Consider the following 54,904-nt stretch of genomic DNA (forward strand, 5'->3'; position numbering starts at 1 on the left):
GGGCCGGAGTTGCTGGGGGCGTGACGCCTCCGGCGGGGGTATTTGGATCAGGGTGAAAGCCAGGGGGCTTTCATTCCTGCCGGGCCGGACGCAGGTGGCGCGCGGCGGCGGGTTTCGGGGCTTGCGCCCGGGCGCGGGCTTTGCATTGTTGCCGCCATGACAGAGATCCTCCATCCCTTTCCTGAGCCGCCCGCCGCCGGGACCGCCATCGAGGTCGCGCCCGGCATCCTCTGGCTGCGCCTGCCGCTGCCGATGGCGCTGGATCACGTCAACGTCTTCGCGCTGGAGGACGGGGACGGCTGGACCCTGATCGACACTGGGCTGCACTCGCGCCGCATGGTGGCTTTGTGGGAGCGGCTGCTGGCCGGGCCGCTGCGGGGGCGGCCGGTGCGCCGGGTGGTGGTGACGCATCATCACCCCGATCATATCGGCATGGCGGGTTGGTTTCTTGCCCGGGGCGCGGAGCTTCTGATCACCCGCACCGCCTGGCTTTACGGGCGGATGCTGACGCTCGATGTCGAGGAGCGCCCTTCGCCCGCCGCGCTGGCATTCTGGCGCCGCGCGGGGATGGATGAGGCGGAACTCGCGCGCCGCGCGGGCGAGCGGCCGTTCAACTTCGCCGATTGCGTCCATCCGCTGCCGCCGGGCTTCACCCGGCTGGAGGAGGGCCAGAGCCTGCGTATCGGCGGGCGCGACTGGGAGGTGCGCATCGGCCACGGCCATGCCCCCGCCCATGCGACCTTGTGGAGCGAGGGGATCGTCCTTGGCGGCGATCAGCTTCTGCCCGGGATCTCGGCCAATATCGGGGTCTGGCCGACCGAGCCCGAGGCCGATCCGCTGGCGGAATGGCTGGAAAGCTGCACCCGCCTCTCGGCTTTCGCGCGCGAGGATCAGCTGGTGCTGCCGGGCCATAAACTGCCGTTCACCGGCCTGCCGTTCCGGCTGCGTCAGATGATCGAGAACCATATCTCGGCGCTCGACCGGCTGACGGAGTTTCTGGCCGCGCCCCGCCGCGCCACCGACTGTTTTCCGGTGCTGTTCCGGCGCGGGATTCCGCCCGATCAGACCGGGCTCGCGCTGGCGGAATCCGTCGCGCATCTGAACCACCTCTTGCGCCGGGGGGAACTGTCGCGTTCCCTCGGGCCGGATGGGGCATGGCTGTGGCAGAGGCGGTGAGGATGGCGAAAGCGGCGGAACCCGGGGCGAAACCCGCAAGGCGCAGGACGAAACAGGCGACCGCGGTGGCGGCGCCGGGGAAATCGCCCGCGGAACGGGCTTATGACCGGCTGATCCTCTATATCCGCAACTTCGAGACCCAGCTCGACCAGAGCCAGGAGATCGCCATGGGCTTTGCGGGCAGCGAGGCGGGCGTGCTGCGAATCGAGGGGATCGGCTTTTACGAGCCCGACATCATTTCCTTCTATGGCTGCGACGAGGACGGGATGAAGACCCAGCTGATCCAGCATGTCAGCCAGTTGTCGGTGATCCTGCGCGCCGTGCCGAAACATGTTCCCGAAGAGCCGCCTCTGCGCATCGGGTTTCGGCTGTCCGAGGGCTGGCGCGGCGGCGAATCCGGCGATGGCTCGGCCTGGCCCGGGCCGCGGGCTGCGTTGTAGCGGGGCTGCATCGGCGCGGCAAAAGCGCGCGTCTGACCGGGTGACAGCGCCGGATGAATCGGCTAACAGGCGGGAAAGCGAACGATCCCGGGAATGAGACAGCGATGGCCCAGCACGACCACAGCGAACATCAGCACGGCTCGATGAACATCCGCGCGCATGAAAAGACCTTCCACGGCTTCCTCCGGCTGGTGAACTGGAGCCTGGTGGTGATTTTCGTGGTGCTGGTCTTCCTCGCACTGACCGGGGCCTGATCCGCGCGGGCGGGCAAGGCGCCGGACAAGATCCCCGGAGACAAGATATGTTGCGTGTGATTGCGGCGGTTTCGGTCGCTCTGACTCTGGCCGGGTGCGGCGGCGAATCGCTCTGGGCCAGCGACGAGGAGGTGGCGCGCGCGGTCTATGTCGCGCCTCCGCCGCCCTCGGTGACGCTGTTTACGGTGATCAACGGACGCACCGGCGCGGGCGCGCATACGGGTCTTCTGATCAATGCCTCGCAAAGGGTGCTGTTCGATCCGGCGGGCACCTGGACCCATCCGGCCGCGCCCGAGCGCAACGACGTGCATTTCGGCATGACCGACCGGGTGGTGAATTTCTACCGCGACTACCACGCCCGCGACACCGCCGACGAGCATTTCTACATCATCGAACATACTCTGGTGCTTTCGCCCGGGACGGCCGAGCTGCTGATGCAGCGCGCGATGTCGAACGGCGCGGTGGCCAAGGCGAACTGCGCCAATTCGATCTCGGCGATCCTGCGCGACGTGCCCGGGTTCGAGAGCCTGCCGCAGACGTATTTCCCCAAGAAGCTGGGCGCGGCTTTCGGCGCTCTGCCCGGCGTGACCGAGCGCATCGTCACCGAAGAGAACGACAACCCCGGCGAGGGGCATGGCGTGGTGATGGTCGACAAGAAGGGCCGGCGGATCAACTGAGCCCGGGTTGCGGACGCCTGCCCCCGGGTGCAGGCTGTCCGCGGGCGGAAAAGGGGCGGGTCCGTGAGACTGTTTGCCGTTGTGCTGGCCGGGGGCGAGGGCCGCCGGATGGGGGGCGCCGACAAGGCGCTGCTGCCGCTCGGCGGGCGACCACTCATCGCCCATGTGCTGGAACGGACCCTGCCGCAGGTCGAAAGCGTGGTGATTTCGGCCAATGGCGACCCGGCGCGGTTTTCGGCCTTTTCCCTGCCGGTTCTGCCTGATGACACCCCGATGGGGCCGCTGTCGGGGATCCTTGCCGCGCTGGAATACGCGCGGGGCGAGGGGGCGGATGCGGTGATTTCGGTGCCGGTGGATGCGCCGTTCCTGCCCTCGGACCTGGCGGCGCGGCTGACGGGCGCCGGGGGGGCGGCCTTTGCCCGGGCGGGCGGGCGCGATCACAATGCGACGGCGCTGTGGCCGGTGGCTCTGGCCGGGCCGCTCGCGGATTTCCTCGCCTCGGGCGCGAAGCCGAAGATCGCGGATTTCGCCGCCGCCCATGGGGCTGTGGCGGTGGATTTCCCCGATCCGGCAGCTTTCGAAAACCTCAACCGGCCCGAGGATCTGGCGCGGGCAGAGGCCCGGCCCGGGGGCAGGGCATGAGGATCTACGGCGTCATCGGCTGGCAGAACAGCGGCAAGACCACGCTGATGGAGCGGCTGGTGGCCGATATCACCGCGCGGGGCTTCAGCGTCTCCACCGTGAAACACGTCCACCACGATGTCGATCTCGACCGCCCCGGCAAGGACACATACCGCCACCGCGAGGCGGGCGCGCGCGAGGTTGTGCTGGCCTCGGTGAAGCGCTTCGCCATCCTGCGCGAGCATCGCGGCCCCGAGCCGGATCTGCGCGAGGTGCTGGCGCGGCTGGCCCCGGTCGATCTGGTGCTGGTCGAGGGCTACAAACGCGATGCCCATCCCAAGATCGAGGTCTGGCGCGAGGGCGTCACTGATCGCGCGCTGATCCAGCCCGGCGATCCGCTGGTGCGCGCGGTGGCGACGGATGCGCCGCTTGCCGGGCTGACGGTGCCGGTGCTCGACCTGAACGAGGCCGCGCGGGTCGCGGATTTCATTCTGCGCGAGACGGGTCTTGCCGGCTGAGGGCGTCACCATCCGGCGCGGCTTTCCGCCCGGAGAGCGCGACAGGGCGGCGCGGGTCTATTGGGAGGCCTTCGGCGGCAAGCTGAGCCGGGTGATGGGGCCGGATGCGCGGGCGCTGGAATTCCTGCGCGCGGGCCTGCGTCCGGATCATTGTTTCTCGGCGCTGGACGGGCAGGGGCGGGTGATCGGGCTGGCCGGGTTCAAGACGCCGCAGGGCAGTTTCTCGGCCGGAACCCGGGCCGATCTGCGCCGGATCTACGGCCGGATCGGCGCGGTCTGGCGGCTGGCTTTGCTGCGTCTGCTGATTGATGAGATCGACAACCGCCGGTTCCTGATCGACGGCATCGCGGTGACGGAACACGCCCGCAGCCGGGGCATCGGCGCCGCGCTGCTGGCCGAGTTGTGCGCCGAGGCACGGCGGCGCGGCTATGAGGCGGTCCGGCTGGAGGTGATCGAGACCAACACCCGCGCCAGGGCGCTTTATGAGCGCGAGGGCTTCGTCGCCACCCGCACCGAGCGGATGGGGCTGCTGCGCTACGCCTTCGGCTTCAGGGCGGCGACGACGATGATCCGCCCGCTTTAGCCCTAGTCGAACACCCCGGCGACCCGGCCGAAGATCATGAAGGCCCGCGCGGTGCGGGTATCGGCGAATGCCGCGATCTCGGCGTCGGAGGCGTTCTTCTCGAAGGCCTGGAACAGCCGGTCGAAGGTGCGCAGGAAGTGATGCGCGGCGTCGCGGAAGATGGTGTCCTCGCGCATCCGGCTGGCGGTCAGCGCCAGCGAGGAACGGTCGCGGATGCCCCCCACCGCGGCCACGCCGCGCCCGCGCTCGCCGCCGGCGAAGCGGCGCCACAGGTCGGGGTGGCACATCTCGGGGCGAAGGTCGTCCATATAGATCCCCTCCTGGCTGAGCAGCGTCAGCACGTCCTGGGCGGCGCGGATCAGCCTGGCGACCTCGCGGTCTTCCAGCGCAAGGCGCAGGGCGCGGAAACCGGCCTTGTCCTCGGGGCTTTCGGGGAATTGCAGCGCGGCGATGAAATCGCCCATCGACAAGGGCGCGCGCAAAGCCTCGGCCGGGGTGCCGAGCGCAAGGCCCGGCTGTTCGGCCTCGGGTTCAGGGCGCGGCGCGGCCAGCGCGGCGCGGCGGTCGGCCGAGGGCACCGACAGCGCGGCATCGCGCCGGGTGGAAAACGTCGCCAGCACCGAACCCGCCTCGCGCGTGGCCTGGGCGATCTCGTCGAGTTTCTTCTCGACCGAGGGGCGGATCGCGGCGGCCTGCACCTGCTGCGCGGTCTGCATGTAGGAATTGCGCATCGCCTCGACCGAGGCATGCAGCCGTGCGGCCTCGGCCCGCAGATCGCGGACCGAGCGCAGGGTGATCACCGCCACCCAGATCAGCACCAGCGGCAGGAACAGGATCAGCAGCGTCATCACGAGGCCAAGGGTGCGCGTCTCGTCGCCCGGTGGCGAGGCGAAGATCCAGGCCAGCACCGCCACCACCCAGATCCCCGACATCACCCCCGCCGCGATTTCGGTCACGGGCGAACGGCGCTGCGGCGCGGGGGCGCCGGAATGCGGGGGGGCGGTCATGTCCTGATCTTTCACCGGCATCCGGCCCCCGCCTCAGACGTAGCGCACCGAAAGGATTTCGTAGCTTTTCTGCCCGCCGGGGGTGGTGACCTCGACGCTGTCGCCTTCCTCTTTGCCGATCAGCGCGCGCGCGATCGGCGAGCGGACGTTCAGCAGCCCGGCCTCGATATTGGCCTCGACCTCGCCGACGATCTGCCAGGTCTTTTCCTCGTCGGTGTCCTCGTCGACCACGGTCACGGTGGCGCCGAATTTCACCCCGCCCGAGAAGTGGCTCGGGTCGATCACCTCGGCCAGCGAGATGATGCCTTCAAGCTCTTTGATCCGGCCCTCGATGAAGCCCTGCTTTTCACGCGCGGCGTGATATTCGGCATTCTCCGACAGGTCGCCGTGAGCCCGGGCCTCGGCAATGTCGTGGATGATCGCGGGACGCGCCTCCGATTTAAGCTGCTTCAGTTCCGCATCCAGTGCATCGAACCCACGCCGCGTTACCGGGATTTTTTCCATAGCTATGCCGTCACTTTAAAAAACAGAAGCCACGATCCGGTCGCCCGGATCATGACTTCACGCCTCGGTCAGAGGCAACCTCACCCGATGGGCGAGGAAAAAGCAAGGGCCATGGCAGCGGCGATGCGCGGCCTGTCGCTTGCGGACCGGATCATGCCGCCCTGCTTGCGGCTGCCGGCGTGATGTTGCGTCACGGTTGACGTCGGGTTGCCCTTCGGGCAATCACGGGGCGCCCGGGGGAATGGGGCGCCGACAGGAAGTGCCAGCCAAGGACGTGCGGTGTGATAAACCGCCGCAGAAGCAAGAAGGAAGCGCCATGACCGGGATCACCCGCGAGTCGATGGAATATGATGTTGTGATCGTGGGGGCCGGGCCTTCGGGCCTTGCGGCCGCGATCCGGCTGAAGCAACTCGACCCCGATCTGTCGGTGGTGGTCCTGGAGAAGGGCTCCGAGGTCGGCGCGCATATCCTTTCGGGCGCGGTGCTCGACCCTTCGGGGCTGGATGCGCTGCTGCCCGACTGGCGGGAGATGGACGCGCCCATCAGGGTGCCGGTGAAGCACGATAATTTCTACCTGCTCGGGCCGGCGGGGCAGATCCGCATCCCGAATTTCCCGATGCCGCCCCTGATGAACAATCACGGCAATTACATCGTCTCGATGGCCAATGTCTGCCGCTGGATGGCGGGCGTGGCCGAGGGGCTCGGCGTCGAGATCTTCCCCGGCATGGCCTGTTCGCAGCTGGTTTACGACGGCGACCGTGTGGCCGGTGTGGTCGCGGGCGAGTTCGGGCTGGACCCGGAGACCGCCGAACCCGGCCCCTCCTACGAGCCGGGAATGGAGCTGCGCGGCAAATACGTCTTCCTCTCGGAAGGCGTGCGCGGCAGCCTCGCGAAAGAGGTGATGGCGAAATACGATCTTTCCGCCGGCCATTGCCCGCAGAAATTCGGCCTCGGCATGAAGGAAATCTGGGAGATCGACCCGGAAAAGCACAAGGAAGGCACGGTCACCCATACGATGGGCTGGCCGCTCGGCAAGAACGCGGGCGGCGGATCGTTCATCTATCACCTTGAGAACAATCAGGTTTATGTGGGATTCGTGGTTCACCTGAACTACAAGAACCCGCATCTCTACCCTTACGCCGAGTTCCAGCGCTTCAAGCACCATCCGATGGTGGCGGAGCTTTTGAAAGGCGGCAAGCGGGTGGCTTACGGCGCGCGGGCGATTTCCGAGGGCGGCTGGCAGTCGATTCCGAAACTGGTGGCGCCTGGGGTGGCGTTGCTGGGCTGCTCGGCGGGGCTGGTGAACGTGCCCCGGATCAAGGGCAACCACAACGCCATGCTTTCCGGCAAGGCCGCGGCCGAGGCGGCGCATGCCGCGATCAAGGCGGGCCGGATGGGCGACGAGCTGTCGGATTACGAGGCCGACGTGCGCGGCGGCGCCATCGGGGCCGATCTGAAGAAGGTCAGGAACGTCAAGCCGATGTGGTCGAAATGGGGCCTCACTGCCTCGCTGGTCTTCGGCGGGCTCGACATGTGGACCAACAACCTGTTCGGCTTCTCGCTGTTCGGCACGCTGAAACACGGCAAGTCTGATGCGGCCGCGACCGGCAAGGCGGCGGATTACCGGAAGATCGACTATCCCAAAGCCGATGGCGTTCTGTCCTTCGACCGGCTGACCAATGTGGCCTATTCCTTCACCAACCACGACGAGAACCAGCCCGCCCATCTGCGGTTGAAAGACCCGTCGATCCCGATCGCGGTGAACCTGCCGCTCTATGCCGAACCCGCGCAGCGCTATTGCCCGGCGGGGGTGTATGAGGTGCTGGGCGAGGGCGCGGAGGCCACTTTCCGCATCAACTTCCAGAACTGCGTCCACTGCAAGACCTGCGACATCAAGGACCCCAGCCAGAACATCGTCTGGACCACGCCGATGGGCGGCGGGGGGCCGAACTATCCGAATATGTGATGGTCAGCGAGGCGGAAGTCCTCGCCTGGCTTCAGCCTCATATCTCCCGGGGCGCTGAACCCGACCCCGGGGATATTCTCGGCTCGCTTCGCTGTGATGGCGACAACGCGAGCGAATTGTTCGAGGATTTCGCCGAACGCTTTGGCGTGGATCTCAGGAATTTCGAGCCCTGGCTTTACTATATCGCCGATGAGCCGCCAGTTCGCAGGCGCTGGCATGCGGTCGATCCCGAAACCGGTGCAGAGCTGCCGCTGTTTCCGATCACGGTGCAGGATTTCGTCACCGCCGCCGGGGCCGGGGTCTGGAACAAGACGCATCCGCCGCATCGGTTCGAGCGTTACCCGTTTTTGCGGGACCGGGCCGCGATCAGGCGCTGGATTCGTATGGCTCTCGTCTGTGTTCTGTTGGTCGTTCTTTTCGTATTTCCGGATGATCCCGGCGTATTCCTCGCCCGCTGACCCCTGTCTCACGAAGAGTTCACCCTCAAGGGCCCTCTGGCCGCGGATCCCCGCACCGATCCGAAGCGCGCCGCATTGCACGCGGCAAAACGGGGCGTTAGCTTTGCGCCTGCACAGGCGCGTCAGACTGGCCCGGTGAAGCGGGGCAGGATCGCAATGGCCTCGTCCTGTGGCAGGCCAAGGAGTATGTCCGCGATGATCCGTTCCCTGCTTCTGCTGACCACGGCGCTTGGATTCAGCCTGGGGCTGGCCGTGCCGCTTGCGGCGCAGGAGGCAAGCGTGAGCCCCGCGCCCGAACCTCTGGCGAGTGTCGATGCCGGGGCCTATCTCGCCGCGCGCAATGCCGAGGCGACGGGGGATTTCCGTGCGGCCGCCGCCTGGTTCGGCCAGGCGCTGCTGGCCGACCCGGACAATCCGCTGATCATGGATGGCGCGATCTTCGCGCGGCTCAGCCTGGGTGAGATTGTGGCGGCGGCAGAGATCGCCGACCGCCGCCGCGGTCTGCCGGACCTTCCCGCCAGCCAGCTTGCCGATTACGCCACCATCGCGCGGGATGCGCAGAACGGCGATTACGCCGCCGTCAGCAAGGCGCTTCAGAGCGGCCAGTCGATCGGGCCGATGGTCGACAGCCTGGCCCTCGGATGGGCCGCCATTGGCCAGGGCAACATGACCGATGCGCTGAAGGATTTCGACCGGATCGCCGCCACCCGGGGCCTTGAGGCCTACGGGCTTTATCACAAGGCGCTGGCGCTGGCGCTGGCCGGGGATTTCGAGGGCGCCGACCGCGTCCTCTCGGACGAGGGGCTGGGGCTGAACCAGCGCGGCGTGCTGGCCCATGCGCAGATCCTGTCGCAGCTGGGGCGCAACCCGGATGCGGTCGCGCTGCTGGACAGGAACTGGCTTCCCGGCAGCGAGCCGGTGGCCGATGCGCTGCGCGCGCGGCTCGAAGCGGGCGAGGCGGTGCCGTTCGATACGGTGCGCGACGCGCGCGAGGGGCTGGCCGAGGTGTTCTGGTCGCTGGCGACGCTGCTCAGCCGCGATGCCGATCCGGCCTATACGCTGCTGAACTGCCGCATCGCCGCGGCGCTGAAACCTGATCATTCGGATGCGGTGCTGCTCGGGGCGGCGATGCTTGAGGATCTGGGCGAATACGATCTGGCCGAAGAGGCCTATGCCACTTTCCCGCCCGACCACCCGACCTGGTATAACGCCCAGCTGGGCCGCGCCGATGCGCTTTATGCCGCGGGCCGCGCCGATGCGGCGGTCGAGGCTCTGCGCGCGCTGACCCGCAGCCATGGCGAACTGGTGGTGGTGCAGGCCGCGCTCGGCGACATGCTGCGGCGCGAGGAACGCTGGGCCGAGGCGCGCGCCGCCTATGACACCGCGGCGGCGCTGTTGCCGGAAACCCCGCCGCCGGGGGCCTGGGTGTTGTTCTTCAGCCGGGCGATCACCAAGGAGCGCCAGGGGCTCTACGACGAGGCTGATCTCGATTTCCGCCGCTCGCTGGAGATCAACCCGGGCCGTCCCGAAGTGCTGAACTACCTCGGCTACAGCCTGGTCGAACGGGGGAAGAACCTCGACGAGGCGCTGGAGATGATCCGCCAGGCGGTCGCCGCGCAGCCCGATGCGGGCTATATCATCGACAGCCTCGCCTGGGCCTATTTCACGCTCGGCCGCTATGAAGAGGCGCTTGAGCCGATGGAGAAGGCCTCGGTGCTGGAGCCGGTCGATCCGGTGGTGACCGACCATCTGGGCGATGTCTACTGGATGAACGGCCGCAAGCGCGAGGCCGAGTTCCAGTGGCACCGGGCCTTGTCCTATGGTCCCAGGGAAGACGACGCGGTCCGTATTCGCCGGAAGCTGGAGGTCGGGCTGGATGCGGTCATGGCCGATGAGGCCGGGAAAAAGCCCGCCACACAGGATGAGCCGGTGGATGAGAGCGCCGCCGGTAACTGAATTCGCCCCTGCGAAGATCAATCTCTGCCTGCATGTGACGGGGCAGCGGGCGGACGGCTATCATCTTCTGGACAGTGTCGTGGCCTTCGCCGGGGTGGGGGACCGGCTGGAGGCCTCTCTGACGCTCGGGGAGGCCTCGCTGGCGCTCGGTGGGCCCTTCGGGCCGGAGCTGCCTGCCGGAGGCGACAATCTGGTGCTGCGGGCGGCGCGGGCGGTGGCGCCGGATCTGGCGCTGGCCTTCACGCTGGAGAAGAACCTGCCGCCGGCCTCGGGGATCGGCGGCGGCTCGGCCGATGCGGCGGCGGCGGTGCGGGCGGTCTTGCGGCTGCGAGGGGGCGCGGCGGACCCCGGCGTGGTGCAGGCGCTCGGCGCCGATGTGCCGGTCTGCCTCGCCTCGCGCCCGGCGCGGATGCGCGGGATCGGCGAGCGGCTTGATTTGCTGGAGCGCTTCCCCCCGGGCTGGATCGTGCTGGCCAATCCTCGGGTGGAAGTGCCGACGCCCGCCGTGTTCCGCGCCTTGTCGCGGAAGGAGAACCCGCCGCTGCCCGATGCACTGCCCCACTGGCCCGATATGGCGGCGCTGGCGGGCTGGCTGGCCTTGCAGCGTAACGATCTGGAGCCTCCGGCGCTGGCGGTCGCCCCGGTGATCGGCGAAGTGCTGATGATGCTGCGCGCGCAGGCGGGGCAGTTGCTCTCCCGGATGTCGGGCTCGGGCGCCACCTGTTTCGCGCTTTTCGCGGAAGAAGCGGCGGCGCGGGCCGCGGCGGCGGCGCTCACGGTAGCGCGGCCCGGCTGGTGGGTCGCGCCGGCGCCGCTTTACCCGGGCAACTGAGGGCGGAAGCGGCGCGGGGGCCGCCGAAGATGCAGGTTCGAACCAATGCCGCCTGCATCCTCACCCCGTCTCCTTCGGAGACTCCCCCGGGTATTTGGGTCAGGGTGAAAGGGCTTTCACCCTGAGATAAATACCCCCGCCGGAGGCTTCGACGGCTGTGCCGGGCGGGCGTCAGTTCAGGCGCGAGACGACGTAATCGGCGAGATCGGCGAGCATTTCGCGTAAAGGGTGGTCGGGCAGCGCCGCGAGCGCCTCGCGCGCGGTGGCGGCCCAGGCGAAGGCGTCGTTTTGCGCGGCCTCCATCGCGCCGTGGCGGGCCATCAGCGCCAGCGCCTGCTCCAGGTCGCCCTCATGCTGGTCGCCCTTTTCGATGACCCGCGACCAGAAGGCGCGCTCGGGCGCGTCGGCTTTCGCCACCGCCCTGATCACCGGCAGCGTCAGCTTGCGCTCGCGGAAATCGTCGCCGGTGTTCTTGCCGATCGCAGAGGATGTGCCGCCGTAGTCCAGCAGATCGTCGGCGATCTGGAAGGCGATGCCGAGCGCGTCGCCGTAAGTGAACAGCGCCCTCACCTCTTCCGGCCCCGCCCCGGCGATCACCGCGCCGGATTCGGTCGCGGCCGAGAACAGGGCGGCGGTCTTGCCGCGCACCACCTTGAGATAGGTCGCCTCGGTGGTTGCCAGATCGCGCGCCGCGGTCAGTTGCAGCACCTCGCCCTCGGCGATGGTGGCCGAGGCATTGGCGAGGATGTCGAGAACGCGCAGACTGCCCGGCTCGACCATCAGCTGGAAGGCGCGGGCGAAGAGATAATCGCCGACCAGAACCGAGGATTTGTTGTCCCACAACAGGTTGGCGGTCGGGCGGCCGCGGCGCTGGCGGCTTTCGTCCACCACGTCGTCGTGGAGAAGCGTCGCGGTGTGGATGAATTCCACCGTGGCGGCGAGCTTCCGGTGATCCTCGTTCGCGGGAGCGCCGCAGATATGGGCGGCGGCCAGCACCAGCATCGGGCGCAGCCTTTTGCCGCCGGCCTCGATCAGATGCGCGGTCACCTCGGGGATGCGCGGCGCGTGTTCGCTGGCCATCTTCTCGCGGATGATGCGGTTTACCGCCGCCATATCCCCGGCCAGAAAGTCGGCCAGCCGGTCCTGCGGCCCGCGTTTTGCACCGTCCATTTTCATTCCCCGTCCTTTCAGGCGCTGCGCCTCTTGCCCGTTGGGGCCGGGGCGGCTACCCGGAAACGATGAAAGAACTTTTGCGCACGACCGACCCGACGGTGATCGCTTTTGCCACAGTCCTTCTTGAGGGCGAGGGAATAACAGCCTTCGCCATGGACGTCCACATGAGCATACTCGACGGCTCGCTTGGCATTCTGCCGCAGCGGCTGATGGTGGCGGATCGCGATCTGTTCATGGCGCGGGCGATCCTGAACGACAACGGGGTGGAGGTCCTGGCGTGAGCGGGACGTTTCCCGACGGGGATCTGACCGACGACAAATTTCTTTGCGGCCGGCTGCACCTGTTGCAGCCCGCGCGCGGCTACCGGGCGGCCACCGATGCGGTGCTTCTGGCGGCGGCCTGTCCGGCCGGGGCCGGGCAGAGCGTGCTGGATCTGGGCTGCGGCGCGGGGGCGGCCTCGCTGTGTCTGGCGGCCCGGGTGCCGGAGCTGCGGCTGGCGGGGCTTGAGATCCAGGCGGAATATGCCGATCTGGCGCGGCGCAATGGGGCAAGGAACGGGGTGGAGATGGAGGTCTTCACCGGCGATCTCGCCCATATGCCGCGTGAGTTGCGCCGCGATTTCGACCATGTGATCGCCAATCCGCCCTGGTATCCGCCGGGCGGCACCGCCTCGCCGGTCGAGGTGCGGGCGCAGGCGATGCAGGTCAGGCTGCCGGTCGGGGACTGGGTGGCGGCGGCGGCCCGGCGGCTGGCGCCCGGCGGCTGGCTGACGCTGATCGCCGGGGCGGATTCGGTGCCGGAACTGCTGGCGGCGCTGGCGCCGAAGCTGGGCTCGGCTTCGGTCCTGCCGCTGGCCGCGCGTGAGGGGCGCGAGGCTTTGCGGGTGATCCTGCGGGCGCGGAAAGGCGGGCGCGCGGCGTTTCGTCTGCTGGCGCCGCTGGTTCTGCATCAGGGTGCCGGGCATGACGGCGACCGCGAAAGCTACACGCCCGAGGCCAATGCGATCCTGCGCGGCGGCGCGGCGCTTCCGGCGCGTTTCGGCTGATCGCGGTAAAAATTGCAGAGAGATTTTGCCGCAGCCCCGCGCAAGGCTGGTGACACGACTCGCGTTCCGTGCTGCTATCGTCTTACGCGTGTAACAAGATGGAGGAAGATATGACGATTGCTTCGCATCTGGCGGAACTTCGCAAGAAGCACGAAACCCTCTCCGACATGGTGGAAAAGGCGCAGCGTAGTCCGGCGACAGATGATCTCCAGATCGCGGAAATGAAAAAGCAGAAGCTCAAACTGAAGGAGGAAATCAACCGGCTCAGCGCCGCGCATTAAGCGTTCAGCCAGATTTCCGGGCCGCGAGGGCGGCCCCTCCGGTGATAAGCACCGCAGCTAACAGAAGGGTCCAGCCGGCTTCGGCTTTGCCGGCCAGGATCAGCGCCAGAGTAGACAGCAAAGGCGCAGCATATGAGGCGACACCCAGAAGCTGGATGTCGCCTCTTTTCATGCCGATATCCCAGGTGAAGAAAGCCGCGCCCACCGGGCCGAGGCCGAGGGCCAGCATCGACAGCCAGCCTTCGGTGGTCGCCGGCCAGATGGTTTCCTCCAGCGCCAGATGCGCGATCAGCGACAGCGCCGCCGAGGCGAGGCAGAAGACGGTGACGCTTTCGGTCGGCACCTCGCCCAGGCGGCGCGACAGCACCGAATAGGCGGTCCAGGTCAGGGCGCAGCCGAAGGCGAGCATCATCGCGGTGGTGTTGAAGCCGCCGCTCTCATCGCGGGCGAGGATGATCAGCGCCGCACCGGAGAAGGCGACGGCGGCGCCGAGCAGTTGCTGAGGGCGGAGTTTCTCGCCCGGCAGCAGGGCCGAGGTCAACACGATCAGCAGCGGCCAGAGATAGGCGATCAGCCCGGTCTCGGCGGTAGGGGCGGTGCGGAAGGCGGTGAAATACAGGAAATGGTAGCCGAACAGGCCAATCGTGCCGAAAGCGTAGACCTTCCAGGAGATTTCCCGCAGCACATGGAAACCCTGACGTGCAGTCCAGACCAGGCCGATGGCGCCGCCGATCGCGAAACAGACCGCGTTGAGCAGAAAGGGCGGCACCGGGGCCGAGCCGATGGTCAAAAGCGCCAGCAGCGCCCACATCAGCACGGCGGTGAATCCGATGGCGGTGGCCTTGTTGCGCGACATTTCAACCCTCCTGACGCCGTTTCCTTCAAAGGAAACGGGCCGGAGTTTTTGAAAACTCCGGCGCGCGTTCTTTAGGCGAGTGTAGGGTAAAGAAAAAGACCCGCCGAGGGGCGGGCCTTTCTGCGATATCCGTCGTGTCAGACGAAGAACTGGCCGCCGTTCGCCGAAATGGTCGAGCCGGTGATGAAACCCGCATCGTCCGAGGCGAGGAAGGCGGCGCAGCGCGCGATTTCCTCGGGCTCGCCCAGACGGCCGACCGGGATCTGCGGGATGATGCGTTCGGCCAGCACCTTCTCGTCGATGGCGCGCACCATTTCGGTGCCGATATAGCCCGGGCAGATCGCGTTCACGGTGATTCCCGCACGGGCGCCTTCCTGGGCCAGAGCCTTGGTGAAGCCGAGATCGCCGGATTTCGCCGCCGAATAATTCACCTGGCCCGCCTGGCCTTTTTGTCCGTTGATCGACGAGATGTTGATGATCCGGCCGAATTTGCGGTCGCGCATCCCCGACCACAACGGATGGGTCATGTTGAACAGGCCCGTCAGGTTGGTGTCGATCACCTCTTTCCACTGCTGCGGGGTCATCTTGTGGAACATGGCGTCGCGGGTGATCCCGGCGTTGTTCACCAGCACGTCGATGGGGCCCAGATCGGCCTCGACCTTTTTGATGCCTTCGGCGCAGGCGTCGTAATCGGCGACCGACCATTTATACGTCGGAATGCCGGTTTCGGCGGTGAAGGCTTTGGCCGCCTCGTCATTGCCGGCATAATTGGCGGCGACCTTGTAGCCTGCCGCTTTCAGGGCGACCGAGATCGCCGCGCCGATGCCGCGCGAACCGCCGGTGACGAGTGCAACTCTGGACATGATTCCTCCTCAGAAAAGCTGTCAGGTCATTGCTAGCGTCATGCTATCGGCTGCGCAATATTGTTGCTGAATTTATTTTGCATCGGCAGCAAAATTTCCCTGCCGATACCGGCGCGCAGAGAAGAATGGCGCCGGGGCTGGCCCGGCGCCGGGTTTCTCAGCCGCGCTCAAGGCACATGGCGACGCCCATGCCGCCGCCGATACAGAGCGTGGCGAGGCCCTTTTTCGCGCCCGAGCGGTTCATCTCGAACACAAGCGTGTTCAGGATCCGCGCGCCCGAGGCGCCGATCGGATGGCCGATGGCGATGGCGCCGCCGTTGACGTTCACCTTCGCCGGATCCCAGCCCATGTCCTTGTTCACCGCGCAGGCCTGGGCGGCGAAAGCCTCGTTCGCCTCGACCAGGTCCAGATCGGCGGCTTTCCAGCCTGCCTTGTCCAGCGCCTTGCGGCTGGCATAGATCGGCCCCACGCCCATGATCGCCGGATCGAGCCCGGCGGTGGCGTAAGAGGCGATCCGGGCCAGCACCTTCAGCCCGCGCTTCGCGGCTTCCTCCTCGCTCATCAGCAGCACCGCGGCGGCGCCGTCGTTGATGCCCGAGGCATTGCCCGCGGTGACGCTGCCGTCTTTGGCAAAAGCGGGTTTCAGCTTCTGCATCGCCTCGATCGTGGCGCCGAGGCGGATGTATTCGTCCTGATCCACCACGGTATCGCCCTTGCGGCCTTTCACGGTGAAGGGGGTGATTTCATCCGCGAATTTGCCGGCCTTCTGCGCCGCTTCGGCCTTGTTCTGGCTGGCCAGCGCGAATTCGTCCTGCTGCTCGCGCGAGATCTGCCACTGGTTGGCGACGTTCTCGGCGGTCTGGCCCATATGGTAGCCGTTGAAGGCGTCCCACAGCCCGTCCTTGATCATCGAATCGATGAATTTCAGATCGCCCATTTTCTGGCCCGCGCGCAGATGGGCGACATGGGGCGAAAGCGACATCGACTCCTGGCCGCCGGCGACCACGATCTTCGCGTCGCCCAGTTGGACATGCTGCGCGCCAAGCGCCACGGTGCGCAGCCCCGAGCCGCAGACCTGGTTGATGCCCCAGGCGCTGCTTTCCTTCGCCAGACCGGCGAGAATCGCGGCCTGGCGGGCGGGGTTCTGGCCCTGGCCGCCGGTAAGCACCTGACCGAGAATGGTTTCCTCGACCTCGGCCTTGTCGATTCCGGCACGGGCGACGACGGCCTCGATCACGGCCGCGCCTAGTTCATGTGCGGGGGTGTTGGCGAAAGAGCCGTTGAAGCTGCCCACTGCGGTGCGGGCCGCCGAAACGATTACGACATTGGTCATCTGAATTTCTCCCGGTCAGTATCCGTCCGGCGCAGGCGAAAAACCCGGCCGGACCAGCCTGGGTGCAGAGGGACATAATCGCGCGGAATACGCAAGAATATTGCGCAGAGCCAGGCGGCAGAATCACGATCAACCGATTACACGCTGCGGTTGCGCCGGAATTGCGAGAAATCCGGCTCAAGTTCGGGGCGGCCGAACAGATAGCCTTGCAGGCAACCGACCCCCTGATCGCGCAGCCAGCCGGCCTCGGCCGCGGTCTCGACCGCCTCGGCAACGAGGAACATGCCGAATTCGCGCGCCAGCGCGACAGCGGCGCGCACGATGCGCTGGTTCGGATTGTCGTGTTCGCAGCCGCGGATGAAACGGCCGTCGAGCTTGGCGATGTCGAAGCCGAAGGCGCCCAGCAGGCCAAGCGAGGTCGGCCCGTCGCCGAAATCGTCCAGCGTGAAGGCGATACCGGAGCTGCGGAACTCCTCCATGAAGGGAATCAGCACATCGGGCATCTGCATGGCCGAGGCTTCGTTGATCTCCAGAATCAGCCCCCTGCCGATCAGCGGTTCCTCTTTCAGCGTGCGGCGCAGAAGCTGCGCCCAGGGCCGGTAGCCGACCGAGCGCGCCGACATGTTCACCGCGATGCGGATGCCCGGGTTGCGGCGCAAAGCCGCGAGGCCGAGCCGCAGCGCCGCGACATCGATCTCGCGCCCCAGTTCGCGGGTTTCGGCGATGGTCATGAACTCGCGCGCCGGGATCGTCAGCCCCTTCGGGTCCAGGAGCCGCATATAGCCTTCGTAAAAGCCGATGATCGAGGGATCGGCGGCATAGACCGCGGGCTGGAACGCCAGCCGCATCCGGCGCAGGTCGAGCGCCTCGCGCACCATGCGCAGCACCGCGCCCTCGGACCGCGAGGCCGCCACCGCGAAGGGCGAGGCCTCGTCGGGGCTGGCCACCCCGGGGTCGGTTTCCGGCTGTGCCGGTTCCGGAAATGCGCCGTGCCGGAAGTTCATCCCCGCCCCTCTCACCCTTTTCTCGCTTCGGGTGACAGGATGGGGTGAAAAGCGTAAACCGGGGCTGAAGTTTCTGCTTTTGTATCAAATGTCACGCATAAGGATCCGGCCTTGAGCACCGATCAGACCCGCTGCCCCTGGTGCGGCAGCGATCCGCTATACGTCGCCTATCACGACGAGGAATGGGGCCGCCCCGAACGCGACCCGCGCGCTTTGTGGGAGATGCTGATCCTCGAAGGATTCCAGGCCGGTCTGTCCTGGTATACGATCCTGAAAAAGCGCGAGAATTTCCGCGCGGCCTTTCAGGGCTTCCAGCCGGAGACCATCGCCGGATGGGGCGGGGCCGAGGTGGAACGCCTGCTGCAAGATCCCGGCATCGTGCGCCATCGCGGCAAGATCGAGGGCACGATCCGCGCCGCCCGCGCGTATCTGGAGATCGAGGCGGCGGAGGGCTTTTCTCCCTGGATCTGGTCTTTCACCGGGGGCGTGCCGCTCCGGGGCGATCTGCGCTCGATGGCCGAGGCGCAAACCGCGACGCCCGAGAGCACCGCTTTGTCGAAGGCGCTGAAGAAAAAGGGGTTCGGCTTCTGCGGCCCCTCGATCTCTTACGCCTTCATGCAGGCCGCCGGGATGGTGAACGATCACCTGGTCAGCTGCCCGCAACATGCCGAATGCGCGGCCCTGGCGCATGGTTGACCCCTTGGCGCGGCGGTCCGCAGCGCGCATATAGGGGAAAACCTGCGACGATGATGATGGGGGAAACATGCTTGGCTTAGGTGAAACGACCAGCCCCGCCGCCGGCGACCTGATCAGGGACGGATCGGAAGCCAGTTTCATGGCCGATGTGATCGACGCCTCGCGCGAGGTGCCGGTGATCGTCGATTTCTGGGCCACCTGGTGCGGCCCCTGCAAGCAGCTCGGCCCGGCGCTGGAGGCCGCGGTGCTGGCGGCGAAGGGCAAGGTGAAGATGGTGAAGATCGATGTCGATCAGAACCAGATGGTCGCCGCCCAGCTTCGGATCCAGTCGGTCCCCACGGTCTATGCCTTCTGGCAGGGCCAGCCGGTCGATGGCTTCCAGGGCGCGCTGCCGGGCTCGGAAATCAAGAAGTTCATCGACAAGCTGGCGGCTCTGGCCGGGGACGGGGGGCTCGGTGAGGCCATCGCCGCGGCCGAGGAGATGCTGGACCAGGGCGCGGTGGCGGATGCGGCCGAAACCTTTGCCGCGATCCTCGGCGAAGAGCCCGAGAATGCCGCGGCTTATGGCGGCATGGCACGCGCCCATATCGCCGCCGGAAATCTGGACCAGGCAGAGGCCTTCCTGAACGCCGCCCCCGCCGCCATCGCGAAATCGCAGGAGATCGAGGCCGCCCGTGCCCGGCTGGAACTGGCGAAACAGGCCGCCAATGCCGGGCCCGAGGCCGAGTTGCGCGCCCGGGTCGAGGCCGATCCCGCCGACCACCAGGCGCGGTTCGACCTTGCGGTGGCGCTGAACGCCGGCGGCCAGGTCGAGGCGGCGGTGGACGAGTTGCTGGAATTGTTCCGCCGCGACCGGGAATGGAACGACGGCGCGGCGAAGGCACAGCTTTTCACCATTTTCGACGCGCTGAAACCGCAGGATCCGATCGTGCTGAAGGGGCGGCGCAAGCTCTCTTCGATGATCTTCTCCTGAGCGATGTTTCCGCTGCGTCCGGCGCTTTCCGATCTGCCCGGGACCATCCCGGTCTTTCCGCTGCCGGGCGCGCTGCTTCTGCCCCGCGCGCGGCTGCCGCTGCATATTTTCGAGCCGCGCTATCTGGCGATGGTGGAGGATTGCCTGAAACATCCGCACCGGCTGATCGGGATGATCTGTCCGCGCGGCGGGCGGACGGATGAGCCGCGGCTCTCGGCCATCGGTTGCGCCGGGCGGCTGGTGCAATTCGCCGAGACCGAGGACGGGCGCTATCTGATCACGCTCTCGGGCCTTGCGCGGTTCCGGTTGCTCGACGAGGTGGGGGGCTTCACCCCCTACCGGCGCTTCAACGTGGACTGGTCGTCCTTCGCCCGCGATCTGGGGCCGCAGGAAGAGGATCCGGGGCTGGAACGGGCGGTTCTGCTTGATCTGCTGGCACGGTATATGGCGACGAAGAACCTCGGCGTCGACTGGGAGGGGCTGGGCGACGCGCCGGACGAGGTGCTGGTCAACGCCTTCGCCATGCTTGCGCCGCTGTCGCCCGAGGACCGCCAGGCGCTCTTGGAATCGCCCGATCTGACCACCCGGCGCGAGACGCTGGTGACGCTGGTCGAATTCGCCCTGCGCGGCGGCAAGGATGATGAGGTGCTGCAATGACCGAACCCACGACGCCCTTCGATCGCAGGATGCTGGAGGCGCTGGTCTGCCCGGTCACCCATGCCGTGCTGACCTGGGATGCCGCGCGCCAGGAACTGATCTCGAAAGCCGCGCGGCTGGCCTTTCCGGTGCGCGACGGAATCCCGGTGATGCTGGTCTCCGAGGCCCGCGAACTGGACTGACCGGCGCGGCGGGGCGCCCGGAATTTTCCAAAATTCCGGTCAAATTTTTTAAGGAAAAAATTTGCGGCTCAACCGTTGCGCAGGCGCGCCATGAAGAAGCCGTCCATGCCGCCGCGTTCGGCCAGATAATCCGGCCGCAGCCGCAGTCCGCCGGTCTCCTGCCACCATTCAGGCGCCACGCCTGCCAGCGTGGGTCGCTCCACCCGCAGCCCCGGATGGCGGTCCAGCGCTGCGGCAAGCTGCGCCTCGCCCTCTTCGGGCAAGAGCGAGCAGGTGGCGAAGACCAGCCGCCCGCCCGGTTTCAGCCAGGTCAGCGCCCGGTCGATCAGCCGGGCCTGAAGCTCTGCCAGCCCGGCGACCTCGCTGCCGTCTTTCACGAAGGGCAGATCCGGGTGGCGGCGGAGGGTGCCGCTGGCGGAACAGGGCGCGTCGAGCAGGATCGCGTCGAAAAGCGTATCGGACTGCCAGGCCAGCGCATCGGCGGTGATCAGCTTCGCCGACAGGCCGGTGCGGGCCAGGTTCTCTGCCAGCCGCTTCATCCGCGCGGCCGAGATGTCGAGTGCGGTGACTTCCGCCCCGGCGGCGGCGAGCTGCATCGTCTTGCCGCCGGGCGCGGCGCAGAGGTCGAGCACGCTCTCGCCCGGGCGGGCCTCCAGCATCCGCGCGGGCAAAGCGGCGGCCATGTCCTGCACCCACCAGCCGCCGTCCTGATAGCCCGGCAGCGCCGAGATCTGGCCGGGATCGTGCAGCCGGATGCTGCCGGTGGGCAGCGCCTCGCCCTGGGGGGGCAGGGCACCGTCGCGCAGGGTCAGATCGACCGGCGGTGCGGCGGCGAAGACGGCTTCCATCGCCGCGACCGCCTCGCGCCCGTAAGCATGGACCAGCGGCTGGCGCAGCCAGCGCGGCAGTTTCTGCATCGGCGCTGTCACCAAGGCCTGCGGGTCAACCGCGCGCAGCACAGCGTTCACGAGGCCCGAGAGATGCTGGCTCTTGCGGTTCTTGCGCGTCAGCGTCACCGCGGCATTCACCACCCCATGCGCGGGCGCGCCGAGCGCCATTTCCACCACCGCGAGCCGCAGGATATTGCGCACCCCCAGCGGAGGCGCCTTGCGCAGATGGCGGTCGAGCAGCCGGTCGGCGGGCTCGACCCGGCGCAGCACGGATTCGGTCAGCCGCCGCGCCCGGGCACGCTCGCCCGGCGGCAGCTCGGGCTCGGGCAGTTCCGCAAGCATCCGCCCCTCGCCCAGAACGGCGTTCAGCAGATCCACCGCCGCGCCCCTTGCCGCCACACCTTCCGCCATTCCCGTCCCTTTGCACCCGAGGCTCCGCGGGCCTATATCATGCCTGCCACGAGAAGGAACCGCCCGATGAGTGACGAGATACCGGACCTGCCGCCCGAGGCGCTGCGCGCGCTGGCCGAAGCCGGGGAGCGCCGGAAGGCCGCGAATACCGCCCCGCCGCCGAAGGAATACGGCGGCCGCGACGGGCCCGAGCCGGTGCGCTACGGCGACTGGGAGAAGAAGGGCCTCGCCGTCGATTTCTGAGGTGACGCTTATGGCCGGCGGCGCTGCCTCCGGCGGGGGTATTTGGGTCAGGATGAAAGACCTAAGGACGCGCGCGGCTTACAGCCCCAGCACGTCGATCATGTCGTATTGGCCGGGTTTTCTGCCTTGGCCCCAGAGCGCGGCCCGGAGCGCGCCGCGCGCGAAGACCGCCCGGTCGGTCGCGACATGGCGCAGGATCACCCTTTCGCCATCGGCGGCGAAGATCACGTCATGTTCGCCCACGATGTCGCCGCCGCGGATCGCCGAAAAGCCGATCGTGCCCCGTTCCCGCACGCCGGTGATGCCGTCGCGGCCCGACACGCGGGCGTCTTTCAGCGAGACGCCGCGGCCCGCCGCCGCCGCCTCGCCCAGCATCAGCGCGGTGCCCGAGGGCGCGTCGACCTTCATCCGGTGATGCGCCTCGACGACTTCGATGTCCCAGTCCTCGTCCAGCGCCTCGGCGATCTTGCGGGTCAGCCGGGTCAGGAGGTTGACGCCGAGGCTCATGTTCCCCGCCCGCACGATCACCGCATGGCGGGCGGCGGCCCCGATCTTTTCCAGATCCGCTTCCTCCAGCCCGGTGGTGCCGATCACATGCACCGCCCGGGCCTGGGCGGCGAGGCCGGCGAATTCCACCGTCGCGGCGGGGGCGGTGAAGTCGATCACGCCCTGGGCGCGGGCGAAGGCCTCGACCGGATCGTCGGTGACCAGCGCGCCGAGCGGTGCGCCGCCCATGGCCACGCCGATGTCCTGGCCGATCCAGGCATGGCCGGGCCGCTCGACGCCCGCGACCAGCCGCGCCTTGCCGCTTTCGGCGACGATCTGCGCCAGCATCCGGCCCATGCGGCCCGAAACCCCGGTGACAACGATGCCCGGCAAATCGCTCATGACCCAATTCTCCCTCGCGTTCGGGCCTTGGTTTAGCGCCAGCCTGCCACAAGCGAAACCCCGCCGTTGCGGGGCGGGCGGAAACAGCTTAGATGCGGTTCATGGCCGCAAAACGCATACCGTCCGGTCAGGGGCCCTCGCAGCGTCAGCTGCGCGTGGGCGAACTGATACGGCGCACCCTTTCCGATGTTCTGAACCGGGGCGAGATCCACGACCCGGAGCTGAACGCCATGCCGATCACCGTGGGCGAGGTCTCGTGCTCGCCCGACCTCAAGGTCGCGACGGTCTATGTCATGCCGCTTCTGGGCTCGGCCCCGGTGGAGGATGCGGTCAGGCTGCTTGCGAAGCACAAGGGCGAGCTGCGCCACCGCATCGGTCGCGAGCTGACGCTGAAATATGCGCCGGATCTGCGTTTCCGTCCGGACGAGACTTTCGACCGGCTGGACGAGACCCGCCGCCTGTTCGCCGACCCCACCGTGCAGCGCGACATCGCCCGGCCCGGCGAGGAAGACGAGGAGGAGTGATGCGCCGCCTGCTGGCTTTGCTGGCGCTTGCGCTGCCCTGGCTTTTGCCCGGCCAGGCCGCGGCCACCGCCTGCGCGCGAGAGAGTTTCGAGGGCGTGCCCTTCACCATCTGCGAGGTGACTGCGGCGGACGATCTGCGGCTGTTCCTTGCGGGCGGGAACGGCACCTACGGCAATTTCCGCGCGGTGGATCAGGCGCTGGCGGCGCAAGGAAAGCAGCTCGGTTTCGCGATGAACGCGGGCATGTATCACCGCGACCGCTCGCCCGTGGGGCTGTATGTCGAGGACGGGCGCGAGTTGCATCCCATCGTCACCGCGGCGGGGCCGGGGAATTTCGGCCTGCTGCCGAACGGCGTCTTCTGCTGGGGCGAGGGGGATTTCCGCATCTGGGACAGCCGCGAATATCCCGGTGGCTGCCGTTACGCGACCCAGTCCGGGCCGATGCTGCTGATCGGCGGCAAGCTGCATCCGCGGTTTCTGAAGAACAGCGACTCGACCTATATCCGCAACGGCGTGGGGGTGGATGCCGAAGGCAGCCGCGCGGTCTTCGCGATCAGCGACAAGGCGGTGAACTTTCACCTCTTCGCGCGGTTCTTCCGCGACCATCTTGGCCTGCGCGACGCGCTTTATTTCGACGGCAATATCTCGCGGCTTTATGCCCCCGCGCTTGGCCGTCATGACGGCGGTTTCGCCATGGGGCCGATCGTCGGCACCGTCATCGACAAGGATTGAACGTATGGCGCGCATGCGCAAAGGCCGCCCGGTCCATGGCTGGGTGATTGTAGACAAGCCTGCCGGAATCGGCTCGACCGATGTGGTCAACAAGGTGAAATGGGCCTTCCAGGCGCAGAAGGCGGGCCATGCCGGCACGCTGGATCCGGACGCGACCGGGGTTCTGGCGGTGGCGCTCGGCGAGGCGACCAAATGCGTGCCGGTGATTGCGGATGCGTTGAAATGCTACCGTTTCCGGGTGGCTTTCGGTGCGGCGACCGCGAGTGACGACGCGGCGGGGGCGGTGCTGGAGACCAGCGACGCCCGCCCCTCGGACGATGAGATCCGCGCCGCGCTGGCGGGATTTCGCGGCGAGATCATGCAGGTGCCGCCCCAGGTCTCGGCGGTGAAGGTGGATGGCGAGCGCGCCTATGACCTGGCGCGCGAGGGCGTGGCGATGGACCTGGCGGCGCGGCCCCTGTGGGTTGAAAGCCTGGAGCTGATTGCCCGGCCCGACGAGGATCACGCTGAACTGGAGATGGTCTGCGGCAAGGGCGGCTATGTCCGCGCGGTGGCGCGCGACCTTGGCCGGGTGCTCGGCTGTCTCGGCCATGTCTCCTGGCTGCGGCGGGAATGGTCGGGGCCGTTCGAGGCCGGGCAGGGCGTCACCATGGCGCAGATCGAGGAACTGGCGCGCACGCCGGAGATCGACCGGCTGCTCGCGCCGCTGGAGCTTGGCCTCGCCGATCTGCCCGAGCTGAAGGCCACGCCCGAAGGAGCGGTGCGGCTGAAGAACGGCAATCCGGGCCAGGTGCTGGGCCATATCCCCTATGGCGACGAAGCCTGGGCCAGCTTTGATGGCACGGCGCTGGCGCTTGGCCGCTATATGGGCGGCGAACTGCATCCGAGCCGGGTTTTCAACCTCTGAGCCCTGGCAACCTCTGAAGTCCAGGCCCGCTGAACTCTGGCAGGGGCTGCGGGCGCGCCCCGCAAGGCCGCGGCGGCAGGAACTCTGCCGGCTGATGCCTCAGGCGGCCAGCAGCCGGATCTCTGATGGATCGACGCTGCCGTTCACCTCGGCCAGGACGAAACCGTCCAGCATGATCAGCGAGCCGCTGCCGTCGCCGGTGGGCTGCACGCTGATCGCCGGATCGGGATGGGCCGCCGGATCGTAGACCAGCACGATCTGATCCTCGGCGGTGTCGTAATCGCTGATCGTGGCGAAGCCGCCTTCGCCCAGCCATTGCGTCAGGATGAATTCGTCGGCCCCGCCGCCGCCGTGGCCGTAATCGCCCGCGCCGAGCCAGAGCTGATCGTCGCCCTCGCCGCCGTTGAGGAAATCGGTTTCCGCATCGTCGCCTTCGGGGAAGGCGCCGTAGAGCGTGTCGTTGCCAGCGCCGCCGTCGAGCGTATCGGCCCCGGCGCCGCCGGTCAGCAGATCGTCGCCCTCGCCCCCGGCAAGCCAGTCGTCGCCCTCGCCGCCGTAAAGCGTGTCGTTGCCCGAGCCGCCCAGCAGGCTGTCGTTCCCTTCGCCGCCGGTCAGCAGATCGTCACCCTGGCCGCCGGCAAGCCAGTCGTCGCCGTCGTCGCCCGAAAGCGTATCGTTCCCGTCCTCGCCATACAGGCTGTCGTCGCCTGCGCCGCCCGAGACCAGATCGTCGCCCTCGCCGGCATGGACGATATCCGCCCCGCCGCCGCCGCTGATCGTGTCGTCGCCGCCGCGGGCATTGATCTGATCGTCGCCCTCGCCACCCGAAATCGCATCGCCCGCGCCCGATCCGTCGAGAAGATCATCGCCGCCGGTGCCGTTCAGCGAAACCGGAACCGGGGCCGGACCCGGCAGATCGCTGGTGACGATTCCGTCGGTGTTGGGCGCCACCTCGGGCCAGTCATCCTGCGGGAGCGACGGGTCCCCGCCCGCCATATCGACCTCTGGCGAATCGTCCTCATCCAGCAGATTGCCGCCGGTGAGAGGATCGTCGTCCTCATGGGCGGTGTCACCCGTCTCGTCATGATCTTCTTCCGCGCGGACGGATACGCTCTCGATCATGGCCCCGGCGAAAAGCGCCCCCAGCAATCCGAACAGGCTCAGCATGTGCACCCCCACTTTGCCGCCCCGCAGGCCGTTAACTATTTTGCGTGTTAACCATTTGATCGGCATGCGAAACTTGCCATGTTTCATAGCACGTCCGGCCGCCTTATCAAAGTGTCCCTTTCGGTAAAGTTGTGACAAAAACGACGCAGCGGGTTTCACGGCCCGCGCCGGGGCAGGGCGGGCGGAAAAGGCTTCCCTTCCCGGTGGTTTCCCCCTATATGCGCGCATCCGCCCCGCCATGGGCGGAACAAGGGCCTTGCTGGACGACATCCCGGCTCGTGCCGTCTCACGCCAACCTGAAGGAGCATCCGATGTCGATCACCGTCGAAGAAAAAGCCCGCCTGATCAAGGAATACGCCACCAAAGCCGGCGACACCGGCTCGCCCGAGGTGCAGGTCGCGATCCTGTCCTCGCGCATCGCGACCCTGACCGAGCATTTCAAGGGCCACAAGAACGACAACCATTCGCGCCGCGGCCTTCTGATGCTGGTCGCGCAGCGCCGCAAGCTGCTCGACTACCTCAAGGCGAAAGACGAAGGCCGCTACCAGTCGCTGATCCAGCGCCTCGGCCTGCGCCGCTGAGCTTTCAGGCCCGCGCCTGACCAGACGCCCGCGCCCCACCGGCGCGGGCGTTTTGCGTTACCGGCCGCGGCCAGCGGGCACATGGGCGAGCAGAACGGCGGGCAGCGCCTTCGCGCGAAAGCCCGAGCGCGCCCAGCCCGCGACCGGCCAGGTCCAGCCGATCTCGCGCGAGCGGCGCGGGCGCAAAGCGGCCCAGGTCAGCAATGCGCCGGGAATGCCGATGGCAAGGCCGGTCACGCCCGCCCAGAAGAAGGTCCAGACCGAGACATAGCCCATGGCCAGGCCCGCGATGGTGGCGGCCCCCGCCACGCTGCCGACCCAGATGTGAAGAAGGATCAGACGAAGCCAGGGAATCATTTCAGATCTCCGGTTGTGAGGGATACTGCGGAAAAACCCCGCGCCGCGGGCGATGTTCCCTGCCCGGCCGGGGCTGGCGAAGCTCCGCCGATCCGGCGCTGTCCGAATCTCCGGCTTTCCAAACCTCCTGTTTTCCTGTATGGCCCCGCCCCATCTGAGACGTGACGCCCCTGGCCCCGGGCACATGCGAAGGATTGGGGCGGCGGCAATGGGGCCGCCAGACAACGGAAGACCCGAGCCAAGGGGCCGGAGAGCTTCCAAGAGGAAAACGGATGTTCAATATTTCCAGGAAGTCGATCCAGTGGGGCAATGAGACGCTCACGCTGGAAACCGGCAAGGTTGCCCGCCAGGCGGACGGTTCGGTCGTCGCCACCCTGGGCGAAACCCAGGTCATGGCCAGCGTGACCTTCGCCAAATCGGCGAAAGAGGGTCAGGATTTCTTCCCCCTGACCGTGCATTATCAGGAAAAATACTACGCCGCCGGCAAGATCCCCGGCGGTTTCTTCAAGCGCGAGGCCCGGCCCTCGGAAAAGGAAACCCTGGTTTCCCGCCTGATCGACCGGCCCTGCCGCCCGCTGTTCGTCGAGGGTTTCCGCAACGAAGTCCTCGTCATGGCGACCGTGCTGTCGTGCGACCTGGTGAATGACCCCGACATCGTGGCGATGATCGCGGCCTCGGCGGCGCTGACCATCTCGGGCGTGCCGTTCATGGGGCCGATCGGCGCCGCGCGCGTGGGTTTCGCCAACGGCCAGTATGTGCTGAACCCGGCCATGGACGACATGACCCAGCTTCGCAACAACCCCGAGCAGCGGCTCGATCTGGTTGTCGCCGGCACCAAAGACGCCGTGATGATGGTCGAATCGGAAGCCTATGAGCTGACCGAAGAGGAAATGCTCGGCGCGGTGAAATTCGGCCATGCGGCGATGCAGCCGGTGATCGACCTGATCATCGACCTCGCGGAAACCGCCGCGAAAGAGCCGTTCGACTATGTGCCGGCCGACATCTCGGCGCTTTACGGCCGGGTGAAGGCCGTGGGCGAGGCGCAGATGCGCGCCGCCTTCGCGATCCGCAACAAGCAGGAACGCACCAATGCGATCTCGGCTGCCGTCGCCGCGATCAAAGAGGCGGTCTCGGAAGAGGACCGCGCCGACAAGACCCTCGGCTCGGCGATCAAGAAGCTGGAATCCTCGATCCTGCGCGGCGACGTGGTGTCGAACGGCATCCGCATCGACGGGCGCGACACCAAAACCGTCCGCCCGATCGTCGCGGAAACCGGCGTTCTGCCGCGCGCCCACGGCTCGGCCCTGTTCACCCGCGGGGAAACCCAGGGTCTGGTCGTCACCACGCTGGGCACCGGCGAGGATGAGCAGATCATCGACGCGCTGAACGGCAACTACCGCTCGAACTTCCTGCTGCACTACAACTTCCCGCCCTATTCGGTCGGCGAAGTGGGCCGTGTCGGCAGCCCCGGCCGCCGCGAGATCGGCCATGGCAAGCTGGCCTGGCGCGCGTTGCAGGCGGTGCTGCCTGCCGCCACGGACTTCCCCTACACCATCCGCGTGGTGTCCGAGATCACCGAATCGAACGGCTCGTCCTCGATGGCGTCGGTCTGCGGCGGCTCGCTTTCCATGATGGATGCGGGCGTGCCGCTGAAGGCGCCGGTCGCGGGCGTGGCCATGGGCCTGATCCTGGAAGACGATGGCAAATGGGCCGTGCTGACCGACATCCTCGGCGACGAGGATCACCTCGGCGACATGGACTTCAAGGTCGCGGGCACCGAGGCCGGGATCACCTCGCTCCAGATGGACATCAAGGTCGCGGGCATCACCCCCGAGATCATGGAGCAGGCGCTGGCCCAGGCCAAAGACGGCCGGATGCATATCCTGGCCGAGATGAACAAGGCGCTGTCGGCGCCGCAGGGCTTCTCGGAATATGCGCCGAAGATCGAGACCATGTCGATCCCGACCGACAAGATCCGCGAAGTGATCGGCTCGGGCGGCAAGGTCATCCGCGAGATCGTCGAGGTCTCGGGCGCCAAGGTCGACATCAACGACGATGGCATGATCAAGATCGCCTCGAACGACGCGAATGCGATCAAACGGGCCTATGACATGATCTGGTCGATCGTGGCAGAGCCGGAAGAAGGCCAGATCTACACCGGCAAAGTGGTGAAACTGGTCGATTTCGGCGCCTTCGTGAACTTCTTCGGCAAGCGCGACGGTCTGGTCCATGTGTCGCAGATCGCCAGCAAGCGCCTGAACCATCCGAACGAGATCCTCAAGGAAGGCCAGGAAGTGAAGGTCAAGCTGCTCGGCTTCGATGATCGCGGCAAGGTGCGCCTCGGCATGAAGATGGTCGATCAGGAGACCGGGGCGGAAATCGCCCCCGAGAAGAAAGAAGAATCGGCCGAAGGCTGATCCCTTTCCCTGCGTATGATAAGGCCCCGGCATCGTCCGGGGCCTTATCATTGGCGGCGCCGGCTCAACTTTTCCGCGAATTTTGCTCCATTTCATGCCGATTTCACTGATGGCCTGGCGAAGTTCTGCCTGGGCGAAGATTCGTGGGCTTGCATCGGGAACCGATCCGTTGAATTTGGCTCACCAAGCCCTGGCGGACGACCGGGGCAGAAGAAACAGCACGGAACGAGCCCGTATGACATTCCTTTCCGCAAGCGCCGTTCTTCGGCGCCTTGGCCTTCTTTGTGCCGCTCTTGCCCTCTCGGCCTGCGTCTCGCAGATCCCGGTCGAGGAGCCGCTGTCCTATGACAGCCTGGACCCCGCCCGCCAGGAGATGGCGCTGCTGGAGGCGAAGACGAAACAGTCGAAAGGGCAGCGGGTCTGGTGCGTGCCTTTCGCCCGCACCGCGAGCGGTGTCGAGATCAAGGGCGATGCGAAAACCTGGTGGAAGTCGGCGGCCGGCAGCTATGCGCGCGGCGACGAGCCCCGCGTCGGCGCGGTCATGGCCTTCGCCGCGACCAGGAAAATGTCGCGCGGCCATGTCGCCGTGGTCTCGGAAGTGGTCTCCGACCGCGAGATCAGGATCAACCACGCCAACTGGGTCCGCAACAAGGTCCAGATGAACATGACGGTGATCGACATTTCGGCAAAGAACGACTGGAGCTCGGTCCGCGTCGAGCGCAATGCGGGCGAGATGGGCACCGGCAGCTATCCGGTCAGCGGTTTCATCTATCCGAACTGATCCGCGCCCGTCAGGGAACGAAATCCGGGAATGAAAAAAGGGGAGGCCGCCGGCCTCCCCTTCGTCTTTCCTGTGCCGGGCTCAGGCCGGGTCTTTGGCAAAGCGCAGATAGGGCAGTTTGATGTCGAGCGGCCCGAACTTCTCTTCGGCCTGTTCGTTGTTCAGCGCCAGCGCGACGATCACGTCCTGGCCGGGCTGCCAGTTGGCCGGGGTGGCCAGCGGCACGCCGTCGGTCTTCCGCACCGCATCCAGCGCGCGCAGGATCTCGGCGAAGTTGCGGCCGACCGACATCGGATAGGTCATGGTCAGGCGGACCTTCTTGTCCGGCCCGATGATATAGACGGTGCGCACCGTGGCCGAATGGGCGGGCGTGCGGCCCTCGTTCGGCAGGTAATAGTCGGCGGGCAGCATGTCATAGGCTTTGGCGACCGTAAGCGAGGTGTCGTCGATGATCGGGAAATCCGCGGGCGAGCCGCCGAAAGCCTCGATATCGCGCTTCCATTTCTCGTGGTCGGCCTTGCCGTCGACCGAGACGCCGATCACTTTGGTGCCGCGCTTCTGCCATTCCTGGGCCAGCTGCGCCACGGCGGCGAATTCGGTGGTGCAGACCGGGGTGAAGTCGCGCGGATGGCTGAAGATGATGCCGTAGCTGTCGCCCAGCCAGTCGTGGAAGCGGATGGTGCCTGCGGTCGAATCGGCGGTGAAATCGGGTGCGGTGTCGTTGATACGGACGGACATGCGGATCTCCTTGGAATCGCTGTATCCGAATTAGCGATAACGGGAGGATATTTCATCCCCCCCGGCGGTTTCTGATGTAAATGAGAACGGCTTTCCTGCCCGAAAGGTCCACCGCGGAAGCCTGTTCCTGCCGCGGGCGGGGCTGACAGGCGAAAATCGGCCGCCCCGCGCCTGGGGGTTGCGCCGGAGCTGCCGGAGCGGCTAGTTTTGATCAAATTACCCCGGATTTCGAGGCGCATCATGATCGTCAGACGAGAGTTCTACATCGGCGGCCAGTGGGTCGCCCCGGCCCAGGCCCGCGATTGCCAGGTGATCGACCCTTCGACGGAAGAGCCCTGCGCGGTGATCAGTCTCGGCAGCAAGGCCGACACCGACCGCGCCGTCGCCGCAGCCAGGGCCGCGCTGCCCGGCTGGCGCGCGACGCCCCCCGCGGAACGCGCGCGGCTGGTCGCGCGCATCCTCGATCAATACGAGGCGCGCAAACAGGAATTCGCCGGGGCGATTTCTCTTGAGATGGGCGCCCCCATCGACTTCGCTCTGGCCGAACAGGCGCCCTGCCTGCCCTGGCATACGTCGAATTTCCTGAGGGCTTTCGGGCGGATCGAATGGATCCGCCCTCTGGGCGATCACGCCCCCGGCGCCGCGATCGCGCTGGAACCGATCGGCGTGGTCGGGCTGATCACGCCCTGGAACTGGCCGGTGAACCAGATCGCGCTCAAGGCGATCCCGGCAATGCTGGCGGGCTGCACCTGCGTGCTGAAACCCTCGGAAGAGGCGCCGCTCGATGCGATGCTCTTTGCGGAATTCTGTCATGACGCGGGCATTCCGCCGGGCGTCTTCAACCTGGTGAACGGCGATGGCGCCGGAGTGGGGACGCAGCTTTCCACCCACCCGGATGTCGAGATGATCTCCTTCACCGGCTCGACCCGCGCCGGGCGGGCGATCTCGAAAGCGGCGGCGGACACGCTGAAGCGGGTGACGCTGGAACTGGGCGGCAAGGGGGCGAATCTTCTGTTCGCCGATGCGAGGCCGGATGCGGTGCGCTGGTCGGTCGCGCGGATGATGGAGAACTCGGGCCAGAGCTGCAACGCGCCCTCGCGCCTGCTGGTCGAGCGCCCGGTCTATGAGCGCGTGGTGGCCGAGGCGGCCGCGCTGGCCGCGGCGGTCCGGGTCGGCCCGGCGTCTGAGCCGGGAGAGCACATCGGCCCGGTGGTGAACAAGCGCCAGTGGGACCAGATCCAGGCCTATATTCAGAAGGGCATCGATGAGGGCGCGCGCCTCGTCGCCGGCGGCCCGGGCCTGCCTGAGGGCTTCAACCGCGGCTTCTATGTCAAGCCGACGGTGTTTGCCGATGTGAAACCCGGCATGACCATCGAGCGCGAGGAAATCTTCGGCCCGGTGCTGTCGATCCTTCCGTTCGACACCGAGGACGAGGCCATCGCCATCGCCAACGACACGCCTTACGGGCTGACCAACTACGTTCAGACCGAAGACCGCGCCCGCGCCAACCGGCTGTCGCGCGCGCTGGTGGCGGGGATGATCGAGATGAACGGCCAGCCGCGCGGCGCCGGGGTGTTCTTCGGCGGCGTCAAACAATCCGGCCGCGCGCGCGAGGGCGGCATCTGGGGGATCGAGGAGTTTCTCGAACCGAAAGCCATCTCGGGATACGACTTCTCGCCGGACTGAACGGCCCGGCCCCAGGGCCGGTCTTTGCCTCCGGCGGTGATATTTGGGGCACTGACGGTCTTTCTGTTTTAGGCCGATGCGGTGGGACGGTTCCCGCTGTGAAGGACGTGCTTGACGGAGCCTCGACCCGTTTCCTGGCTACCGATGGACATGGTGGCTACAATCAGCTGTTCCGGAAGCCTGGCACGAACGAAGGGATGTATTCCGCCCGGTGCTGGGCCCATGCGCGGCGGAAATTCTTCGAGACCTGTCTTGCAACGAAGAGCCCGCAGGCGAACAAGATCGTCAAGCTGATCCGGAAAATGTATGCCGTTGAAAAAGCCGCGCGCGGTCTGCCGCCGGAAGAGCGCGAGAAGCTGCGTCAGGAAAAATCGCGGCCTGCTCTGACCGGGATCCGCACCGAGCTCGAAAGGAACGCACCCAAAGCCTCTGGATTGATGAAGCAGGCGATCAACTACACGCTGAAGGCGTTTGATGCGCTCCAGCAGTTTATTTTCGACGGCCGGATCGAAATCGAAACCAATGCGGTCGAGCGCTGTATCCGCAGCATCGCCTTGACCAAAAAGAACTCGCTCTTTGCCGGAAACCATCAGGCGGCAAAGGTTTGGGCGATCTTGTATCGACCCAGCGGAATCTGCTCATGTTAACCGGCGCATATCCTTGCGGAGGCCAGCGGCAGGGCGTTCGGCCGGATGATCACCAGGTCCATGTCAGGGCGACCCCGGCGATGGGGCCGGAATGGCGCCTGTCGATGCGGGTGGAGGAATGCTTCTGATAGCCGACATGAAGATCGAGGCTGACATTGGGGGAGAGCCGGATTTCCGGCCCCACCATCAGGCTCAGGCGATGATCCTTGCGGCCACCCTCGTGATAGAGCCGCCGGAAACCGTTCGCCCGCACGGCGATGGCCAGATCATCGGAGAGATGCTGGCGGGCGATCAGCCGCAACCCGGTCTCGGAATGGCTGTGGATATCGTCATCCGCATGGCGCCAGTCGGTGTAGACGGTCACCAGCCCGCTGAAACGCTGTGACGCATCACGCCAGAACCACGACATATCCGCCATCAGCTCCCATTGGTCGAACCCCGTGAATCTCGCGTCGTTCTGATCGCGGTATCCGGCCCTGACCCGCCATTGCACCGCATTGCCGGGCCGGAAGGTGGTCCGCACCGCCGCCGCAGCCCGAACCCGGGAAAAGACATGCTCGGTCCCGTCGCGGGCCACCGTGGCCTCAAGCCGGTAGCGCAGTTGCCGGCGCCCGTTCCCGCCCAGGGCCAGGCGATATTCATAGGCCAGATCAAGGTGCTGCCGGTCGGCGCTCCGGGCCTCGGGGAACTGCTCGACGGTCAGCCCGAAGGACAGAAGATCCGACCGGCCCGGCGCCAGCTTACGGGCACGCTCTGCCGAGATACCGGCGCCGAGCCGCATCGAGAGGCCGGAGACCCCGCCCGTGCCGTCATCCATGTCGGCAGCCGCGCGCCCGACTTCGAAAACGGCGGAGCGGGTCCAGTCCCCCTGCTCGGCCCATGCCTGGGTGTGCAGCCCCAGGAGCCCCAGGACCACCAGCAGCGCGGCCGCCAGCCGCACCGGGCGAGACATCGATGATCCATGTCGCGTCACGATGGGATCTCCTTTGGCAGAACGAACGGCCTCTGTTCGGCGGCCACCCGGATGGTCAGCATCGATTCGAGCGTGAAATAGGACCGCAGCAGCCGGAACGCGACATAGTCGGGCAAGGCCAGAAGCAGCGCGGGCAGCCCCGAAATCAGGATGACGAGCACCGCGACCATCAGGGACGCCCCCAGCATGACCGCGATCAGCGGTTGCCATTCCATCAGCCCGCGGCTGCCGGACCCCAGCAGATACTCGAGAAATCCGAACAGGATCAGCGGGATCATGGCGGTCCGGCGGGCCGAGTTGAACAGCATGTAGGGCAGCACCAGCCGCCCCCGGATCGAGGACTGGTCGGACAGGATCACCTGCCGGCAACGGGAGCTGACATGCAGGACCGAGCGGAACCAGCGCAGCCGCTGCTCGCGCAGATGGGTGAAGCTCACCGGAACCTCGGAGATGTAGCGGATCTTCGGGTCGACGACGATGCGATAGCCCATCTCGCCGATCCGCATCGAGATATCGGTATCCTCGCCGTTCATTCCGCTGACGAACCCGCCAAGGTCGCGGATCAGCGCGGTGCGGTAGACGGCCAGCATGCCGGGAACGCCGACCACACCGTTGATGCTCTGGAGCGCGACGGAATAGAAGCCGTGCTTCACCAGCGTTTCGATCTGGCGGGCGCCATCGAAAGGGCCGGTCCCCGGAACCATCGGCAGGCCACCGACCACGCCGGTCCGCGGGTGCGCGAACCAGGACACCGCCCGTGCAATCGACCCCGGAAGGATCTGCGTATCGGCATCGACCCGGATCAGGAGATCCGTCTCTGTCAGCCGCAGGCCGGTGTTCAGGGCATGCGCCTTGCCGGGCGTCCCCTCGCGGATCACGCGGCCCGAGATATTCGCGCATGCGGCAAAGGTGGTGGTGGCGATCTCGCCGGTGCGATCACGTGAATTGTTGTCGATCAGCAGCACATGGACCCTGCCGCCATAGTCCCTGGCGGCAAGGTCCAGCGCCTCGATTGTGCGGGCGATGATGTATTCCTCGTTGAAGGCGGGAACGATCACCGTCACGTCCGGGCTGAAGCCGGGATTGGCGGACCTGTCGCGGCGCATGAACCGCGCCGTCAGGTAAAGCAGCAGGAAGAACAGCGGCAGCACGAGAAAGACCCCGGGGCCAAGCCCGCCCAGGATGCCGCCATCGCGCAGCGTGCGGACCAGGCCCGCGGCCTTGTGCTCGACCAGTTGGGCGCCCAGCACCGCAAGGATCACAAGTCCTGCCGCCAGCGCAAGATTCCGCCGGAAGCCGTCATCGTGGCGCCTGATCGCAATCGCCCTCGGCAAGGTTGCATGTTCGAGCAGCCTGAGCGCGAACAGCGCCCAGCCGGACAGCCCGCTCAGGATCTCTGCCAGATGGAGCGGGACCGGAAGGCCCGTCGCGCTGGCGACCGTCGCGAGGCCGAGGTCGATCGACAGGCATATGATGGCATAGGTTGGCAGCAGGTCGGCGATCAGGCGGATCCGCGTCGCGTTATCGCGGCCCCAGAACAGGGCGAAGCAGAACAGAAAGGTGACCGAGAACGCACGCAGCCCGATGGCATGACCGCCCGTGAAACCGAGGGGAAGGATATAGTCGCCCGCCGGGAAGAACCGGGCAAGCGGTCCGTGGAACAGCAACACGATCTGCGCCGCCGAAAGCGCGCAGAACACCAGCAGCAGCATCGGCGCGCGCCAGAGCGGCAGCGGCCGGGCGAAGGTTCCCGGTGCGCTGTCGACCGAGGCGAAGACCGCCGGCCCGCTGCCGGTGGTCGCGCCGGCTGTCACGGTCCTTCTCCGTCGGTTCGGTCCCCGGCCTCCGGCGGCGCCTCCGGCGCGTCCTGCGCCGGTCCGATCAGCAGTCCCAGGGCATGATCGGAAATCTGACGCAGGCCGGGCTGGTCGGACAAGGCGACAAGGCGGGGGCCATTGTCTTCCCGCAGATAGACCCAGCCTTCCTGTCGGAGCGCCGTATCAGGATCCGGCAGATCGGCAAGACGCAGGATCGAGACCGATGCACCGCCCGCTCCTTCCTTCGGCATGGCGGGAAGGTCGGCCAGCAGTCGCGCGGCCGCCTGTGCCTCTGGAATGGTCAGGGCCGAAACACCGGCGGGGTCAAATGCGGCACTGTCGCCGACAAGATCGGCAAGCTGCGCCGATATTCCCCGGACGCGGCCCACCCCCGGCAAGAGGACGGAATCCGCGGCAAGTTCGGCGATCAGCGGAGGACCGTCATTGCAGACCCCCTCCACGCCGAAGCTCCGCCCGACGGTAATCTCGATCTGATTGCCGTGCCGCAGAAGCTCCGGTGGCAGCGCCGCACGGCGGCGCAGTTCCCCCTCCGTCGTGGTGAAGGCTTCGATCAGGCTGCCGTTGAGGGTGACATGGACGAGCCAGCCTTGCCCGGCCCCGTCGGGCATCTGGCGGGGGGCCGGTCCCGCAGGGATCAGGGGCCCAAGCCGCAGCCCGTAGTCGAGCGTCGCGGGCAGGCGGCCGTCCGGCAGGTCGTCCGCGGTGAAGCCATGGCGCCAGCTGTGCGATCCGGTGAAGGTCCGCAGCGATGCCCCGCCGGTTTCGCCGTCGGTCAGCGCGAGCGGCCATTCCCGTCTCATGGAAGGGCCGTTCCATGATCCCGGCCCGGCCAGCATGGCCGCAAGGTCGCCGGGCGTGGCCATGAACCCGCCCGGCTCCGCCCCGGTTGGCCGCAATTCGATCTCAAGGCCCGCACGGATCGCCTGCGCGGCAAGCATCAGCAGCTTTGCCTTGCTCTCATCCGTGCCGTCTTTGGGCCAGGCCAGCCCTGCCACCCCGCCAGCCGCACGATACCGGTCATCTGGCAAGACCAGCGGCCGGGCGGTAAGCGCGTCGAGCCGCGCCTCGGGCGCAAGGGTGACCAGTGCGTTGCCGATATCGGTGCTGCAAAGCCCCGTGGTGGAAACCCCGGTTACCGCGAAGGATATCTGCACCGTGTTGCGTGCAAGATCGCGGGCCAGCAGCGGCAGCACCAGTTCCCGGCGCTCGCGACCGGCGGCAAGCAGAACCTCGTGCCGCCTTTGCCCGTTGACCGAGACCCGAAGGATCGCGTTCACGGTGTCCGGGATTTCCGAGACATAGGGCAGCACCAGACTGGCTTCGGTCACCCGATGGCCCATCGGCAGCAAAAAGGCCATCCGGCCATAGCCCGGCAGGCCGGAGATCTGGACATTGCGCCCCACCGGAACGCCTCCCGCCGGCAGGATGGCGATCCTTGGCGACAAGGCGCGGCCAATGCTGCCCGCGGGGGTTTCCGCGCGCGCGGCGCCATCGCCGACCCAGAACGGACCAGCGCCTGAATAGCCTGTGTCGGGGACAGGCGGCGACCCGTTCCCCCCCGTGGCATCGACGACATCGGGCTGCTGCACGTGAACGGTCTGCAGCACGGACCCGGCGGCGAGCCCGATCACACCGAGCCCGAGAATCCGTAACATGGTGCGCAACTTATCCTCCTCCCGGCCGGTCGCATCCGTCCGCCCCCGGAAACAGCCAGGGGCGGATGTGATCAGGCAGTTATCGCCGTGGACGGCACCGCATCGGCCGCCATGTCCGCGCGCCAGAGCGACTGCGCCGGTATCCGCGAAAGGTCGCAGCGGTCGGCATAGCGCAGCGAGATTTCCAGCGTTTCGGTCAGCAGGCCGTCGGAAAGGGTGATCGGTTTCAGGCCGAGTTCGAGAAACGAGCGGTTGGAAACCACAAGATCGTTCTCGGCCGCTTCGAGGCGCGGATTGTCGACGAAGCTGATCTTCGCGCCGGTGATCCGCGCGACCAGAGCAGCCAGGTCGCGGATGCGGTGGGTCTCGGTCATCTGGTTGCGGATGCGCACCGGCTCGCCACGCGCCGGAGGGTTCTGCACCGCCAGCGCGATGCAGCGCACGGTGTCCTGAATGTGGATGAAGGCCCGGGTCTGCCCGCCCGTCCCATGCACGGTCAGGGGATGGCCAACCGCCGCCTCGATCAGGAAACGGTTCAGCACGGTGCCATAATCGCCGTCATAGTCGAAACGGTTGATCAACGCCGGGTCGCGCCGCGTTTCTTCGGTCTGGGTGCCCCAGACGATGCCCTGATGCAGGTCGGTGATCCGCAGCCCGTCGTTCCTGGCGTAGAACTGGAACAGAAGCTGATCGAGCGATTTCGTCAGATGATAGACGCTGCCCGGGTTGGTCGGATAGAGGATCCTGCGCGACAGCATCCGATCCGACGGGCCTTTCAGAAAGACCTCCAGATAGCCTTCGGGGATCTCCAGCCCGTCGCCGTCATAGCCATAGACGCCCATCGTGCCGAGATGGATGACATGGGCATCGAGCCCCACAGATGACAGGGCGACCAGCAGATTATGCGTCGCGTTGATGTTGTTGTCGACGGTGTAGCGTTTTTCCGTCGGTCCCTTCATCGAATAGGGGGCCGCGCGTTGTTCTGCGAAATGGATGACGGTTTCGGGCCGCACACGGTCCAGAAGGGCCGCCAGCCCATCGTAATCCTGCGCCACGTCGAGGGTGACAAAATCGATATGCGCGCCGGAGACGCGGGACCAGGCCGCAAGCCGCTCCGGGGGCGAGGCGATCGGCGTCAGGCTCTGGGCCCCAAGCTGATCTGCGATGGCCCGTCGCGACAGGTTGTCCACAATGGTGACCGCGTGGCCGATGCTGGAAAGGTGCAGGGCCGTCGGCCAGCCGCAAAACCCGTCCCCACCAATGATCAGTACAGCCCCTGCATCCAAAGCCATGTTCTTAACCGATTCTTTACTCGTCAACCACGTTCATCATATACTTTATATATTGATTACATACTATAGAATACGAAGTTCCTTAACGAATGCGTTGAGGCAGGACGGTGGTGACGGCAACAGAAACGGGGCTACACAAGCAGCGTTGCTCCGTAATTATGCCGGGGCCGCTCATGGCTCAGAAACCGCTGTCTGTTTCGGGGGCGGATTTCAGAGCGCTGATTGCGTGATCTGCTGCGCCTGCTGGTGGCCGGCATCATGACCAGCCCCTGCAATGTCCTGTTTCTCTGCACTGGGAATTTAGCGCGCTCGATCCTGGCCCGAACCTGGATATCTCCACAGCGGCCTGTGAGAGGTGGCAGCTTCGGGGCCGGAGACAGGACCGTATCTGATCACATGCCCAACCGACCCATGTCTCGTCTCTCTGCGGAAAGTGCTGAAGATCTGGGGTAAGAGCGGAAGGATGCCGCCTGCCCCTTTGCGCTGCTGGAGCGGGTTGGAAGCCAGCGGCCCGTCAGGAACCCGTTTGGCGGTGACGATCAGCCTTGCGACGTTCCTCAGAATCCGCCGACAGCGTCGGTGCATCATCTGATCACGAAATTGCAACGCCGCGCACAGAAGTCACAGTCATGGAGCGGGCGATTTCAAGGTGTCAGAACCGCTCCGGCACTCCTTTCTGATGGGATATCAGAGGCAGGGCGGAAGCCCCCGGCGGGGGTATTTCCGTCAGGACGAAAGTCCCTTTACTCCTGAACCAGGGAGCGGGCGCCACTGGTTCGGCCTGCATCCCGGGGCTCTCTGCTACGCCAGGGCGTCGGGCCGGAAGGCCGGGGGGATCCCGTCCTCGTCCGCCAGCACCAGCGCCGCCAGCAGTTCGGCGCAGCGCGGCGCCATGCCGAAGCCGGTCTTGAAGCCGCCGTTCGCGATGAAATGCCCTTCGCGCCCCGGCCAGGCACCAATGAGCGGCATCCGGCTTTTCGCCCGCGGCCGCAGCCCGGCCCACAGCTCCAGCACCTCGGCCCGGGCGAGGCACGGCAGCAGCGCGCGGGCGCGGGCGATCAGGTCATGGGCCTGGCGGTCGGGGCCGGGCTCAGACCATTGCGTCTCGCTGGTCGAACCCACCGCCACCGTCCCGTTGGCATGGGGCACGAGATGCAGCCCGGGCGCGTAGATCTGCGGCAGGTCGCGGGCGTCATGGCGCAGGAGCGCGGCCTGGCCCTTCACCCCGGAGCCCACCGTCCGGCCCAGAGCGGCTGAAAGATCGCCAAGCCCCGCGACCCCGGTGGCGTGGATCACCTGACCCTCGTCGCGGCCCTCGCCGATCACGATCTCTGCGCCCGTGGCGCGCAGGGCGGCCAGCAGCGCGGCTCCGGCGGCGCGGGGCGAGAGGCGGGCGGTCAGGGTGTCGAAGATCAGAAACCCGGTGGGTGAGGCGGGCTCCCATTCGGCGCCCGTCGCCTCCTGCACCTGCCAGAGCGCCGCGCCGCGCCAGAGCGTTTTTGCCGCTTCGGCGCGCTCGCGCGCCAGGTCCACCGCCCGCGCATCCGCCAGCGGTTGCAACCGGCCCGAACGCAGATAGCCGGGGTCTTCGCCGCCCGCCTGCGCCACCTCGCGCCACCAGCTTTCGGCCATCAGCAGGCTGTCGAACTGGAAGCCCTTCATCTCGTTCCAGCTTTCCGGCGCATGGGGAGCCAGCGCGCCCACCAGCCCGCCCGAGGCCCCGGCGCCGATCCGCTCGCGCTCGATCAGCCGCACCTTCGCGCCGCGCCGCGCGCAGGCCCAGGCCACCGAGAGGCCAAAGATCCCGCCGCCGCGCACCGTCACATCCACGCTTGCCATCCCGCCCCCGCTGCCGCAAAGCTCGGGGCCATGTCACAGCTCCCCGTGCCACAGCTCCCCGTGCCACAAACTCCCGTCCTGTCCTGGCTCGGCGATGCGATACCCGTCGCCACCGCCTTTGACGATCCCTATTTCAGCCTGAAAGGCGGGCTGGAGGAAACGCGACATGTTTTCCTGCGCGGCAACGGCCTGCCCGAACGGCTGACGGACGGGTTCCATGTGGCGGAACTGGGGTTCGGGACCGGCCTGAACCTGCTGGCGCTGGCGCTGGCCTGGCAAGGCCCGGGGCGGCTGCATTACACCAGTTTCGAGGCTTTCCCGATGGCGGCCCCGGACATGGCCCGGGCGCTGGCGCATTTCCCCGAGGCCGGCGCCGTGGCGGGACCGCTGCTCGCGGCCTGGGAAAAGCGCCTGACGCGGTTCGATCTGCCCGGGATCAGCGTCATCATCGTGACCGGCGACGCGCGCGAGACGCTGCCCGCCTGGACCGCGTCGGCGGATGCCTGGTTTCTCGACGGTTTTTCGCCCGCGAAGAACCCCGAGATGTGGGGCGCGGATCTGATGACCGCGGTCGCGCGACACACAAAGCCGGGGGGCAGTTTCGCCACCTATACCGCGGCGGGCCATGTGCGGCGCGCGCTGGCGGATGCGGGGTTCACCGTCAGCCGCCTGCCCGGTTTCGCGGGCAAGCGGCATATGTCGGCCGGGCGGCTGGCCTGATCAGCGCAGCACCATCCCCTCGGGCCAGGACAGGGTATAGCCCAGCGAAATCCCGCGCTCTTCGCCGCCCGCCAGATCGAATTCCCAGACCATCAGGCCGCGCTGGCCGTCCGGGTCGGTCTCGGAGGGCGCGGGCGAGGCGGTGGTCTTCACCACCAGATCCTGCTGCTCGGAATAGGGCACCTGGTCGATCACCCGCAGGGGCCAGGTCTCGGCCCCGAGGTTTTCGATCCTGAGCACTGCGGTCTCCGTCAGCTCGTTCGAGGTGGTGAACACCCCTTTCTGGCCAGAGTCGCGCAAAGGCATGTCGCGGGTCAGGCGGATCGTGTCCAGCGCGCCGAAGGCGATTTCGGCCCCGGCCCCGGCGGGGGTCATGGGAAGCCAGGTGCTGCCCACGAGCACGCCCTCGCGGTAGAGAAGCGCCTCGCCCGGCAAGAGCGGCTCGCCCGAGGTATTGGTCACTTCGGCCAGGATAAAGGCGGTCTGGTCGCGGCGCGGCACCGCGACGGCCCTCACTTCGGCCCCGATCCCGATCTGATCCAGCGCGAGGCGCAGATCCTCGACCCCCGAGGCGACATCCACCTTGCGCGGGTAATTGTAGACCACCGTTTCGCCCTCGGTCGCGGCGGTGGCGGTGATGGGCGCGGGGGCGGCGACGGCCTCCATCGCGGGCGCGGCCCCGGCGATCTTGCGGGCGTCGGTATCATATGCCTCCGCCGGGGCCTCTTTCTCTATCACCCGCAGCTCCGGCCAGAGCGTCGAGGGCGCCGATTGTTCCGAGGGGCGCGAGGAGGACAGCGTCAGGTCCACGCCCGCCCAGTCCTCGCCGGTGTATTGGGTGACGAGGACCGAGCGGTCGATCGCCACCTTCTCCTCGGCGCGGGTCAGGTGGATGTCGTAGAACGGCCGCCAGCCCGCTTCGGCGACGTAATGGGTAACGGTCAGCACGCCCTCGCCCTGGGCCGCAGCCTCTACCGCCACGGCGAGCGCGGTGTAATCGCTGTCGCGGGCGGGCAGCGCGTCAAGCGCGGCGCGGGCTTCGGCCTCGGTCTTCTGCGCCTCTTCCAGCACCTTCTGCGCGGCGCGCAGCTCGGTGCGGGCCAGCGCGGCCTCGCCCGCCGCCGCGAGCGTTTCCGCGCCGATCATCGCCGCCATGTCTTTCACCGACCCGGGCGTGGCGTTCTCGGGCAGTGCGCCGGAGAACGAGGACAGGAATCGGGCCTGCGCCTCGGCGGCGCCGATCCGGGCCTGCGCGGCCTCGACCGTGGTCAGCGCGGCGAGCGTCGCCTGTTCCGCGGCTTCCACCGCGGCTTTCGCGGCCTGTTGCTCGGGGCTCAGCACCTCGTCGCGCGGCGGCAGGCGGTCCGCGCGCAGGCTGAAGGCGCCGTAAGCAAAGCCCTCGTCGCCCGAAAGCCGCATCAGCCCGGCCTGGGTCGAGGCCGGCAGATCGGTGACCAGCAGCTCATGCGTGCCCTCCGACGGGGCGGTGAAGCTGACCTCGCGGGTGATCTTCGCGCCTTCGGGATAGACGGTGACGGCCGTCACCCGGCTGGTGGCAAGGATCGTATCGGCGAAGGCGGGCAGGGCGGTGGTCGTCAGCAGGGCGGCGAGAAGGGCGCGCATGGAAAGGCTCCGGTCAATGGTGACTGAACCGTCAGGCTGGTCCTGCGGGACGCAAACCGCAAGGCGGGAAATCCCGGCCCGGCCTCTGCCAGGGATCGGCGACCTCGCTGCGTCAAAAGGGGATTTCCCGGGTTCTGTGGATGTTTACCTCGCCTGGCAGGCTGGCTAGTCTCCGACCCGACAGGGCTTTGACCCGTTCCGGAGTGAGATCATTGATCAAAAAATATTTTACCAATGCCGGGAATGCGCTGCGCGGCGTCGTCAAGGTTTCCGAATTCTGCGCACTGCTTTTCGCGGTCTGGGCGATCTTCAACCCGCAAACGGTCGCGGATTATGTGGCGCGCTTCGAGGTGCATCTCGGCGAGGCCCGCCAATCGCTGGCCGCGATAAAGGCCAATACCGATAAGCTGGTAGAGAGCGGCCAAGAGACGGCAGACAACACGCGTGAAACCGCTGACAACACCGCCGAGACGGCGGTGAATACCCGCGAGACCGCCGGGAACACCGCTGAAATCGCCGACAGCAGCGCGCAGGTGGCTGCCAATACCGGCGAGACGGCACAAAGCGCCAGCGAGACCGCCGCGAATACCAAAGCTATCTCCGACGCCTATGCTGCGGCAGCCGAGCTCGGTCGTGGACTGACTGTCTCTTATTTCTGGAGCCGGAGCTATGATACGCCTGGTGAGATCACGGCATATTTAAGCGTCTATAGTAACAGTTCCACCCCGCTCTATGAAGTAACAGTCGCATTGTTCACCGAGCAAGGCGAAGAGGTCGTGCGCCGCCGGGGAGCTGTTTTGGTAGGAGATACCGGGCTGGGGGGTACGGTGACGTTCTTTTCAAGTGGCCTTGCCGCAGGACAGAGTGAATTCACCGGCGTTCTGTGTGTCGCAGGGCGCCCTGGTCAGGAAGCAGAGAGAGTCCATTATGCTCTGGTTTTGGGAGGACATCGCGAGCCTGATGGAGGCGTGAGCTTCAATGTGACCGAAATGGTCGTCGGTGCCGAGCCCGCGCCCTTCTGCGCCGGGCGGATCTGATCTGCGGGGATCCTGGGGGAAGGCACAGGCCAGACCCTTTCTGATCCGGCCCATTTCTGGGTGGGGCGCGGTCAAAAGCGAAGGCGCGACGGATCGCTCCGCCGCGCCTTTCGGTTCCGTTCAGGCCCGGATCAGCCCTTTTTCAGCACCCGGTTGCCCAAAGTCTCGGCGATCTGCACCGCGTTCAGCGCCGCGCCCTTCCTCAGGTTGTCCGAGACGCACCACAGCACGAGGCCGTTGTCCACCGTCGGGTCCTGGCGCACGCGGCTGACATAGGTCGCGTATTCGCCCACGCTCTCGATCGGGGTGACGTAGCCACCGGGCTCGCGCTTGTCGATCAGCATGATGCCGGGCGCCTCGCGCAGGATGTCCTGGGCTTCCTGCCAGTCCAGCGGTTCCTCGAATTCGATGTTGATCGCCTCGGAATGGCCGACGAAGACCGGCACCCGCACGCAGGTCGCGGTGACTTTGATCGAGGGGTCGAGGATCTTCTTGGTCTCGGCCACCATCTTCCATTCTTCCTTGGTGTAGCCGTCGTCCAGGAAGACGTCGATATGCGGGATCACGTTGAAGGCGATCTGTTTCGAGAACTTCTTCGGCGGCACTTCATGCACCGGGTTGTAGACCGCCTTGGTCTGCTCCCACAGCTCGTCCATGCCTTCCTTGCCCGCGCCCGAGACCGACTGATAGGTCGAGACCACGACGCGCCTGATCTTCGCGCGGTCGTGCAGCGGCTTCAGCGCCACCACCATCTGCGCGGTCGAGCAGTTCGGGTTGGCGATGATGTTCTTCTTCGAATAGCCCATGATCGCGTCGGCATTCACCTCGGGCACGATCAGCGGCACGGCCGGATCGTAGCGGTAGAGCGACGAATTGTCGATCACCACGCAGCCCGCGGCGGCGGCCTTCGGGGCGTATTGCTTCGTGGCCTCGGAGCCGACCGCGAACAGCGCCATGTCCCAGCCGGTGAAGTCGAAAGTGTCCAGGTCTTTGGTCTTGAGGGTCTTGTCGCCGAAGCTGACCTCGGTGCCCAGCGATTTGCGCGACGCCAGAGCGGCGATCTCATCGACCGGAAACTCGCGCTCGGCGAGGATGTTCAGCATTTCGCGGCCCACGTTGCCCGTGGCACCCGCGACGACGACCTTATAGCCCATCGGGGTTCTCCTGTTACCTGGCCCTGCACATCGCGCAGGGAAAGCCCTGTCCCAGACCATCGGGGACGAGGCCCATTATCCGAAAGGGGGGGCAGGGGAAAGCGCTAAAGCGGGGCTCAGGCCGGGCTCTCGCGCGAGAATGTATAGAGCGCGAGCCCCACCAGCACCATCAAAGCGAAACAGGCGAAGACGAGGGAATAGCCCTGGCCGGGCGTAAGGCCGCTGGTTTGCGCGGTGTCGAACAGCCGCCCGGTCACCTCCTGCGCGATGCCGACCGAGACGATGCCGAACAGGTTCACCAGCGTGACGCCCCGCCCCATCAGATGGGGGGGGATGAATCCCCTCGCATGGGCGGTGATGATCGGGAAGGTGGTGCCGAAGAGGCCCACCCCCACGAACAGAGCGGCAGCCAGCAGCCAGCCCGGCGCCGGGAGCAGCCACAGACCGACAAGGCACAGCAGCATCAGCGCGTTCCCAAGCGCCGCGGTGCGTTTCAGGCTGCGCATCCCGCGCGACAGCGGGCCGATGATCAGGCTGCCCGCGACCAGCGCGAGGCCCATGGCAAGGCCGACCTTGCCGATCTGGGCCTGGCCGAAGCCGTGAACGTCATGGAAATAGGGCCCGAGCCACAGGCCGCGCAAAGCGGCGGGCGGCGCGTAGCAGACCACCATCAGTGCGAGCACCGGCCAGAGCGGCCGGATCGCCAGCACCGACAGCACCGAGCCGCCCGTGCCGCGCCCCATCGGCGGGGGGTCGCGCACCACCACCAGCACTGCCAGTGCCATCACGAGCGTCATCCCCGCCACGGTCATGAGCGAGGCGCGCCAGCCCCAGGTTTCCGCCGCCAGCGAAAACGGCAGCGAGGCCGCCATATCGCCGAGCGAGCCGAGGCCGATGGTCACGCTCGCCAGCGTGCCGAACAGCACGGGGGGAAATTCACGCGCCAGGATGAAATAGGTCGCCACCAGCACCGGCGCGCAGCCCGACCCGATCAGCACCATGGCGAGTTTGATGTGCAAAGGCTCCTGCGCCATGGCAAAGCCCGCGGCGCCCACCGCCGCCAGCGCCAGCAGCGCCGCAGTTGTGCGCCGCGGCCCGATCCGGTCAAGCGCCACCCCCACCGGAAGCTGCGTCGCGCCGAAGGCGAGAAACCACCAGCCCGAGGCCGAGGCCAGATCCTGTTTCCCCGCGCCCAGTTCCAGTTCCAGCACCGGCGTCAGCACCGCCAGGAACGAGCGGAAGAATTGCGAGAAGAGGTAGCCGATGATCAGGCAGGCGATGCCGGCGCGCATGTCTTTTCCGCGTTCTGAAGGATTGGGGGTTGAAAATCCCGCCGCGACCCTGACAGCGGCGGCGGGCGGGGGCAAGGGCCGGCGGCTCCACATCCGGCGGTGAGAGCTGAGACAGGACGAAAAAGCCATGCCGCGCATCTGCCGGGCCGGTCGCCCGGATCCGTCCGGCGGAAGCCTCCGGCGGAAGCCTCCGGCGGGGATATTTAAGGACAGAAAATGAGCCTTAAGACGCAGATCATTTTCTGTCTCTAAATATCCCGGGGGTGAGGCCCGCAAGGGCCGAGGGGGCTGGCCCCCTCATCCCGGCCGGCCTCAGGCGGGGCGGGGGGCCATGGGCGCCTCGCGGATCGGCAGATGCACCAAAGCCGAGAAGGCGCCGACACCCACACCGATCCACCAGACCAGCGTATAATCGCCGTGCAGGTCGTACATCTTGCCGCCGAGCCACACCCCGAGAAAGCCGCCGATCTGATGGCTGAGAAAGACGAAGCCGTAAAGCGTGCCCATATAGCGCAGCCCCCAGATATGCGCGACCAGCCCTGAGGTCAGCGGCACCGTCGCCAGCCACAGGGCCCCCATCGCCGCCGAGAACACCAGCACCGAGGTGGGCGTGATCGGCAGCAGGATGAACACCGCGGCCACCAGGGTGCGCAGGGCGTAGATCCCCGCCAGCAGATATTTCTTCGTCCAGCGTTTCCCCATCCAGCCCGCCAGAACCGTGCCCACGATGTTGAAGAAGCCGATCACCGCGATCGACACCGCGCCAAGCGCCGAGGTCGTGTTGATTCCGATCATCGACAGCATCCCCGAAGGATCTATCGGCCCGCACAGCTCGGTCACGAAAGCGGGGAAATGCGCAGTGATGAAGGCCAGCTGATAGCCGCAGGAGAAGAAGCCGAGGAAGATCAGCGTATAGGACGGATCGCGGAAGGCGCGGTTCAGCACCTGGCCGAGGCTCTCCTCCAGTTCCGCCCGGCTCGCCACCTGGGGCGAGCGGATGAACGGCAGCGCGAACAGAGACAGCAGGATCACCGCGGCGAAGATCACGAAGACCCATTGCCAGGAATAATATTGCATCAGGAACTCGGCCGCGGGCGCCCCGATGACCTGGCCCGCCGATCCGGCCGCGGTGCCGATCCCGAGCGCCATCGAGCGGTGCTCGGGCGCGGTGGCGCGGCCGACGATGGCAAGGATCACCCCGAAGCCGGTCCCGGCGATGCCGAAGCCGATCACCACCGCCAGCGTCTGATGCTGCCATGCTGCGGTCGAAAGCGCCGTCAGCACGAGGCCGAGCGCATAGAGCACCGCCCCCGCGAAGATGGCCCGACGGTCGCCGAATTTCTCGGCCAGCGCGCCGAACAGCGGCTGGCCGATCCCCCAGGCCAGGTTCTGGATCGCGATGGCCAGCGAGAACTCGCTGCGCGCCCAGTGGAACTCTTCTGCGACCGGAATCTGGAACACGCCGAACGAGGCGCGGATCGCGAAGCCGATCATCAGGATCACCGATCCGGCGATCAGCACCGGCGTGATCAGGGGGGCGCGGGAGGCTGGGGACATGAGGCGGGCTCTTTCTGTTCGCGGCCGCGACCCTGCGCCCGTGCCCCGGCGGCGTCAAATGCTGAATTGTGATCCATACAAAGCCTGGTCGCGCCTTCCGGACCTGGCAGGGGTTGCAAATCCCCGCGCCACGGGGAAATCATGTCAGAACCGGCGAGTCGCCGGGTGAATATGGGGGCTGTCATGGAAGCGATCGTGATCTTTGCCGCTCTGCTGCTCGTCTGCGCGGGCCTGGCGGTGTCGCGCAGCCGCCGTATGGAGCCCCGGCGTATTCCTGTCCGCCGCCGCGGATGAGGGTATGACGCCAGGAGGGGCGGTGCCTGCCGGCCCTGCCCCCGCTGCTTCCTGGACGCTGACTGCGATGTGCGGGCGGACCCGGCATCACCATTTCACCGGATCCGGCGCGCGCGATCTGGCCCTCGCCGCGGAGTTCCGCACCCTGACGAGGCACATGGGCTATGACGTCTCCGCTCTTATATGGATGCCGGTCAGCTGTTGAGAGCGCTTCAGGATTTCGCCCGGCCTTTTGCACTATTCGATCTCAGTTCGGTTTCTCTCTTTCGCGACTTTCGTGAGGGCATGCGGACGGTCTCCGGCGTGCCGGGTTGTGAAACGGTTCATGCGGAGCAGGCGAACGCCACCGGATCGGGAGAACCTGTGACACGATCCGGACCCCGGCATCCTGCCGGCCGAAGTCTCCGGCCATGATGCATTCGCCCCGGAGCCTGGCTCGGGCAGGGGAACGCCACAGGTTCGGGTGAACCCTCGGGGTCATCCTGACTTCCACACCACGACACCGGTGATGTCCGGGCCGTTTCTTCCGGTTTGCCCGTTCTGACAGCTTGCCCGCCCGGCGCACTTGCCGGCGCGCAGCGCTCAAAGCGCGCCTTCAGACCGGGGGTCATGTCCCTTCCGGTCCCGTCATTCCGGCGGAGCGGTGTGGCGGCATTGGCCCCCGGGCCGCGATGGCGCTGCGGCGGCCCTTGGTGTCATGGATCCCGTTTGGATACCGTCGGCGGTGATACTGCCGTTCCGCGCCTCCGGCGGGATCCGCGCCGGCAGATCGGGAGCCTGAGCCCCCCTCGCCGGTTCTCCCGAACCGGTGGCGCTTCGCCGGCCCGGCATCCCCGCTGCGATTGTCGGCCATCTCGCCCGCCCCTCTGGCGTATCTGCATCAATACCGATGTGGATCCTGAGCTACCGGCGACGGCGGCCGACCCCGCGCCCGCGGATATGGGTCGGGCCGGAGAACAGCCCGGCTATGAGCAGGATCAGCATTGATCCGGGGCAAAAGCCTTGCGATTGTGTTTTCCCGGCGATTGGCCGCCCGCCTTCTCCGGAGACGTGACCTCTGTGCCGTCCACCGGCAGGGGCAGCGGCCCTGATGCCGCACGATGGGGATCTGGTCCTTCAGACCTGCGCAGGCCTGCGCGGCCCCACCAGGGTCAGGGTCCCACTCCGATCTGCCGGCGGCAGAGCGCCCGTGTGCCCGGGCACCGGCCCGTCGGGTCCGGACAGTCTCTCCACGCCCCCTTCGCCATGGCCGCCCCGACCCCATGCCTCCGGTTTCCCGAACCGGAGGCGACACCTTCGGCATATGTTCATGGCCTGATCTGCCGGAGCGGCAGCCCGGACAGCTCTCCGATCAGGAGGCGGAACCGGAGGGCCGCCACTGACAGGCCTCTCAGGATGCCCCCTTCCGCTCCGGGCCGCGACCCGGGCAAGCTGCGGGTCAGACCACACCATCAGGGAGCCGCGACGCTTCAGGACCGGTCGTAGCCGCACCGGTCCGCCCTTTGCAAAACAGGGAAAGGTCTGTTCAGAAGACCAATCTCACCTGCGGGCGCACAGACGTGAAGCCGTGAACCGGACAGAGGGTGCAATAAAGCCGTCTGTAAAGAGAATGCACATGGATCCCCGCCGGAATCGACTGCCGTTCGTTCCGTGGATTGCCGAGATAGAGAAAGCTCTCTGAACTGCTGCCGGTTTTGTGTACAGCGGGTTAAGCTGGCATAGCGGGGGCTTTGAACTCCGTGGGGCTGATGTGGCCCGGTTCCGAATGCCTCCTGCGCGGGTTTCAGAAGCGCTCGATGTCATCGAAGCCGTGGGCACGCGCTTCGTTTCTGGTTCGACAGACCTTGCTGGCTGTCCGTTCGGTCTTCTGCGTTGAGAAGAAGCTCTCCATTGCCGGATTGTCCCGGACATTGCCCGCGCGGCTCATCGGGCAGGTGATCCCATTGTCGGCCAGAAGCCGCTGGAACTGCTCGCTTGTATATTGCGATCCCTGGTCCGAATGATGAAGCAGAGTGTCGGCTTTCCCGCGCCGCCAGCGGACGCCACAGGTCCGGTCGCTGGCCTTGAAGCTCGTCCTGATCGCTGCGACGAGCTTCGCGTCATGGATCACGCGGGTGCCGGGAGGGCGGCTGAGCCAGGCATGAAAGCCGGACCGCGAGACCTCCGGAGCCTCGCAGAGACAGCTGACCGGCCAGATGTGGCGCTGTTTGGCGATGAAGGCGAACCTCATATTCTTTCGGCTGATCGCTCGAACCAAGGGCGCAATCAGCCTCAAACGCGCGCGAAAAAAGCCGCAGCTTTCTTCGAGGCATGTCATGCTCCGCCCGGAGCCGGGAGGCCTCTTTCTTCAGAGCCGAAATCTCGGCCAGACCGGCCGGCATCTGCCCGTTCCCGGGGAAAGCTGTGGCCGGGGTTGTGGTCCGTTCCCGCATCCAGCGGCGCAGGACGCTCGCCGCAACGGCAAGGTCACGGGCCGCCTGCGCTGCCGCTACGCCCCCATTCGTCGGGGAATTGATCCCCCGGATCAATTCCTGATCCTCCTCATACGTCACCAGCCTCATGGCCTCGATCCTGAACTCACGGCTGAACGTCCGTCTCGTCATATCCACTCTCCGGTTCCCTAGGCACGATCTCATCGGCGTGTCAACGAAACAGGCAGAAGCTCACCTTGAGCCACTGAGACATGATCCCGATGCGGTTTCGACGTTTGTAGCGGCGCTTGTCGTATCGGACTGTCTTCTTGCGGGTTTTACGTTCGGGGATGCAGGCGCTTATTCAGATTTCCTGAGCCCGAATACCTCCGGCCAGCATTGTTGCCACCTATCCCGAGACCTGGGTGCAGAAGACAGATAGGACGCCATCGGACAAGTTTGTACTCTTGTTTTGTTTCTTCGTTCGTAATCCAATCCTGTTTCAGGCTCTTACCTGCCAGCCGCTCCGCCAGTCCCGGCGTCGGCTGCCTCCGGCGGGGATATTTAAGGACAGAAAATGACCCTGCTCTCATTTTCTGTCTGAAAATATCCCGGGGGTGAGCGCGTAAGCGCGAGGGGGCAGGGCCCCCTCTTCTCAGGCCAGATGCGGGCGGAAGGCCTGGATCACCTGCTCATAGACCGCGCGTTTGAAGGGGACGATGGATGCGATCATCTCATCCGCGCCGATCCAGCGCCAGGCCGCGAATTCCGGGTGTTCGGTGTCGATGCGGATCTGATCGTCCCGGCCGAGGAAACGGAACAGGAACCATTTCTGCCTTTGCCCGCGGTATTTGCCGCCCCAGACCCTGCCCAGCAGTTCCGGCGGCAGGTCGTAGGTCAGCCAGTCCTCGGTCTTCGCGACTTTCTCGACCAGATCGGCGGTGACGCCGGTCTCTTCCCACAATTCGCGCAAGGCCGCCTCTTTCGGCTTTTCGCCGGGGTCGATCCCGCCCTGGGGCATCTGCCAGGCGGGGCTGGACGCCCCGCCATTGTCGATCCGCTGGCCGGCGAAGATCCGGCCTTCGCGGTTGATCAGCACCACCCCCACGCAGGGGCGGTAAGGCAGCCCGCCACCCGTCGCGTCGTCCATCTCAGGGCGCTTCCGGGCTGAAGGTGGTCAGGCCCTTCAGGATGTCCACCGCATAGGCCAACTGGTAATCCTCGTCGCGCAGCTTGGCGCTTTCCTCGGCGGCCGCCTGTTCCTCCAGATAGAGCGTCTTCTCGTCCTCGGTCATCGAATCGTTCGAGATCGCGCCGCGCAGATCGGCCTCGGTGCGCGGCTTCACCGCGGATTTCGGCTCTTCCGCCGGGGTGGCGGTGGCGGGGTTCGGCTTCGCGGGCTGCTGCACCACGATGTCGGGCGAAATCCCGAGCGCCTGGATCGACCGGCCCGAGGGCGTGTAATAGCGCGCCGTGGTCAGTTTCATCGCACCGTCGCCTTTCAGCGGGATCAGCGACTGGACCGAGCCCTTGCCGAAGCTCTTGGTGCCGACCACCACCGCGCGGCGGTGATCCTGCAAGGCCCCCGCGACGATTTCCGAGGCCGAGGCCGAGCCGCCGTTGATCAGCACGACCACCGGCTTGCCCTGGGCCAGATCGCCGGGCGTCGCGTTGTGGCGCTCGCCGTCCTGGGGGCTGCGGCCGCGGGTCGAGACGATCTCGCCCGAATCGAGGAAAGCGTCCGAGACCGAGATCGCCTCGTTCAGCAGGCCGCCCGGGTTGTTTCTCAGGTCGATCACCACGCCTTGCAGCTTGTCGATGCCGCCGAGCTCTTCGATTCCCTTCTTCAGCGCTTCGGCCACGCCGGTGGTGGTCTGGTCGTTGAAGGTGGTGATGCGCAGAACCACCGCCTTGCCGACGGTGCGGCCCTTGACCGCCTCCAGCTTGATCGTGTCGCGGATGATCGACACGTCGAACGGCTGGTCGGTGCCCTGGCGCACCACGGTGATGATGATTTCCGAGCCCACCGGCCCGCGCATCAGATCGACCGCCTGGTTCAGCGTCAGGCCGAGAATCGATTCGCCGTTCACATGGGTGATGTAGTCGCCGGCCTGGATCCCGGCCTTGTCGGCGGGGGTGTCGTCCATCGGCGAGATGACCTTGACGAAGCCCTCTTCCTGGGTGACCTCGATCCCGAGACCGCCGAACTCGCCCTTGGTCTGCACCTGCATATCCTCGAAATCCTTGGCCGAGAGATATGAGGAATGCGGGTCGAGCGAGGTCAGCATGCCGTTGATCGCGGCCTCGACCAGTTTGGTGGTGTCCACCGGCTCGACATACTGGGCGCGGACGCGCTCGAAGATATTGCCGAACAGATCGAGCTGTTCGTAAACCGAACTGTCGCGGCTGGCCTGTTCGGCGATCAGCGGCCCGACCTGGGCGGTCAGCACCACACCGGCGAACGCCCCGCCCGCGGCGGCAAACATGAGTTTCTTCATCCGGGTCTCAGTCTCCTGTCGAGGCGGTTGCTGCGAACCATTCGGTCGGGTCCACCGGGGCGGCGCCCAGTCTCAGTTCCAAGTAAAGCGTTTCCGTATCGGATGCGCCAGCCCCACCCTGCGCGGCGCCGTCGTCTCCGCCCATCAGGCCAAGCGGCGCGCCTGCGGCGACGACTTCGCCCACCTCGCCATAGACCGTGCCGAGACCGCCGAGAACCAGAAGATAGCCGTCTCCTGGCTCCAGGATGATCACATTTCCGTAGTCGAGCAGCGGGCCGAGATAACGGATCGTCCCGGGCCAGGGCGCCGAGATCAGCGCGCGCGGCCTTGTGGCCAGCGTCATGCCGGGGCGGCGCACGCCCGCGGCATCGGCCTCGTCGGGGCGGCGGATCAGCGTGCCGATCACCGGCAGCGGCAATTCGCCCATGGTCGAGACGAAGGGCCGGGGGCTGGCGCTGTCGGACGAGCTTTCGATCAGCCCGGCGGCGAAACTGTCCAGCGTATCGGCGCTTTGCAGCAGATCGCGCAGCACCTCGGGATCTTCGGTGAATCGTCTGGGCAGGTCGGTGCGGTCCGAGATCGCCTTCGACAGCGCGGTGCGCGCGGTCTGGGCCGCGCCAAGCCCCTCGGTCAGGTGCCTGCCCGCCGAGATCTGAAGCGCGCGCAGATCGGCGAGTTCCTGAAGCTCGGCCTTCAGCGCATCGGCCTCGGCCTGGATCGCGGGCGTCACTTCGGCCAGCATCATGCCCGACCGCGCGGTGCCGAGGGGGCCGGAAGGGTGCAGCAGAAGAAGCGGGCCCTGGCTTTGCTCCATCTTCGCCAGCACCGCGACCAGCTGGCCCACCCTGTCGCGTTTGGCGTTGAAGCGCAGCTTCAGCGCGGTTTCGCGCAGTTCGGCCTGGCGCAGGGCCTCGCGCAGGGCGGCAAGGCCCTCTTCATAGGCGCGCACGGTCTGGGTCAGCGCCGCCACCTGGGCGCGGCCCGAGGTCGCGGCCTCCAGCGCCGCCACCGCCTCGCGCAGCTGTTCCGAGGCCAGGGCGGCCTGGTCCGAGATCGTGCTGCCCGCTCTCGCTTCACCCGCCACCGCCTCGCCCTGCGCGCCAAGCGGCTGCGCCGCGAAAGCGGCGGCCAGCAGGGCGGCAAGGGCGAGGGCGCGGGTCACAGGATCAGGCTTTCGCCGGTCATCTCGGGCGGCTGCGGCAGGCCCATCAGGGCCAGCAGCGTCGGCGCCAGATCGGCAAGGCGGCCGCTGCGCAACCGCGCGCCCGGCGGGCCGCCGACCAGGATCACCGGCACCGGATTGGTGGTATGGGCGGTATGCGGCTGGTGGGTCACCGGATCGCTCATCACATCGCAATTGCCGTGATCGGCGCAGACGATCATCGCGCCGCCGGCCTTTTCCAGCGCGGCCACCGCAAGCGCCAGCCCGCGGTCCACCGCCTCGCAGGCCCTGATCGCCGCAGGCAGGCTGCCGGTATGGCCGACCATATCGGGATTGGCGTAATTCACCACGATCAGATCATAGCCCGCCTCTATCGCCCCGACCAGTTTCGCGCTGACCTCGGGGGCCGACATTTCCGGTTGCAGATCGTAGGTCGCCACTTTCGGCGATTGCGGCATGAAGCGGGCCTCACCCGGGAAGGGCTCTTCCCGCCCGCCGTTCAGGAAGAAGGTCACATGCGGGTATTTCTCGGTCTC

55 protein-coding genes and 2 pseudogenes (2 of these 57 cut by a window edge) are annotated in these 54,904 nt (G+C 66.8%); 30 read left to right on the top strand and 27 right to left on the bottom strand.

Annotation, left to right across the window (positions count from 1 at the left end):
* From XINFAN_RS05805 to XINFAN_RS05840, 8 genes are all read left to right on the top strand, one after another.
* Positions 1-24, top strand: partial view of an acyl-CoA dehydrogenase family protein gene (locus XINFAN_RS05805; RefSeq protein ID WP_124085532.1) — the 3' end only. 1,674 nt of this gene lie to the left of the window's left edge; only the last 24 of its 1,698 coding nucleotides appear in the window; its start codon lies beyond the left edge, outside the window; it ends in the stop codon at positions 22-24.
* Positions 25-156: 132 nt separating this feature from the next.
* A complete protein-coding gene (locus tag XINFAN_RS05810) occupies positions 157-1,176 on the top strand; it encodes an MBL fold metallo-hydrolase (RefSeq protein WP_124085533.1) in 1,020 nt (339 codons plus the stop codon).
* Positions 1,155-1,616, top strand: a complete 462-nt coding sequence (locus XINFAN_RS21935) for a DUF6173 family protein (RefSeq protein ID WP_199286371.1) — start codon at positions 1,155-1,157, stop codon at positions 1,614-1,616. The genes XINFAN_RS05810 and XINFAN_RS21935 overlap by 22 nt, the downstream gene beginning before the upstream one ends.
* 104 nt (positions 1,617-1,720) lie before the next feature.
* Positions 1,721-1,870 (top strand): aa3-type cytochrome c oxidase subunit IV, encoded by a 150-nt coding sequence (locus XINFAN_RS05820; RefSeq protein ID WP_124085534.1) that lies wholly within the window; start codon positions 1,721-1,723, stop codon positions 1,868-1,870.
* Between the two features lie 47 nt (positions 1,871-1,917).
* Positions 1,918-2,547 carry a hypothetical protein gene (locus XINFAN_RS05825; RefSeq protein WP_124085535.1) on the top strand — a complete coding sequence of 210 codons (630 nt, stop codon included), beginning with the start codon at positions 1,918-1,920 and terminating at the stop codon, positions 2,545-2,547.
* Positions 2,548-2,610: 63 nt separating this feature from the next.
* Complete coding sequence (gene mobA / locus XINFAN_RS05830) at positions 2,611-3,189, top strand: molybdenum cofactor guanylyltransferase MobA (RefSeq protein WP_124085536.1); 579 nt, start codon at positions 2,611-2,613, stop codon at positions 3,187-3,189.
* Complete coding sequence (mobB, locus tag XINFAN_RS05835) at positions 3,186-3,686, top strand: molybdopterin-guanine dinucleotide biosynthesis protein B (protein ID WP_124085537.1); 501 nt, start codon at positions 3,186-3,188, stop codon at positions 3,684-3,686. The genes mobA and mobB overlap by 4 nt, the downstream gene beginning before the upstream one ends.
* Positions 3,676-4,269 carry a GNAT family N-acetyltransferase gene (locus tag XINFAN_RS05840; protein ID WP_233352134.1) on the top strand — a complete coding sequence of 198 codons (594 nt, stop codon included), beginning with the start codon at positions 3,676-3,678 and terminating at the stop codon, positions 4,267-4,269. Before mobB ends, XINFAN_RS05840 begins: the two co-directional genes overlap by 11 nt.
* Positions 4,270-4,271: 2 nt before the next feature.
* Here XINFAN_RS05840 and XINFAN_RS05845 read toward each other — a convergent pair whose 3' ends face one another.
* On the bottom strand, positions 4,272-5,276 hold the full coding sequence (locus XINFAN_RS05845) for a hypothetical protein (RefSeq protein ID WP_124085538.1): 1,005 nt from the start codon (positions 5,274-5,276) through the stop codon (positions 4,272-4,274).
* A 33-nt stretch (positions 5,277-5,309) separates the two neighbouring features.
* Positions 5,310-5,780 carry a transcription elongation factor GreA gene (greA, locus tag XINFAN_RS05850; protein ID WP_124085539.1) on the bottom strand — a complete coding sequence of 157 codons (471 nt, stop codon included), beginning with the start codon at positions 5,778-5,780 and terminating at the stop codon, positions 5,310-5,312.
* Between the two features lie 316 nt (positions 5,781-6,096).
* Between greA and XINFAN_RS05855 the strand changes: the two genes are divergently transcribed.
* The 4 genes from XINFAN_RS05855 to XINFAN_RS05870 all read left to right on the top strand — a co-directional run bounded on the left by XINFAN_RS05855 (position 6,097) and on the right by XINFAN_RS05870 (position 10,992).
* Positions 6,097-7,746 carry an electron transfer flavoprotein-ubiquinone oxidoreductase gene (locus tag XINFAN_RS05855; RefSeq protein ID WP_124085540.1) on the top strand — a complete coding sequence of 550 codons (1,650 nt, stop codon included), beginning with the start codon at positions 6,097-6,099 and terminating at the stop codon, positions 7,744-7,746.
* Positions 7,746-8,204 (top strand): DUF1493 family protein, encoded by a 459-nt coding sequence (locus tag XINFAN_RS05860; RefSeq protein ID WP_124085541.1) that lies wholly within the window; start codon positions 7,746-7,748, stop codon positions 8,202-8,204. Before XINFAN_RS05855 ends, XINFAN_RS05860 begins: the two co-directional genes overlap by 1 nt.
* Before the next feature lie 195 nt (positions 8,205-8,399).
* The gene (locus tag XINFAN_RS05865; RefSeq protein WP_124085542.1) at positions 8,400-10,160 is read left to right on the top strand and encodes a tetratricopeptide repeat protein; all 1,761 of its coding nucleotides are present in this window, start codon (positions 8,400-8,402) and stop codon (positions 10,158-10,160) included.
* Positions 10,138-10,992 (top strand): 4-(cytidine 5'-diphospho)-2-C-methyl-D-erythritol kinase, encoded by an 855-nt coding sequence (locus tag XINFAN_RS05870; RefSeq protein WP_124085543.1) that lies wholly within the window; start codon positions 10,138-10,140, stop codon positions 10,990-10,992. The genes XINFAN_RS05865 and XINFAN_RS05870 overlap by 23 nt, the downstream gene beginning before the upstream one ends.
* Positions 10,993-11,163: 171 nt before the next feature.
* On the opposite strand, the gene XINFAN_RS05875 is transcribed toward XINFAN_RS05870, so the two are convergent.
* The gene (locus XINFAN_RS05875) at positions 11,164-12,168 is read right to left on the bottom strand and encodes a polyprenyl synthetase family protein (protein WP_124085544.1); all 1,005 of its coding nucleotides are present in this window, start codon (positions 12,166-12,168) and stop codon (positions 11,164-11,166) included.
* Positions 12,169-12,230: 62 nt separating this feature from the next.
* Between XINFAN_RS05875 and XINFAN_RS05880 the strand changes: the two genes are divergently transcribed.
* The 3 genes from XINFAN_RS05880 (at position 12,231) to XINFAN_RS05890 (ending at position 13,491) form a co-directional block, all read left to right on the top strand.
* Positions 12,231-12,446: a putative signal transducing protein gene (locus tag XINFAN_RS05880; RefSeq protein WP_124085545.1), complete on the top strand. Its 216-nt coding sequence runs from the start codon at positions 12,231-12,233 to the stop codon at positions 12,444-12,446.
* Entirely contained in the window at positions 12,443-13,210 is a 768-nt protein-coding gene (locus XINFAN_RS05885) for a tRNA1(Val) (adenine(37)-N6)-methyltransferase (protein WP_233352135.1), read from the top strand. The genes XINFAN_RS05880 and XINFAN_RS05885 overlap by 4 nt, the downstream gene beginning before the upstream one ends.
* A gap of 110 nt (positions 13,211-13,320) precedes the next feature.
* Positions 13,321-13,491 (top strand): YdcH family protein, encoded by a 171-nt coding sequence (locus XINFAN_RS05890; protein ID WP_124085546.1) that lies wholly within the window; start codon positions 13,321-13,323, stop codon positions 13,489-13,491.
* A 4-nt stretch (positions 13,492-13,495) separates the two neighbouring features.
* On the opposite strand, the gene yddG is transcribed toward XINFAN_RS05890, so the two are convergent.
* From yddG to XINFAN_RS05910, 4 genes are all read right to left on the bottom strand, one after another.
* Positions 13,496-14,347, bottom strand: a complete 852-nt coding sequence (yddG, locus tag XINFAN_RS05895) for an aromatic amino acid exporter YddG (RefSeq protein ID WP_124085547.1) — start codon at positions 14,345-14,347, stop codon at positions 13,496-13,498.
* A gap of 137 nt (positions 14,348-14,484) precedes the next feature.
* Entirely contained in the window at positions 14,485-15,210 is a 726-nt protein-coding gene (locus tag XINFAN_RS05900; RefSeq protein ID WP_124085548.1) for a beta-ketoacyl-ACP reductase, read from the bottom strand.
* 157 nt (positions 15,211-15,367) lie between these two features.
* Entirely contained in the window at positions 15,368-16,543 is a 1,176-nt protein-coding gene (locus XINFAN_RS05905) for an acetyl-CoA C-acetyltransferase (protein WP_124085549.1), read from the bottom strand.
* Positions 16,544-16,680: 137 nt separating this feature from the next.
* Positions 16,681-17,547, bottom strand: coding sequence for an EAL domain-containing protein (locus XINFAN_RS05910; RefSeq protein WP_124085550.1), 867 nt, complete (start codon positions 17,545-17,547; stop codon positions 16,681-16,683).
* 111 nt (positions 17,548-17,658) lie between these two features.
* On the opposite strand from XINFAN_RS05910, the gene XINFAN_RS05915 reads away from it, so the two are divergent.
* The 4 genes from XINFAN_RS05915 (at position 17,659) to XINFAN_RS05930 (ending at position 20,055) form a co-directional block, all read left to right on the top strand.
* On the top strand, positions 17,659-18,243 hold the full coding sequence (locus tag XINFAN_RS05915; protein WP_124085551.1) for a DNA-3-methyladenine glycosylase I: 585 nt from the start codon (positions 17,659-17,661) through the stop codon (positions 18,241-18,243).
* A gap of 67 nt (positions 18,244-18,310) precedes the next feature.
* On the top strand, positions 18,311-19,216 hold the full coding sequence (locus XINFAN_RS05920; protein ID WP_124085552.1) for a thioredoxin family protein: 906 nt from the start codon (positions 18,311-18,313) through the stop codon (positions 19,214-19,216).
* 3 nt (positions 19,217-19,219) lie between these two features.
* Positions 19,220-19,873, top strand: a complete 654-nt coding sequence (locus XINFAN_RS05925) for an LON peptidase substrate-binding domain-containing protein (protein WP_124085553.1) — start codon at positions 19,220-19,222, stop codon at positions 19,871-19,873.
* Positions 19,870-20,055 (top strand): Trm112 family protein, encoded by a 186-nt coding sequence (locus XINFAN_RS05930; protein ID WP_124085554.1) that lies wholly within the window; start codon positions 19,870-19,872, stop codon positions 20,053-20,055. The genes XINFAN_RS05925 and XINFAN_RS05930 overlap by 4 nt, the downstream gene beginning before the upstream one ends.
* A 68-nt stretch (positions 20,056-20,123) precedes the next feature.
* Here the strand turns inward: XINFAN_RS05930 and XINFAN_RS05935 are convergent, their stop codons facing one another.
* On the bottom strand, positions 20,124-21,356 hold the full coding sequence (locus XINFAN_RS05935; RefSeq protein ID WP_124085555.1) for an RsmB/NOP family class I SAM-dependent RNA methyltransferase: 1,233 nt from the start codon (positions 21,354-21,356) through the stop codon (positions 20,124-20,126).
* Positions 21,357-21,422: 66 nt separating this feature from the next.
* Between XINFAN_RS05935 and XINFAN_RS05940 the strand changes: the two genes are divergently transcribed.
* A complete protein-coding gene (locus XINFAN_RS05940) occupies positions 21,423-21,599 on the top strand; it encodes a DUF1674 domain-containing protein (RefSeq protein WP_124085556.1) in 177 nt (58 codons plus the stop codon).
* 78 nt (positions 21,600-21,677) lie between these two features.
* Here XINFAN_RS05940 and dapB read toward each other — a convergent pair whose 3' ends face one another.
* Entirely contained in the window at positions 21,678-22,487 is an 810-nt protein-coding gene (gene dapB / locus XINFAN_RS05945) for a 4-hydroxy-tetrahydrodipicolinate reductase (protein WP_124085557.1), read from the bottom strand.
* Between the two features lie 101 nt (positions 22,488-22,588).
* On the opposite strand from dapB, the gene rbfA reads away from it, so the two are divergent.
* The 3 genes from rbfA to truB are packed head-to-tail and all read left to right on the top strand — an operon-like array spanning position 22,589 to position 24,649.
* Positions 22,589-23,011 carry a 30S ribosome-binding factor RbfA gene (gene rbfA, locus XINFAN_RS05950; RefSeq protein WP_124085558.1) on the top strand — a complete coding sequence of 141 codons (423 nt, stop codon included), beginning with the start codon at positions 22,589-22,591 and terminating at the stop codon, positions 23,009-23,011.
* Complete coding sequence (locus XINFAN_RS05955) at positions 23,011-23,742, top strand: phosphodiester glycosidase family protein (protein WP_124085559.1); 732 nt, start codon at positions 23,011-23,013, stop codon at positions 23,740-23,742. The genes rbfA and XINFAN_RS05955 overlap by 1 nt, the downstream gene beginning before the upstream one ends.
* 4 nt (positions 23,743-23,746) lie before the next feature.
* Positions 23,747-24,649, top strand: a complete 903-nt coding sequence (gene truB / locus XINFAN_RS05960) for a tRNA pseudouridine(55) synthase TruB (RefSeq protein ID WP_124085560.1) — start codon at positions 23,747-23,749, stop codon at positions 24,647-24,649.
* Between the two features lie 99 nt (positions 24,650-24,748).
* On the opposite strand, the gene XINFAN_RS22395 is transcribed toward truB, so the two are convergent.
* Positions 24,749-25,816, bottom strand: a complete 1,068-nt coding sequence (locus XINFAN_RS22395; RefSeq protein WP_160144549.1) for a calcium-binding protein — start codon at positions 25,814-25,816, stop codon at positions 24,749-24,751.
* A 311-nt stretch (positions 25,817-26,127) separates the two neighbouring features.
* Here XINFAN_RS22395 and rpsO point away from each other — a divergent pair, with 311 nt between their 5' ends.
* Positions 26,128-26,397: a 30S ribosomal protein S15 gene (rpsO, locus tag XINFAN_RS05970; protein WP_124085562.1), complete on the top strand. Its 270-nt coding sequence runs from the start codon at positions 26,128-26,130 to the stop codon at positions 26,395-26,397.
* 57 nt (positions 26,398-26,454) lie between these two features.
* On the opposite strand, the gene XINFAN_RS05975 is transcribed toward rpsO, so the two are convergent.
* Positions 26,455-26,754, bottom strand: coding sequence for a hypothetical protein (locus XINFAN_RS05975; protein ID WP_124085563.1), 300 nt, complete (start codon positions 26,752-26,754; stop codon positions 26,455-26,457).
* A gap of 272 nt (positions 26,755-27,026) precedes the next feature.
* Here XINFAN_RS05975 and pnp point away from each other — a divergent pair, with 272 nt between their 5' ends.
* Positions 27,027-29,171, top strand: a complete 2,145-nt coding sequence (gene pnp / locus XINFAN_RS05980) for a polyribonucleotide nucleotidyltransferase (RefSeq protein WP_124085564.1) — start codon at positions 27,027-27,029, stop codon at positions 29,169-29,171.
* Positions 29,172-29,406: 235 nt separating this feature from the next.
* A complete protein-coding gene (locus XINFAN_RS05985) occupies positions 29,407-29,952 on the top strand; it encodes a CHAP domain-containing protein (protein ID WP_124085565.1) in 546 nt (181 codons plus the stop codon).
* A gap of 81 nt (positions 29,953-30,033) precedes the next feature.
* Here the strand turns inward: XINFAN_RS05985 and XINFAN_RS05990 are convergent, their stop codons facing one another.
* Positions 30,034-30,690, bottom strand: a complete 657-nt coding sequence (locus XINFAN_RS05990; protein WP_124085566.1) for a peroxiredoxin — start codon at positions 30,688-30,690, stop codon at positions 30,034-30,036.
* Positions 30,691-30,930: 240 nt separating this feature from the next.
* Here XINFAN_RS05990 and XINFAN_RS05995 point away from each other — a divergent pair, with 240 nt between their 5' ends.
* Together XINFAN_RS05995 and XINFAN_RS06000 are read left to right on the top strand one after the other, a co-directional pair.
* Positions 30,931-32,376 carry an aldehyde dehydrogenase family protein gene (locus tag XINFAN_RS05995; RefSeq protein WP_124085567.1) on the top strand — a complete coding sequence of 482 codons (1,446 nt, stop codon included), beginning with the start codon at positions 30,931-30,933 and terminating at the stop codon, positions 32,374-32,376.
* A 98-nt stretch (positions 32,377-32,474) separates the two neighbouring features.
* Entirely contained in the window at positions 32,475-33,023 is a 549-nt protein-coding gene (locus tag XINFAN_RS06000; protein ID WP_160144550.1) for an IS66 family transposase, read from the top strand.
* Between the two features lie 49 nt (positions 33,024-33,072).
* Here the strand turns inward: XINFAN_RS06000 and XINFAN_RS06005 are convergent, their stop codons facing one another.
* The 5 genes from XINFAN_RS06005 to XINFAN_RS06025 all read right to left on the bottom strand — a co-directional run bounded on the left by XINFAN_RS06005 (position 33,073) and on the right by XINFAN_RS06025 (position 40,620).
* Positions 33,073-33,975 carry a hypothetical protein gene (locus XINFAN_RS06005; RefSeq protein ID WP_124085569.1) on the bottom strand — a complete coding sequence of 301 codons (903 nt, stop codon included), beginning with the start codon at positions 33,973-33,975 and terminating at the stop codon, positions 33,073-33,075.
* A 17-nt stretch (positions 33,976-33,992) separates the two neighbouring features.
* Positions 33,993-35,810 carry a glycosyltransferase family 2 protein gene (locus tag XINFAN_RS06010; RefSeq protein WP_233352137.1) on the bottom strand — a complete coding sequence of 606 codons (1,818 nt, stop codon included), beginning with the start codon at positions 35,808-35,810 and terminating at the stop codon, positions 33,993-33,995.
* The gene (locus tag XINFAN_RS06015) at positions 35,807-37,498 is read right to left on the bottom strand and encodes a hypothetical protein (RefSeq protein ID WP_160144551.1); all 1,692 of its coding nucleotides are present in this window, start codon (positions 37,496-37,498) and stop codon (positions 35,807-35,809) included. Before XINFAN_RS06015 ends, XINFAN_RS06010 begins: the two co-directional genes overlap by 4 nt.
* 62 nt (positions 37,499-37,560) lie before the next feature.
* Positions 37,561-38,781: an NAD-dependent epimerase/dehydratase family protein gene (locus XINFAN_RS06020; RefSeq protein WP_124085571.1), complete on the bottom strand. Its 1,221-nt coding sequence runs from the start codon at positions 38,779-38,781 to the stop codon at positions 37,561-37,563.
* A gap of 801 nt (positions 38,782-39,582) precedes the next feature.
* Positions 39,583-40,620: an NAD(P)/FAD-dependent oxidoreductase gene (locus XINFAN_RS06025; RefSeq protein ID WP_124085572.1), complete on the bottom strand. Its 1,038-nt coding sequence runs from the start codon at positions 40,618-40,620 to the stop codon at positions 39,583-39,585.
* A 30-nt stretch (positions 40,621-40,650) separates the two neighbouring features.
* Here XINFAN_RS06025 and mnmC2 point away from each other — a divergent pair, with 30 nt between their 5' ends.
* Positions 40,651-41,340, top strand: coding sequence for a tRNA (5-methylaminomethyl-2-thiouridine)(34)-methyltransferase MnmC2 (gene mnmC2, locus XINFAN_RS06030; protein ID WP_124085573.1), 690 nt, complete (start codon positions 40,651-40,653; stop codon positions 41,338-41,340).
* Here the strand turns inward: mnmC2 and XINFAN_RS06035 are convergent, their stop codons facing one another.
* A complete protein-coding gene (locus tag XINFAN_RS06035; RefSeq protein ID WP_124085574.1) occupies positions 41,341-42,963 on the bottom strand; it encodes a DUF4139 domain-containing protein in 1,623 nt (540 codons plus the stop codon). It abuts the gene before it with no gap.
* Between the two features lie 212 nt (positions 42,964-43,175).
* Here XINFAN_RS06035 and XINFAN_RS06040 point away from each other — a divergent pair, with 212 nt between their 5' ends.
* Positions 43,176-44,000 carry a methyl-accepting chemotaxis protein gene (locus XINFAN_RS06040; protein WP_124085575.1) on the top strand — a complete coding sequence of 275 codons (825 nt, stop codon included), beginning with the start codon at positions 43,176-43,178 and terminating at the stop codon, positions 43,998-44,000.
* A 131-nt stretch (positions 44,001-44,131) separates the two neighbouring features.
* Here the strand turns inward: XINFAN_RS06040 and XINFAN_RS06045 are convergent, their stop codons facing one another.
* From XINFAN_RS06045 to gpmI, 9 genes and pseudogenes are all read right to left on the bottom strand, one after another.
* Entirely contained in the window at positions 44,132-45,154 is a 1,023-nt protein-coding gene (locus tag XINFAN_RS06045; protein ID WP_124085576.1) for an aspartate-semialdehyde dehydrogenase, read from the bottom strand.
* A gap of 116 nt (positions 45,155-45,270) precedes the next feature.
* The gene (locus XINFAN_RS06050) at positions 45,271-46,446 is read right to left on the bottom strand and encodes an MFS transporter (RefSeq protein WP_124085577.1); all 1,176 of its coding nucleotides are present in this window, start codon (positions 46,444-46,446) and stop codon (positions 45,271-45,273) included.
* 312 nt (positions 46,447-46,758) lie between these two features.
* The gene (locus XINFAN_RS06055; protein ID WP_124085578.1) at positions 46,759-48,003 is read right to left on the bottom strand and encodes an MFS transporter; all 1,245 of its coding nucleotides are present in this window, start codon (positions 48,001-48,003) and stop codon (positions 46,759-46,761) included.
* A gap of 2,002 nt (positions 48,004-50,005) precedes the next feature.
* Positions 50,006-50,858: pseudogene (locus XINFAN_RS06060) on the bottom strand (IS3 family transposase).
* Between the two features lie 106 nt (positions 50,859-50,964).
* Positions 50,965-51,072: pseudogene (locus tag XINFAN_RS21940) on the bottom strand (IS5/IS1182 family transposase); the annotation flags it as partial.
* Positions 51,073-51,363: 291 nt separating this feature from the next.
* Positions 51,364-51,858, bottom strand: coding sequence for an RNA pyrophosphohydrolase (locus XINFAN_RS06065; RefSeq protein WP_124085579.1), 495 nt, complete (start codon positions 51,856-51,858; stop codon positions 51,364-51,366).
* 1 nt (position 51,859) lies between these two features.
* Positions 51,860-53,206: a S41 family peptidase gene (locus XINFAN_RS06070; protein WP_124085580.1), complete on the bottom strand. Its 1,347-nt coding sequence runs from the start codon at positions 53,204-53,206 to the stop codon at positions 51,860-51,862.
* A gap of 7 nt (positions 53,207-53,213) precedes the next feature.
* Positions 53,214-54,290 carry a murein hydrolase activator EnvC family protein gene (locus XINFAN_RS06075; protein WP_233352142.1) on the bottom strand — a complete coding sequence of 359 codons (1,077 nt, stop codon included), beginning with the start codon at positions 54,288-54,290 and terminating at the stop codon, positions 53,214-53,216.
* A gap of 74 nt (positions 54,291-54,364) precedes the next feature.
* Positions 54,365-54,904, bottom strand: partial view of a 2,3-bisphosphoglycerate-independent phosphoglycerate mutase gene (gene gpmI / locus XINFAN_RS06080; RefSeq protein WP_124085582.1) — the 3' portion only. The gene runs 978 nt beyond the window's last position; the window shows 540 of its 1,518 coding nt (coding positions 979-1,518); its start codon lies beyond the right edge, outside the window — the gene reads right to left on this strand; the stop codon is at positions 54,365-54,367.

Source organism: Pseudogemmobacter humi (genome assembly GCF_900609055.1).
In the GTDB taxonomy this organism is placed as follows: Bacteria; Pseudomonadota; Alphaproteobacteria; order Rhodobacterales; family Rhodobacteraceae; genus Pseudogemmobacter; species Pseudogemmobacter humi.

Bases quoted from the DNA above. Each gene is read 5' to 3' on its own strand.
- XINFAN_RS05810 (WP_124085533.1), top strand. From the start codon at position 157: ATGACAGAGATCCTCCATCCCTTTCCTGAGCCGCCCGCCGCCGGGACC.
- XINFAN_RS21935 (WP_199286371.1), top strand. From the start codon at position 1,155: ATGGCTGTGGCAGAGGCGGTGAGGATGGCGAAAGCGGCGGAACCCGGG.
- XINFAN_RS05820 (WP_124085534.1), top strand. From the start codon at position 1,721: ATGGCCCAGCACGACCACAGCGAACATCAGCACGGCTCGATGAACATC.
- XINFAN_RS05825 (WP_124085535.1), top strand. From the start codon at position 1,918: ATGTTGCGTGTGATTGCGGCGGTTTCGGTCGCTCTGACTCTGGCCGGG.
- mobB (WP_124085537.1), top strand. From the start codon at position 3,186: ATGAGGATCTACGGCGTCATCGGCTGGCAGAACAGCGGCAAGACCACG.
- XINFAN_RS05845 (WP_124085538.1), bottom strand. From the start codon at position 5,276: ATGACCGCCCCCCCGCATTCCGGCGCCCCCGCGCCGCAGCGCCGTTCG.
- greA (WP_124085539.1), bottom strand. From the start codon at position 5,780: ATGGAAAAAATCCCGGTAACGCGGCGTGGGTTCGATGCACTGGATGCG.
- XINFAN_RS05855 (WP_124085540.1), top strand. From the start codon at position 6,097: ATGACCGGGATCACCCGCGAGTCGATGGAATATGATGTTGTGATCGTG.
- XINFAN_RS05860 (WP_124085541.1), top strand. From the start codon at position 7,746: ATGGTCAGCGAGGCGGAAGTCCTCGCCTGGCTTCAGCCTCATATCTCC.
- XINFAN_RS05865 (WP_124085542.1), top strand. From the start codon at position 8,400: ATGATCCGTTCCCTGCTTCTGCTGACCACGGCGCTTGGATTCAGCCTG.
- XINFAN_RS05870 (WP_124085543.1), top strand. From the start codon at position 10,138: ATGAGAGCGCCGCCGGTAACTGAATTCGCCCCTGCGAAGATCAATCTC.
- XINFAN_RS05875 (WP_124085544.1), bottom strand. From the start codon at position 12,168: ATGAAAATGGACGGTGCAAAACGCGGGCCGCAGGACCGGCTGGCCGAC.
- XINFAN_RS05880 (WP_124085545.1), top strand. From the start codon at position 12,231: ATGAAAGAACTTTTGCGCACGACCGACCCGACGGTGATCGCTTTTGCC.
- XINFAN_RS05890 (WP_124085546.1), top strand. From the start codon at position 13,321: ATGACGATTGCTTCGCATCTGGCGGAACTTCGCAAGAAGCACGAAACC.
- yddG (WP_124085547.1), bottom strand. From the start codon at position 14,347: ATGTCGCGCAACAAGGCCACCGCCATCGGATTCACCGCCGTGCTGATG.
- XINFAN_RS05900 (WP_124085548.1), bottom strand. From the start codon at position 15,210: ATGTCCAGAGTTGCACTCGTCACCGGCGGTTCGCGCGGCATCGGCGCG.
- XINFAN_RS05905 (WP_124085549.1), bottom strand. From the start codon at position 16,543: ATGACCAATGTCGTAATCGTTTCGGCGGCCCGCACCGCAGTGGGCAGC.
- XINFAN_RS05910 (WP_124085550.1), bottom strand. From the start codon at position 17,547: ATGAACTTCCGGCACGGCGCATTTCCGGAACCGGCACAGCCGGAAACC.
- XINFAN_RS05920 (WP_124085552.1), top strand. From the start codon at position 18,311: ATGCTTGGCTTAGGTGAAACGACCAGCCCCGCCGCCGGCGACCTGATC.
- XINFAN_RS05925 (WP_124085553.1), top strand. From the start codon at position 19,220: ATGTTTCCGCTGCGTCCGGCGCTTTCCGATCTGCCCGGGACCATCCCG.
- XINFAN_RS05930 (WP_124085554.1), top strand. From the start codon at position 19,870: ATGACCGAACCCACGACGCCCTTCGATCGCAGGATGCTGGAGGCGCTG.
- XINFAN_RS05935 (WP_124085555.1), bottom strand. From the start codon at position 21,356: ATGGCGGAAGGTGTGGCGGCAAGGGGCGCGGCGGTGGATCTGCTGAAC.
- XINFAN_RS05940 (WP_124085556.1), top strand. From the start codon at position 21,423: ATGAGTGACGAGATACCGGACCTGCCGCCCGAGGCGCTGCGCGCGCTG.
- dapB (WP_124085557.1), bottom strand. From the start codon at position 22,487: ATGAGCGATTTGCCGGGCATCGTTGTCACCGGGGTTTCGGGCCGCATG.
- rbfA (WP_124085558.1), top strand. From the start codon at position 22,589: ATGGCCGCAAAACGCATACCGTCCGGTCAGGGGCCCTCGCAGCGTCAG.
- XINFAN_RS05955 (WP_124085559.1), top strand. From the start codon at position 23,011: ATGCGCCGCCTGCTGGCTTTGCTGGCGCTTGCGCTGCCCTGGCTTTTG.
- truB (WP_124085560.1), top strand. From the start codon at position 23,747: ATGGCGCGCATGCGCAAAGGCCGCCCGGTCCATGGCTGGGTGATTGTA.
- XINFAN_RS22395 (WP_160144549.1), bottom strand. From the start codon at position 25,816: ATGCTGAGCCTGTTCGGATTGCTGGGGGCGCTTTTCGCCGGGGCCATG.
- rpsO (WP_124085562.1), top strand. From the start codon at position 26,128: ATGTCGATCACCGTCGAAGAAAAAGCCCGCCTGATCAAGGAATACGCC.
- XINFAN_RS05975 (WP_124085563.1), bottom strand. From the start codon at position 26,754: ATGATTCCCTGGCTTCGTCTGATCCTTCTTCACATCTGGGTCGGCAGC.
- pnp (WP_124085564.1), top strand. From the start codon at position 27,027: ATGTTCAATATTTCCAGGAAGTCGATCCAGTGGGGCAATGAGACGCTC.
- XINFAN_RS05985 (WP_124085565.1), top strand. From the start codon at position 29,407: ATGACATTCCTTTCCGCAAGCGCCGTTCTTCGGCGCCTTGGCCTTCTT.
- XINFAN_RS05990 (WP_124085566.1), bottom strand. From the start codon at position 30,690: ATGTCCGTCCGTATCAACGACACCGCACCCGATTTCACCGCCGATTCG.
- XINFAN_RS05995 (WP_124085567.1), top strand. From the start codon at position 30,931: ATGATCGTCAGACGAGAGTTCTACATCGGCGGCCAGTGGGTCGCCCCG.
- XINFAN_RS06005 (WP_124085569.1), bottom strand. From the start codon at position 33,975: ATGTCTCGCCCGGTGCGGCTGGCGGCCGCGCTGCTGGTGGTCCTGGGG.
- XINFAN_RS06020 (WP_124085571.1), bottom strand. From the start codon at position 38,781: ATGGCTTTGGATGCAGGGGCTGTACTGATCATTGGTGGGGACGGGTTT.
- XINFAN_RS06025 (WP_124085572.1), bottom strand. From the start codon at position 40,620: ATGGCAAGCGTGGATGTGACGGTGCGCGGCGGCGGGATCTTTGGCCTC.
- mnmC2 (WP_124085573.1), top strand. From the start codon at position 40,651: ATGTCACAGCTCCCCGTGCCACAGCTCCCCGTGCCACAAACTCCCGTC.
- XINFAN_RS06035 (WP_124085574.1), bottom strand. From the start codon at position 42,963: ATGCGCGCCCTTCTCGCCGCCCTGCTGACGACCACCGCCCTGCCCGCC.
- XINFAN_RS06045 (WP_124085576.1), bottom strand. From the start codon at position 45,154: ATGGGCTATAAGGTCGTCGTCGCGGGTGCCACGGGCAACGTGGGCCGC.
- XINFAN_RS06050 (WP_124085577.1), bottom strand. From the start codon at position 46,446: ATGCGCGCCGGCATCGCCTGCCTGATCATCGGCTACCTCTTCTCGCAA.
- XINFAN_RS06055 (WP_124085578.1), bottom strand. From the start codon at position 48,003: ATGTCCCCAGCCTCCCGCGCCCCCCTGATCACGCCGGTGCTGATCGCC.
- XINFAN_RS06065 (WP_124085579.1), bottom strand. From the start codon at position 51,858: ATGGACGACGCGACGGGTGGCGGGCTGCCTTACCGCCCCTGCGTGGGG.
- XINFAN_RS06070 (WP_124085580.1), bottom strand. From the start codon at position 53,206: ATGAAGAAACTCATGTTTGCCGCCGCGGGCGGGGCGTTCGCCGGTGTG.